The 57,671-nt window shown below is 67.1% G+C and carries 51 protein-coding genes (1 of these 51 running past the window's edge); 34 read left to right on the top strand and 17 right to left on the bottom strand.

Annotated features, from left to right (window positions below):
* The 5 genes from ACWEO2_RS38735 to ACWEO2_RS38715 all read left to right on the top strand — a co-directional run.
* On the top strand, positions 1-451 hold the 3' portion of the coding sequence (locus ACWEO2_RS38735) for an ABC transporter ATP-binding protein (protein ID WP_354955820.1). 383 nt of this gene lie to the left of the window's left edge; 451 of the gene's 834 nt are visible here — the last part of the coding sequence; the start codon falls outside the window, past its left edge; the stop codon is at positions 449-451.
* Positions 452-559: 108 nt separating this feature from the next.
* Positions 560-1,330: an NUDIX hydrolase gene (locus ACWEO2_RS38730; protein WP_452409912.1), complete on the top strand. Its 771-nt coding sequence runs from the start codon at positions 560-562 to the stop codon at positions 1,328-1,330.
* A gap of 18 nt (positions 1,331-1,348) precedes the next feature.
* Positions 1,349-2,125 (top strand): enoyl-CoA hydratase-related protein, encoded by a 777-nt coding sequence (locus ACWEO2_RS38725; RefSeq protein ID WP_452409908.1) that lies wholly within the window; start codon positions 1,349-1,351, stop codon positions 2,123-2,125.
* Between the two features lie 892 nt (positions 2,126-3,017).
* Positions 3,018-3,995, top strand: a complete 978-nt coding sequence (locus ACWEO2_RS38720; RefSeq protein WP_354955817.1) for a class I SAM-dependent methyltransferase — start codon at positions 3,018-3,020, stop codon at positions 3,993-3,995.
* Positions 3,995-5,155 carry a THUMP-like domain-containing protein gene (locus ACWEO2_RS38715; protein ID WP_452409907.1) on the top strand — a complete coding sequence of 387 codons (1,161 nt, stop codon included), beginning with the start codon at positions 3,995-3,997 and terminating at the stop codon, positions 5,153-5,155. Before ACWEO2_RS38720 ends, ACWEO2_RS38715 begins: the two co-directional genes overlap by 1 nt.
* Before the next feature lie 77 nt (positions 5,156-5,232).
* On the opposite strand, the gene ACWEO2_RS38710 is transcribed toward ACWEO2_RS38715, so the two are convergent.
* Positions 5,233-6,594 carry an outer membrane protein assembly factor BamB family protein gene (locus ACWEO2_RS38710; RefSeq protein ID WP_452409906.1) on the bottom strand — a complete coding sequence of 454 codons (1,362 nt, stop codon included), beginning with the start codon at positions 6,592-6,594 and terminating at the stop codon, positions 5,233-5,235.
* Positions 6,595-6,882: 288 nt separating this feature from the next.
* Here ACWEO2_RS38710 and ACWEO2_RS38705 point away from each other — a divergent pair, with 288 nt between their 5' ends.
* A complete protein-coding gene (locus ACWEO2_RS38705; protein ID WP_452409905.1) occupies positions 6,883-7,632 on the top strand; it encodes an acyltransferase in 750 nt (249 codons plus the stop codon).
* A gap of 120 nt (positions 7,633-7,752) precedes the next feature.
* Complete coding sequence (locus tag ACWEO2_RS38700) at positions 7,753-8,298, top strand: DUF1697 domain-containing protein (protein ID WP_354955811.1); 546 nt, start codon at positions 7,753-7,755, stop codon at positions 8,296-8,298.
* 220 nt (positions 8,299-8,518) lie between these two features.
* Here the strand turns inward: ACWEO2_RS38700 and ACWEO2_RS38695 are convergent, their stop codons facing one another.
* The 3 genes from ACWEO2_RS38695 to ACWEO2_RS38685 are packed head-to-tail and all read right to left on the bottom strand — an operon-like array spanning position 8,519 to position 12,116.
* Positions 8,519-9,772 carry a glycosyltransferase family 4 protein gene (locus ACWEO2_RS38695; protein WP_452409904.1) on the bottom strand — a complete coding sequence of 418 codons (1,254 nt, stop codon included), beginning with the start codon at positions 9,770-9,772 and terminating at the stop codon, positions 8,519-8,521.
* Complete coding sequence (locus ACWEO2_RS38690) at positions 9,769-11,316, bottom strand: 1,4-alpha-glucan branching protein domain-containing protein (RefSeq protein WP_452409903.1); 1,548 nt, start codon at positions 11,314-11,316, stop codon at positions 9,769-9,771. The genes ACWEO2_RS38695 and ACWEO2_RS38690 overlap by 4 nt, the downstream gene beginning before the upstream one ends.
* Positions 11,313-12,116: a class I SAM-dependent methyltransferase gene (locus tag ACWEO2_RS38685; RefSeq protein WP_452409902.1), complete on the bottom strand. Its 804-nt coding sequence runs from the start codon at positions 12,114-12,116 to the stop codon at positions 11,313-11,315. Before ACWEO2_RS38685 ends, ACWEO2_RS38690 begins: the two co-directional genes overlap by 4 nt.
* Positions 12,117-12,308: 192 nt before the next feature.
* Here ACWEO2_RS38685 and ACWEO2_RS38680 point away from each other — a divergent pair, with 192 nt between their 5' ends.
* The 5 genes from ACWEO2_RS38680 (at position 12,309) to ACWEO2_RS38660 (ending at position 16,763) form a co-directional block, all read left to right on the top strand.
* Positions 12,309-13,094 carry an electron transfer flavoprotein subunit beta/FixA family protein gene (locus ACWEO2_RS38680; RefSeq protein WP_355189343.1) on the top strand — a complete coding sequence of 262 codons (786 nt, stop codon included), beginning with the start codon at positions 12,309-12,311 and terminating at the stop codon, positions 13,092-13,094.
* A 32-nt stretch (positions 13,095-13,126) separates the two neighbouring features.
* Positions 13,127-14,083, top strand: coding sequence for an electron transfer flavoprotein subunit alpha/FixB family protein (locus ACWEO2_RS38675; protein WP_452409901.1), 957 nt, complete (start codon positions 13,127-13,129; stop codon positions 14,081-14,083).
* A gap of 209 nt (positions 14,084-14,292) precedes the next feature.
* The gene (locus tag ACWEO2_RS38670) at positions 14,293-14,910 is read left to right on the top strand and encodes a PadR family transcriptional regulator (RefSeq protein ID WP_452409900.1); all 618 of its coding nucleotides are present in this window, start codon (positions 14,293-14,295) and stop codon (positions 14,908-14,910) included.
* Positions 14,911-14,982: 72 nt separating this feature from the next.
* Positions 14,983-16,005, top strand: a complete 1,023-nt coding sequence (locus ACWEO2_RS38665) for an ATP-binding cassette domain-containing protein (RefSeq protein ID WP_452409899.1) — start codon at positions 14,983-14,985, stop codon at positions 16,003-16,005.
* The gene (locus ACWEO2_RS38660; RefSeq protein ID WP_452409898.1) at positions 16,002-16,763 is read left to right on the top strand and encodes an ABC transporter permease; all 762 of its coding nucleotides are present in this window, start codon (positions 16,002-16,004) and stop codon (positions 16,761-16,763) included. Before ACWEO2_RS38665 ends, ACWEO2_RS38660 begins: the two co-directional genes overlap by 4 nt.
* A 60-nt stretch (positions 16,764-16,823) precedes the next feature.
* On the opposite strand, the gene ACWEO2_RS38655 is transcribed toward ACWEO2_RS38660, so the two are convergent.
* Positions 16,824-17,681: a LysR family transcriptional regulator gene (locus ACWEO2_RS38655; protein ID WP_354955793.1), complete on the bottom strand. Its 858-nt coding sequence runs from the start codon at positions 17,679-17,681 to the stop codon at positions 16,824-16,826.
* A gap of 111 nt (positions 17,682-17,792) precedes the next feature.
* Here ACWEO2_RS38655 and ACWEO2_RS38650 point away from each other — a divergent pair, with 111 nt between their 5' ends.
* The 10 genes from ACWEO2_RS38650 to ACWEO2_RS38605 all read left to right on the top strand — a co-directional run bounded on the left by ACWEO2_RS38650 (position 17,793) and on the right by ACWEO2_RS38605 (position 30,853).
* Positions 17,793-19,064 carry an NAD(P)/FAD-dependent oxidoreductase gene (locus ACWEO2_RS38650; protein ID WP_452409897.1) on the top strand — a complete coding sequence of 424 codons (1,272 nt, stop codon included), beginning with the start codon at positions 17,793-17,795 and terminating at the stop codon, positions 19,062-19,064.
* Positions 19,065-19,241: 177 nt separating this feature from the next.
* Entirely contained in the window at positions 19,242-20,069 is an 828-nt protein-coding gene (locus tag ACWEO2_RS38645) for a GNAT family N-acetyltransferase (protein ID WP_354955789.1), read from the top strand.
* 5 nt (positions 20,070-20,074) lie between these two features.
* On the top strand, positions 20,075-21,121 hold the full coding sequence (locus tag ACWEO2_RS38640; protein WP_452409896.1) for a lysophospholipid acyltransferase family protein: 1,047 nt from the start codon (positions 20,075-20,077) through the stop codon (positions 21,119-21,121).
* A 431-nt stretch (positions 21,122-21,552) separates the two neighbouring features.
* Entirely contained in the window at positions 21,553-23,016 is a 1,464-nt protein-coding gene (locus ACWEO2_RS38635) for an MDR family MFS transporter (protein ID WP_452409895.1), read from the top strand.
* Positions 23,017-23,198: 182 nt separating this feature from the next.
* On the top strand, positions 23,199-24,425 hold the full coding sequence (locus ACWEO2_RS38630) for a cysteine desulfurase family protein (protein WP_452409894.1): 1,227 nt from the start codon (positions 23,199-23,201) through the stop codon (positions 24,423-24,425).
* Complete coding sequence (mnmA, locus tag ACWEO2_RS38625) at positions 24,425-25,543, top strand: tRNA 2-thiouridine(34) synthase MnmA (RefSeq protein ID WP_452409893.1); 1,119 nt, start codon at positions 24,425-24,427, stop codon at positions 25,541-25,543. Before ACWEO2_RS38630 ends, mnmA begins: the two co-directional genes overlap by 1 nt.
* 187 nt (positions 25,544-25,730) lie before the next feature.
* The gene (locus ACWEO2_RS38620) at positions 25,731-26,729 is read left to right on the top strand and encodes a methionine synthase (RefSeq protein WP_452409911.1); all 999 of its coding nucleotides are present in this window, start codon (positions 25,731-25,733) and stop codon (positions 26,727-26,729) included.
* Positions 26,730-26,821: 92 nt separating this feature from the next.
* On the top strand, positions 26,822-28,936 hold the full coding sequence (gene ligA, locus ACWEO2_RS38615) for an NAD-dependent DNA ligase LigA (protein ID WP_452409892.1): 2,115 nt from the start codon (positions 26,822-26,824) through the stop codon (positions 28,934-28,936).
* A 106-nt stretch (positions 28,937-29,042) separates the two neighbouring features.
* Positions 29,043-29,741: an SDR family oxidoreductase gene (locus ACWEO2_RS38610; RefSeq protein ID WP_452409891.1), complete on the top strand. Its 699-nt coding sequence runs from the start codon at positions 29,043-29,045 to the stop codon at positions 29,739-29,741.
* Entirely contained in the window at positions 29,738-30,853 is a 1,116-nt protein-coding gene (locus ACWEO2_RS38605; protein WP_452409890.1) for an S-adenosylmethionine:tRNA ribosyltransferase-isomerase, read from the top strand. The genes ACWEO2_RS38610 and ACWEO2_RS38605 overlap by 4 nt, the downstream gene beginning before the upstream one ends.
* Here ACWEO2_RS38605 and ACWEO2_RS38600 read toward each other — a convergent pair.
* Complete coding sequence (locus ACWEO2_RS38600) at positions 30,840-31,205, bottom strand: hypothetical protein (protein ID WP_355189380.1); 366 nt, start codon at positions 31,203-31,205, stop codon at positions 30,840-30,842. The genes ACWEO2_RS38605 and ACWEO2_RS38600 overlap by 14 nt on opposite strands.
* A 183-nt stretch (positions 31,206-31,388) precedes the next feature.
* Here ACWEO2_RS38600 and ACWEO2_RS38595 point away from each other — a divergent pair, with 183 nt between their 5' ends.
* The 3 genes from ACWEO2_RS38595 to ACWEO2_RS38585 all read left to right on the top strand — a co-directional run bounded on the left by ACWEO2_RS38595 (position 31,389) and on the right by ACWEO2_RS38585 (position 34,090).
* The gene (locus ACWEO2_RS38595; protein WP_452409889.1) at positions 31,389-32,633 is read left to right on the top strand and encodes an AAA family ATPase; all 1,245 of its coding nucleotides are present in this window, start codon (positions 31,389-31,391) and stop codon (positions 32,631-32,633) included.
* A 492-nt stretch (positions 32,634-33,125) separates the two neighbouring features.
* Positions 33,126-33,470 (top strand): hypothetical protein, encoded by a 345-nt coding sequence (locus ACWEO2_RS38590; protein ID WP_452409888.1) that lies wholly within the window; start codon positions 33,126-33,128, stop codon positions 33,468-33,470.
* Positions 33,471-33,580: 110 nt separating this feature from the next.
* Entirely contained in the window at positions 33,581-34,090 is a 510-nt protein-coding gene (locus ACWEO2_RS38585) for a GNAT family N-acetyltransferase (RefSeq protein ID WP_452409887.1), read from the top strand.
* 16 nt (positions 34,091-34,106) lie between these two features.
* On the opposite strand, the gene ACWEO2_RS38580 is transcribed toward ACWEO2_RS38585, so the two are convergent.
* The gene (locus ACWEO2_RS38580) at positions 34,107-34,757 is read right to left on the bottom strand and encodes an amino acid-binding protein (RefSeq protein ID WP_452409886.1); all 651 of its coding nucleotides are present in this window, start codon (positions 34,755-34,757) and stop codon (positions 34,107-34,109) included.
* Between the two features lie 262 nt (positions 34,758-35,019).
* Here ACWEO2_RS38580 and gatC point away from each other — a divergent pair, with 262 nt between their 5' ends.
* The gene (gene gatC, locus ACWEO2_RS38575; RefSeq protein WP_354955764.1) at positions 35,020-35,319 is read left to right on the top strand and encodes an Asp-tRNA(Asn)/Glu-tRNA(Gln) amidotransferase subunit GatC; all 300 of its coding nucleotides are present in this window, start codon (positions 35,020-35,022) and stop codon (positions 35,317-35,319) included.
* Positions 35,316-36,803, top strand: coding sequence for an Asp-tRNA(Asn)/Glu-tRNA(Gln) amidotransferase subunit GatA (gene gatA, locus ACWEO2_RS38570; protein ID WP_452409885.1), 1,488 nt, complete (start codon positions 35,316-35,318; stop codon positions 36,801-36,803). The genes gatC and gatA overlap by 4 nt, the downstream gene beginning before the upstream one ends.
* A 94-nt stretch (positions 36,804-36,897) precedes the next feature.
* Here the strand turns inward: gatA and ACWEO2_RS38565 are convergent, their stop codons facing one another.
* Positions 36,898-37,788, bottom strand: a complete 891-nt coding sequence (locus ACWEO2_RS38565) for an SDR family NAD(P)-dependent oxidoreductase (RefSeq protein WP_452409884.1) — start codon at positions 37,786-37,788, stop codon at positions 36,898-36,900.
* A gap of 107 nt (positions 37,789-37,895) precedes the next feature.
* Between ACWEO2_RS38565 and ACWEO2_RS38560 the strand changes: the two genes are divergently transcribed.
* Positions 37,896-38,483, top strand: a complete 588-nt coding sequence (locus tag ACWEO2_RS38560) for a TetR/AcrR family transcriptional regulator (protein ID WP_354955758.1) — start codon at positions 37,896-37,898, stop codon at positions 38,481-38,483.
* A 70-nt stretch (positions 38,484-38,553) separates the two neighbouring features.
* On the opposite strand, the gene ACWEO2_RS38555 is transcribed toward ACWEO2_RS38560, so the two are convergent.
* From ACWEO2_RS38555 to ACWEO2_RS38545, 3 genes are read right to left on the bottom strand one after another with little or no spacing between them, the layout of a single operon-like run.
* Positions 38,554-39,000, bottom strand: coding sequence for an SRPBCC family protein (locus ACWEO2_RS38555; protein WP_452409883.1), 447 nt, complete (start codon positions 38,998-39,000; stop codon positions 38,554-38,556).
* Positions 39,001-39,060: 60 nt separating this feature from the next.
* A complete protein-coding gene (locus tag ACWEO2_RS38550; RefSeq protein ID WP_452409882.1) occupies positions 39,061-40,515 on the bottom strand; it encodes an alpha/beta-hydrolase family protein in 1,455 nt (484 codons plus the stop codon).
* Entirely contained in the window at positions 40,512-41,279 is a 768-nt protein-coding gene (locus ACWEO2_RS38545) for a hypothetical protein (protein ID WP_452409881.1), read from the bottom strand. Before ACWEO2_RS38545 ends, ACWEO2_RS38550 begins: the two co-directional genes overlap by 4 nt.
* Positions 41,280-41,447: 168 nt before the next feature.
* Between ACWEO2_RS38545 and ACWEO2_RS38540 the strand changes: the two genes are divergently transcribed.
* Positions 41,448-42,680, top strand: coding sequence for a sensor histidine kinase (locus ACWEO2_RS38540; protein ID WP_452409880.1), 1,233 nt, complete (start codon positions 41,448-41,450; stop codon positions 42,678-42,680).
* A gap of 47 nt (positions 42,681-42,727) precedes the next feature.
* Here ACWEO2_RS38540 and cyaB read toward each other — a convergent pair whose 3' ends face one another.
* On the bottom strand, positions 42,728-43,459 hold the full coding sequence (gene cyaB / locus ACWEO2_RS38535) for a class IV adenylate cyclase (protein ID WP_452409879.1): 732 nt from the start codon (positions 43,457-43,459) through the stop codon (positions 42,728-42,730).
* 784 nt (positions 43,460-44,243) lie between these two features.
* Here cyaB and ACWEO2_RS38530 point away from each other — a divergent pair.
* Positions 44,244-44,909, top strand: a complete 666-nt coding sequence (locus tag ACWEO2_RS38530) for a response regulator (protein WP_452409878.1) — start codon at positions 44,244-44,246, stop codon at positions 44,907-44,909.
* Here the strand turns inward: ACWEO2_RS38530 and ACWEO2_RS38525 are convergent.
* Entirely contained in the window at positions 44,906-45,808 is a 903-nt protein-coding gene (locus ACWEO2_RS38525; RefSeq protein WP_355187824.1) for a serine hydrolase, read from the bottom strand. The genes ACWEO2_RS38530 and ACWEO2_RS38525 overlap by 4 nt on opposite strands.
* A 281-nt stretch (positions 45,809-46,089) precedes the next feature.
* On the opposite strand from ACWEO2_RS38525, the gene ACWEO2_RS38520 reads away from it, so the two are divergent.
* Positions 46,090-48,255 (top strand): protein kinase domain-containing protein, encoded by a 2,166-nt coding sequence (locus tag ACWEO2_RS38520; RefSeq protein WP_452409877.1) that lies wholly within the window; start codon positions 46,090-46,092, stop codon positions 48,253-48,255.
* A 171-nt stretch (positions 48,256-48,426) separates the two neighbouring features.
* Here ACWEO2_RS38520 and ACWEO2_RS38515 read toward each other — a convergent pair whose 3' ends face one another.
* From ACWEO2_RS38515 to ACWEO2_RS38505, 3 genes are all read right to left on the bottom strand, one after another.
* A complete protein-coding gene (locus ACWEO2_RS38515; RefSeq protein WP_452409876.1) occupies positions 48,427-50,919 on the bottom strand; it encodes an ABC transporter permease in 2,493 nt (830 codons plus the stop codon).
* Positions 50,916-51,632, bottom strand: coding sequence for an ABC transporter ATP-binding protein (locus tag ACWEO2_RS38510; protein ID WP_452409875.1), 717 nt, complete (start codon positions 51,630-51,632; stop codon positions 50,916-50,918). Before ACWEO2_RS38510 ends, ACWEO2_RS38515 begins: the two co-directional genes overlap by 4 nt.
* 72 nt (positions 51,633-51,704) lie before the next feature.
* Positions 51,705-52,061: a hypothetical protein gene (locus tag ACWEO2_RS38505; protein WP_452409874.1), complete on the bottom strand. Its 357-nt coding sequence runs from the start codon at positions 52,059-52,061 to the stop codon at positions 51,705-51,707.
* 157 nt (positions 52,062-52,218) lie between these two features.
* On the opposite strand from ACWEO2_RS38505, the gene ACWEO2_RS38500 reads away from it, so the two are divergent.
* From ACWEO2_RS38500 to ACWEO2_RS38490, 3 genes are all read left to right on the top strand, one after another.
* Positions 52,219-53,607, top strand: coding sequence for a sensor histidine kinase (locus ACWEO2_RS38500; RefSeq protein ID WP_452409873.1), 1,389 nt, complete (start codon positions 52,219-52,221; stop codon positions 53,605-53,607).
* 5 nt (positions 53,608-53,612) lie between these two features.
* A complete protein-coding gene (locus ACWEO2_RS38495; protein WP_355187907.1) occupies positions 53,613-54,299 on the top strand; it encodes a response regulator transcription factor in 687 nt (228 codons plus the stop codon).
* A 72-nt stretch (positions 54,300-54,371) separates the two neighbouring features.
* Positions 54,372-56,390, top strand: coding sequence for a protein kinase domain-containing protein (locus ACWEO2_RS38490; RefSeq protein WP_452409872.1), 2,019 nt, complete (start codon positions 54,372-54,374; stop codon positions 56,388-56,390).
* A 235-nt stretch (positions 56,391-56,625) separates the two neighbouring features.
* Here ACWEO2_RS38490 and ACWEO2_RS38485 read toward each other — a convergent pair whose 3' ends face one another.
* The gene (locus ACWEO2_RS38485) at positions 56,626-57,219 is read right to left on the bottom strand and encodes a DinB family protein (protein ID WP_452409871.1); all 594 of its coding nucleotides are present in this window, start codon (positions 57,217-57,219) and stop codon (positions 56,626-56,628) included.
* Positions 57,220-57,671 lie beyond the last annotated feature (452 nt).

The following is a 57,671-nucleotide window of genomic DNA, read 5'->3' as shown; positions in this document are numbered from 1 at the left end:
TACCGACCGTGCCATCGATATGCTGGAAAGCCTGGGTGCCGAACATCTTTCCGATCGCACCTACGGGACATTGTCCGAGGGCGAGCGCAAGCGAGTCCTCATCGCCCGCGCGATGATGACCGATCCGGAGCTGCTGCTGCTCGATGAGCCGGCTGCCGGTTTGGATCTGGGTGGACGTGAGGAATTGGTGGAACGCCTCGGCGATCTGGCCGCGGATCCCGATTCGCCCGCAATGGTTCTGGTGACCCACCATGTCGAGGAGATTCCGCCGGGGTTCACCCACGGTCTGCTGCTGAACGAGGGCGCGGTCGTCGCGCAGGGTCTGCTGCCCGATGTGCTGACCGCCGAGAACCTCAGTGAGGCGTTCCGGCAGTCGATTGCGCTCGATCGCGTCGATGGCCGCTATTTCGCACGTCGCGCGCGTCGGCTGGGGCGGCACCGGTCGCGCTGACGGTGGTGTGGATTACGCCGTAAAACAAGCGCGCGTTAGTGTGCAGTTGTGAGTGAGACGAACGCTGCTTCTCAGCCGGTACCGTCGCTTAAGGACGCGTCGACGGTGATGTTGGTGCGTGACGGTGCCGCCGGGCCCGAGGTGTTCCTGCAGCGCCGGGTCGGCGCCATGGCCTTCGCCGCCGGGATGACGGTATTCCCCGGCGGTGGCGTCGACCCCTCGGACGGGACCGCCGATATCGAGTGGGCCGGACCCGAACCTGCGTGGTGGGCCGAGAAATTCGGCACCACCGAACCGCGGGCCAAGGCGCTGGTCGCCGCCGCCGTGCGCGAAACCTTCGAGGAATGCGGTGTGCTGCTGGCCGGTCCGACCACCGATACCGTGGTCTCCGACACCACCGGCTACCACGATGCCAGGGGCAGGCTGGAGCGGCGCGAGCTATCCCTCGCGGCCTTCCTCGCCGAGGAGAAGCTGGTGCTGCGCGCGGACCTGCTACGGCCGTGGGCGAATTGGATCACCCCGGTCATCGAGCCGCGGCGTTATGACACCCGGTTCTTCGTCGCGGTGCTGCCGCAGGGGCAGCTGGCCGACGGTGCCACCTCCGAGGCGGCCGAGGTGCAGTGGCGCACCCCGGCAGACGCGCTGGCGCGCTGGCGCGCTGGCACCGACATTCTGTTGCCGCCGACCTGGGCACAGCTGGACGCCATCGGCGAATTCGGTTCCACCGTGGAAATTCTGGCCGTCGACAAGGTGATCGAACCGATCATGCCGGTGCTCTCCGGCCCCGACGGGCAGCAGTTGCTCGACTTCCCGAACAACCAGCGGTACTTCGCCGACCTTCCGGATACCGGCAGGCTCAAGGGATCCGCGCGTCCGTGAGGCAGTAGGTTTCCTGCCATGGCCGAATTCGTCACCCTGGAGCTGCCCGAGGATCCCGCCGTGCGCGGCGTCGCTGTCCTCCGGATCGACCGCCCGCCGCTGAATCTGCTGAACGCGCAGGTGGTGCGGGAGGTGGCCGAGGCGGCCGCGATCGTCGCCGCGCATCCCGGGGTCGCTGCGCTGGTCGTCTACGGCGACGAGCGGGTCTTCTCGGCGGGTGACGATCTCGCCGAACTGTCCGGTCTCACCCGGGATCAGGCCGATGCGATGGCCGCCGATCTGCAGGCGGCGCTTGGCTGCCTGGCCACGGTGCCCCAGCCGACCGTCGCCGCGATCAGTGGCTACTGCCTCGGCGGCGGTCTGGAACTCGCCTTGGCCGCCGACCGGCGCATCATCGGCGATAACGTCAAACTCGGCCTGCCCCAGATCAAAGCGGGCCTCATCCCGCTCGCGGGCATCCGCCGTTTGTCGCTGCTGATCGGCCCCGGCCCAGCCAAGGATCTCGTCTACACCGGCCGCTTCGTGGCACCCGACGAGGCGCGCACCCTCGGCCTGGTCGACGAGGTCGTTGCCCCCGACGATGTCTACACCGCCGCCATGAGCTGGGCCCAGCAGTTCACCGACGGCCCCGCCCAAGCCCTCGCCGCCGCCAAATCGGTCTTCGAAGCAGGCCCACACGGCCTCGACCGCGCCCGCACCGAATGGACCGCTCTCTTCGCCACCGAAGACCGCCGGATCGGCACCGAGTCCTACCTCGCCGACGGTCCGGGCTCGGCGGCGTTCGTCGGTCGCTGACTGGGCCCGACGGGTCTCGTTCGCGCGCTGGATAGACCGGCGGTACCGGCAAGTCCCACCTTGCCGATGGTCCGGGCTGGGCGGCGTTCGTCGGTCGCTGACAGGGGCCGAAGGGTCTTGTTCGCGGCTGGATGGACCGGCGGTACGCTGCACCGGAACCGGGTCGGGCCCGGTCGAAGGTTGCCGGTCGGCGGCCTTCGCGGGAGGCGATCCAGCAGGCGGCCAGAGCGGGCTCGGTCGTGCCGGTATCCGAGTGGGTCGCCCTCTTCGCCGTGCAGGCCCGCGGCATCGGCGACCGAAGGCAGTCCTGTCCGGCGACGGCACGGGTTCGGCCGCGTTTGTCCGGTGTCGACGCGACCCGGACGGCTCGCCCAGACCGGACCGGCGGATACCGCGGCGTCGGAATTGGGCGGCAACTGACAGACCGGTTGTGGTCGGCGGCGCTCGGGCGATCTGTCGGACGGTCCGAGTCGGTGGTGTTCGTCGGCCGCTGACACGGCGGGCTTGATCTTGCTCGGACCGAATCGATATGGAGTTGTGTCCGGACAGTTCGGAATTGGGCCGTGTACTCGTCTTGGCGGCATTCCGGGAATCTGGGCTGGCCGCATGGGGCGGGGTGGGATCTGGTTGATCCGGGCGCCCGCGAGGACCATAAATGGGAACACGTTCCTGTCCGTCGGATGGCCCGGGTGCTGTGGTGTTCGGTAGTCGTGCGGGCCGCTCGAGCCCCAGCTTGCCGACCGCATCCAGGGTTCCCGGCGGTGCGTGGCGAGATCATCGGGCGGGTTCAGAACCAGAACGAGTCCGGGGGACCGGGTGGCAATGTGAAATCAGGCCGTACTCACTGGTCCGCTGGAGACCTGCGGCGGCGGGTTGGCTAGGCTAGCCCACCATGACGGTCCACCCCGATGACCCGGCGCCGAACCCGCATGCCACCGAGGCCGAGGTCGAAGCTGCGCTGAAGGATACGAAGCTCGCCCAGGTGCTGTACCACGACTGGGAAGCCGAGACCTATGACGACAAATGGTCGATTTCCTATGACGAGCGCTGTATCGACTATGCCCGGGGCCGCTTCGACGCCGCGGTCGGTCCCGCGCCGCTGCCGTACGAGCGGGCGCTGGAACTGGGCTGTGGCACCGGCTTCTTCCTGCTGAACCTCATGCAGGGTGGCGTCGCGAAGTCCGGTTCGGTCACCGACCTGTCGCCGGGCATGGTGAAGGTCGCACTGCGCAATGCCGAGAACCTCGGACTCGATGTCGACGGCCGAGTCGCCGACGCCGAGACCATCCCGTACGACGACGACACCTTCGACCTCGTCGTCGGCCACGCGGTGCTGCATCACATCCCGGATGTGGAGTTGGCGCTCAAGGAGTGCCTGCGGGTACTCAAGCCGGGCGGGCGTTTCGTCTTCGCCGGTGAACCGACCACCGCGGGCAACTTCTACGCGCGCTGGCTCGGCCGCATCACCTGGAAGGTCACCACCACCGTGACCAAGCTGCCCGCACTGTCGGGGTGGCGGCGTCCGCAGGCCGAATTGGACGAATCCTCGCGCGCCGCGGCGCTGGAGGCGGTCGTCGACCTGCACACCTTCGATCCGAGCGAACTCGAGGCGATGGCCCGCCGCGCGGGTGCCGCCGAGGTCAAGGCGAGCACCGAGGAGTTCGCTGCGGCGCTGTGGGGCTGGCCGGTGCGCACCTTCGAGGCGGCCGTGCCGGATGAGAAGCTGACCATGGGCTACCGGATGGCGATGTACCGCGCGTGGCTGCGACTGAGCTGGCTGGACGAGAACGTCATGCGTCGGGTGGTGCCGCGCCAGTTCTTCTACAACGCCATGATCACCGGTGTGAAGCCGGGCTCTGCTGCCAAATAGTGGGCTATTCCTTCGGCCGCGAGGACGTCACCTTCCTCGGCAGCGCGGCGGGTAATGCCGCGCTGGCCGAGGTGGACCGGCTGGAGCTGACCACTGCGACGCACCTGCGCGATCTGGAGCGGGTGCGTCGCGAGTTCGGCGCGCGGTCGGGTGCGCTGATCGAAACCGTGCGGCTGCGTCGTCGCGCAACGGCCAAGCTGGTCGACACCGCACGGTGGCTGTTCACCGACGACGCCCTGCAACAGGCAACTCCGACGCTGGTGGCGCGCCACCGCGCCGAAAAGCTGTCCGGACGCAATGTGCACGACGTGACGTGCTCGATCGGTGCCGAGCTCGCCGAACTGGGCAGGACCTGCCCATCGGTAATCGGCAGCGATCTCGATGACGTGCGCCTGTCGATGGCCGCGCACAACCTCGCCGAATCCCGGAATGTCCTGCTGGCCAAGGCCGATGCACTGGTCCCGTGCAGCACCGGAACCGTCGTCATCGCCGATCCGGCCCGCCGCGCGGACGGCCGCCGCACCCACGATCCGGCCAAACTGCAGCCCCCGCTGCCGGATCTGCTCGCCGCCTACCCCGGCCGTGACCTCGCCGTAAAGTGCGCTCCCGGACTGGATTTCGACCGCCTGGACTGGTCCGGCGAGATCGAGGTCGTCTCCCTCGACGGCGCGGTCCGCGAGGCCTGCCTGTGGTCGGCGGGTCTGTCCGAACCCGGCGTCACTCGCCGCGCCACCATCCTGTCCACCCGGGCCCAACCCGTCACCTTCACCGACGCCGACCCCGACGACATCCCCGAACGCGACCCCGGCGAGTGGATCATCGACCCCGACGGCGCCATCGTGCGTGCCGGTCTGGTCCGCCACTACGCTGCGAAACACGGGCTCTGGCAACTGGATCCGAAAATCGCCTACCTAACCGGCAACAGCGTCCCCGAGGGCGTCCGCGGCTTCCGCATCATCGACCGCCTCGACCTGCGCGAAAAAACCCTCCGCCAAGAACTCACCCGCCGCAACTGCGGCCCCCTGGAAATCCTCACCCGCGGCGTCGACATAGACCCCGACACCCTCCGCAAACGCCTCAAACCCCGAGGCACCCACCCCTACACCCTCATCCTCACCCGCCTGTCCCGCAGCACCGCCGCCTTCCTCTGCACCACCTGATCCCACGAGAATGCGCTGGTGCAGGACCGCTCTCGACGTTTGCCTGCCTCAGCGCATGGTGATCGGATGTCCAGTGGTTACTGTTCGGGTTTGAAGGTGAAGATTTCGCCTATGCGGGTGGCGAGGACTACTTCGCCGTTGGCGCCTATGGCGGTGCCGGTGGTCGTGCCTTTGGCGTTGGGGAGGACGTCGGAGTCCACGGTGGCGCCGGATTTGGTGTCGAAGGTGATGAGGTTGATGCCTTCGCCGATGGCGGCGGCGGTGTAGCCGGTGTCGCCAGCGGATTGGACGGGGGTGCCGCGCAGGGTGAGATCCTTGCGCTCCCAGATGATCTCGGCGGCGTCGCCCTTATCGCGGAGGGCCAGCAGGTAGCCGTCGTCGCCGGAGGGGATGATCAGGCCGTCGCTGGAGACCGAAATGCCGCCGCGCGGAGCCCATTCCAGCGGCTGGACCCATTTGGTGCGACCGTCGGTGGCGTCGACCGCGATGAGGCGCTGGGTGTTGTCGCCGACGTAGACGGTGCGGCCGTCGGCGGACAGGGTAGGGCTGGTCGCGCTGCCCTCGGTGAGCATATCCGCGCTCCACTGCTGCTGGATCTTATTGTCGGCGTAGCGCAATGCGACGAGGGCGGCGGTCGGCTTACCGGGCTTCCAGAGCGTGACGAAGAAGCGGCCGGTGGACGTATCGATCGGCGAGATATTGGCGACCGGACACTGCGGTCCGCCGATGGTGCAGTCGTCGAGACCTTGACCCGATGCGGGGCGGGTGAGATCCGGGTAGTCCAGGAGATCGGGCTCGCCGAGCAGTTGGATGGTGGGGACGATGCGTCCGCCGGTCTGGCGGCTCAGCACGTCCACCTGACCGGACTGGGTGATCGTCAGGATATTCCCGTCGCCGGTGAACTGCGCCGAAACCGGTACGCCCGCAACGGGAGTCCGCCAGCGCGGCTGTCCGATCGAGTTGAACGCACTGAATCCGCCATCGTCGCCGACATATACGTTGGTGCCGCTGTCGACCACCGTCGGCGCCGAGATCGCATTCGGTCCGAGCGGATTGCAGAAGCGCTTGCGGCCGGTGGGCAGCTGCAGCGACAGAATTGCGCAGTTGCCCGAGGTCACGGTGGTCACGAAGAGCTGTCCGTCCGGACCCAGGGTTACGCCCTGCTCGATCGGCCCGCCGACCGGTCGTGACCAGCTCAGCGAGAGCTTGCGCGATCCGGTGACCGGGCTGACGCCGGTATTGCGGCCGTCGTGGTGCGCGGATGTCCAGCCCTTGCCCGACCCGACGGTGATGTCATCGACATCGGTGCCGCAGCCCGCCAATGCCAGCGTGCCGACCGCGGCCAGCGCCGCCGCCGTCCGCAGCCTGGACAAGATCAGCCCGCGCGCCGGGTTGGCCAGTACGCCGCCGCTTCGCACCTGGTGCACTCCTGTCGTCATCGGCCGCTCGGACGAAACCAAAGTGTGTCGACCCCCGGTACACGCACCACTCAGCTGGAGTCGCCCGTGTGGAGGTTCGGGCCGCCGTCGGCGGCGCAGCAGTCACTGTACGGGAGGGCCATCCAACGGTGTACGGGTCCCGGCGGTGTTTTCTGAGCGGCGGTGAGTGCGGCGGCCGCTCGATGGGGTGCGGACGCTGGCCGGACCCGGTCCGGCCGCGCCGGATAAGCTCAATCGATCGTGACCGGGTCGGGTCACGACCGAAGAACCACGACAGGAGATGACTTCGTGACGAGCATGTGGGGCGCACCGTTGCGCTCGCGGTGGCGTGGCTCGCGCCGCCGGGATCCGCAGCAGGCGCGATTTCTGACGCTGGCGTCGCTGCGCTGGGTGCTCGCGAACAAGGCGTACACGCCTTGGTATCTGGTGCGGTATTACCGGCTGTTCAAATTCAAGGCGGCCAATCCGCATATTGTGCTGCGTGGCATGGTCTTCCTCGGCAAGCGCGTCGAGGTCCACGCGACCCCTGAACTGGGCCGGATGGAGATCGGCCGCTGGGTGCATATCGGCGACGGCAATGCCATTCGCTGCCACGAGGGTTCGCTGCGCATCGGCGACAAGGTCGTATTCGGCAAGGACAACGTGGTCAACACCTATCTCGATATCGAGATCGGCGAGTCCACCCTGGTCGCGGACTGGTGCTACATCTGCGATTTCGACCATCGCATGGATGACATCACCATGCCGATCAAGGATCAGGGCATTGTGAAGAGTCCGGTCCGCATCGGTCCCGACACCTGGATCGCGGCCAAGGTGACCGTGCTGCGCGAAACCCGCGTCGGCCGCGGCTGTGTCCTCGGCGCGCACGCGGTGGTCAAGGGCGAGATTCCGGATTACAGCATTGCCGTTGGCGCACCGGCCAAGGTCGTCAAGAACCGCAAGGCGACCTGGGAGGCGGGCGCCGAGGAGCGCGCCAAATACATTGCCGCGCTGGAAGATATCGAACGCAAGAAGAACGGCGCCACCCAGTCGGCGTAATCGCCGCCGCGTCGTGCCGCTGTCACCGAGCCCCGGGACCCCATCCGGACCCGGGGCTCGGGCGATTTCGGACGCCGGACATACCGATTCGCGTCGGTGCGAGTCGGTACGGTCAGCGATATGAACAGGTACGCGGCGCTACTGCGCGGGATCATGCCCACCAACCCCAATATGAAGGGGGAGAAACTGCGCGGGGTGTTCGAGGGGCTCGGGTTCGAGCAGGTCGCGACGGTATTGGCGAGCGGCAATGTGGTCTTCCGCGGCGCGGACGGCGATATCGCGAAGTTGGAGGACCGCATTCAGGACGCGCTCAACAGCGAACTCGGGATCCCGGGCGGCACCATCGTGCGCACCTACGATGAGCTGCGCGACCTGCTCGATACCGACCCGTTCCCGGGCCTGACCCACGGCCGCGGAACCTACCTCATCGCGACCTTCTTCAAGCAGGATCCATCGAACGTCGCCAAGGAGCTGCGCAAGCACGCCGAACCGGGCGTCCAGATCGTCGGCTACGACTCCGCCGCCCGCGCCGTCCTCGCGGTCATCGATAACACCGAACCCCGCACCCCGGACTTCATGGCCTGGCTGGAGAAGACCTACGGCAAGGACATCACCACCCGCACCTGGCTGACCGTGCAGAAGATCGTCAAGAAGCTGGAGTCTTGATCCTCGCGCCCAGTCCTCTGCGCGCCGCGTCCAGCAGCGCGGGATTTCCGTGCGTGGCGCACTCCGTCCCCGTCCCCGGCTCGCGGTTTCGCGGGCTGGGTCGTCCGCTTCTTGACGGGATCTTCATTGCGAAGCCCGTGCGTCACCGGCAAACGCCAAGAGTCCCAATGCCTTTGCGTCCGCTCGACCCGCCACTCGATTGTCGAGGGCAGCCGGAAGGCTACTTCGGATCGCGCTCCGGGAGGGGGCGTTCGATAATGGTCGGGCGGCCGAGTGGATTGCGGACGCGGCGTTTGGCCGAGGAGTAGACCAGGGCGGTTTCGGCGGCGACCACATCCCAGGCGAAATCGGCGGTGAGGCGCTCGCGGGCCGCGTAGGCGCGGTCCTGGGCGGCGGCCGGATCGTCGAGGGTGGCGCGCACGGCCTCGACAATGCCGTCGACATCCGCGGGTTCGAAGGATGCGCCGGTGACGCCGTCGATAACGGCCTCGCCGAGTCCGCCAGCGGTGGAGGTGACCAGCGGGGTGCCCGCTGCGGCGGCCTCGAGGGCAACGATGCCGAACGGTTCGTAGCGGCTGGGCAGCACGATGGCGTCGGCGCCGTGCAGCCAGCCGAGCAGTTCCTCGTGACCGAGCTGCCCCACGAAGTTGACCGCGCGCGCGACCCGGTGCACGCGGGCGCGCTCGCGCAGCCATTCGAACTGGGTGCCGATGCCCGCGATGGTCAGCGTGGTGCCGGGGTGGGCGCGGCGGATGCGCGGCAGCGCGGCGATCGCATCCTGCACACCCTTTTCGTACTCGAGCCGACCCACATAGAGCAGGCGCGGTGGACCGGTGCGCGGGGCGCGCGGCCGAAAGGTCCACGCGCCGACATCGATTCCATTGCGGATCACCGTCATCGGAATGCGCTCGGGTCCGTAGAGGCGTTCCACCTCGTCCTGCATCGAGGTCGAGCAGGTGATCAGCGCGTCGGATTCATTGGCGAGCCACCACTCGACCGAATGCACCTGCTTGTTGACCCGGCCCGAGACCCAGCCGCTGTGCCGCCCGGCCTCGGTGGCGTGAATGGTCGATACGAGTGGCACGTCGTAGTACTCGGCGAGTGCGATCGACGGGTGCGCGACCAGCCAGTCGTGGGCATGGACGACATCCGGAATCCAGCCGTCGCCGATGCCGGGTTTGCCGAGCGCGACACCGGCACGCACCATCGCGTGGCCCATGGCCAGCGTCCAGGCCAGCATGTCCTCGCCGAAGTCGAAGCATGGCGGATCCTCCGCGACCGCGACCACCAGCACGCCATCGGCGATGAACGAGTGGGTGGGGTGGGTCGAGGAGTCGGTGCCGGAGGGGCGGCGGGCGAGCACGACCACTTCATGGCCCGCCGTTGCCAATTCGACTGCCAGGTGATGCACATGGCGGCCCAGCCCACCGACCACTACCGGTGGGTACTCCCACGACACCATCAAGATCTTCATGAATGTCCTTCTCGAGCGGAGTCTCGGTCCGCGATCGCCAGCCGTCGTGCGTCCAAACTCGGGAAGAATCCGTCGGCCGCCCCCCATCCTGCCGCCAACTGGTGCGTTTTGGCGACTTGACCCGCGCCGACGGCGGCCGCGATTTCCCGTACCGCATGCGCGTGCCGGTGCGCGCGATCGCGTGCGTAACCCGCCGCGGAGTCCTTGCTGACCATGAAGGCCCAGTCGCTGGAGACGGTGAGAATGGCCTCGCGCAACAGCTGATCGGCAACCGGATCGCGCAGTGCGACACCGCCGTCCGCGGCCCGCATCTTGTCCACCGTATCGAGGGCGAGGCGCACGATTTCGTCATTGAGTTCCACCAGGTCCTTGACCTGGTCACCGGCCCAGACCCGCCAGTCCTTACCCGAACCCCAGGACGAATCGGCCAATGGCACCGGTTCCCCGACGAATCCGCGCGCGCGTGCATCGGCCAAGGTCCCGACCGTGACGCCCGCCTCGGGCAGGGCCCGCAACACCTGGGCCAGCCACTGCGGACCCTCATGCCACCAGTGCCCGAAGAGTTCGGTATCGAAGGCGGCGACCACCAGGGCCGGACGGCCGATGCGCGCGGATTCGGCGATCAGGCGCTCGCGCACGGTTTGCACGAAATCCTCGACATCGCGGACCAGCGCCGCGGCTGCCAGCTCCGGGTCATAGGGCGCCTTGTCCGGACCGGCCACGGTTTTGCCGGTGACCCGGGCCGGCTTGAGACCCGTCGCGTGGTCATAGTGATGAAAGTCACGGTAGGCGCTCTGGCCTGGATAGCCGGATTTGGGTGACCAAACCCGATAGCTCACATGCAGATCCCGCCCGAAGGCCAGCACGTCCGATTCGCGGACCGGGCGGCCCAGGGTGGTGTCGCCGCGCAGTGCGGGGCCATCGACCATGAAATGAGTCACACCCGCGGCGGCGTAGCCGAGCTCCATGCCGGGGGTGTAACCACATTCGGGTGCCCAGATTCCGGCGGGGGTATGGCCCCAGCGATGCTGGGCGTCGGACAGGCCCTCGCTCAGCTGGAAGGCGCGCAGTCGCGGATCGAGCAGCGGCTGGAACGGGTGCGCGAGCGGACCGCCGAGCAGTTCGATGGCTTCGGCGTCGATGAGCTGACGCCATACCGGGGCCGCGCCGTGACGCCAATGCCGTTCGAATTCCGCCAGCGCCGCAGCGGCCAGCCGATGTTCGTGTCTGCCGAGTGCGATATTGCCCGCCAGCGCAGCCTCGTCGGCGCGCAACTGCCAGTTGCCGAGCCAATGGTGCATGCCGGCAAGACAGTGTGGGTCGTCCAGCTGGGCGGCCAGCACCGGCGTGATGCCGAGGCTGAGCAGATGTGAACGGCCTTCCGCGGCAAGGGTTCTCAGCACCTCGACAACGGGAAGGTAAGAGGCGGCCCAGGATTGGTAGAGCCATTCCTCGCCGACCGGCCAGCGGCCGTGGTGCGCCAGCCAGGGCAGATGGGAATGCAGGACCAGGGTGAACTGGCCGGGAACAGCCTTACTGGTCACGGCTTCACCGCGATGGCGACCAGATCGAGGCTCGCATCGATCTCCTCGGTGCGCAGTGCGAAATCGTCGATGGTGACCGCGGCGACGTCGGCGGTCAGCTCGGCGGGCCACGGCTCACCGGCCAGCGCGCGCTCGATCTGGGCATCGATGAACGAGCCACCGTGCTTGGCGTCCAATGCTTTCAGGGTCGGGCCGTGGTGCACACCGGTCATCAGTGTGACCCGGAAACCGGCGTCGACCAGCAGTTCGGTGAGTTCGTCGGCATTGAGTTCCCGGGTGTGGAACGGGTTGAGCGGGGTATCGCGGCCGGGGGAGAAGGTGATCCGGTTGGGCGTGCTGATCAGCAGTTCGCCGCCGGGACGCAGCACCCGCAGGCATTCCCGAATGAACTGGCCCTGGTCCCAAAGGTGTTCGATCACTTGGAAATTCACCACGACATCGACCGATTCGGCATCGAGCGGCAGTTCGGCGAGATTGCCCTGGGTCATCTCGACGCGCGGGTAGCGCGCGCGTACGTGCGCGACCGCGCTGGTGTCGTAGTCCAAGCCGATCACCCTGGTGGCCACGTCGGCGATCATGTTCGCGCCGTAACCCTCACCGGATCCGGCCTCCAGCACCGTCTTTCCCGTGCAGTGTTCGAGCAGTCGGGCGTAGACGATCTCGTGCCGACGGAACCAGTAGTTCTCCTCGGCGATGCCGGGTACGGTCCGCTCGCCGGTCAGCGGCAACGGCTCCACGGCCGACTCGGGAGTAATGCCCGGGGTAGGGCCCACTGCGGCAGGGATCACAGCCTCGCTCATCGCTCCGACGTTACTGGTACGGCGGCCGCACATTATCGCCAGGACCACCGTTGTGAGAGAGAAGCGACTAAGTTACCCATGAGTAACTTAACGTAGGGTAGTGTCACGCCCTGAGCTACAAACAAGGACGTACGGCCGAGCTCGTGCGACCACCACACACGTGTAACCAGAACAGGAGGTCGACGAAGACCGATGCCGAACATCGTCGTACTCATCAAGCAGGTTCCCGACACCTGGTCCGAGCGCAAGCTGACCGACGGTGACTTCACCCTCGACCGCGAGGCCGCCGACGCCGTCCTCGACGAGATCAACGAGCGTGCCGTCGAAGAGGCGCTGCTGATCAAGGAGGCCCAGGGCGGCGAGGTCACCGTACTGGCCGCCGGTCCGGACCGTGCCACCGAGGCCATCCGCAAGGCGCTGTCCATGGGTGCCGACAAGGCTATCCACATCAACGATCCGGCCATTCACGGCTCCGACGCCGTGCAGACCGCGTGGGTGCTGGCCAGCGCGCTCGGCCAGGTCGAAGGTGTCGAGCTGGTCATCGCGGGCAATGAGGCCACCGATGGTCGCTCCGGTGCGGTGCCCGCGATCATCGCCGAATACCTGGGCCTGCCGCAGCTGACGCACCTGCGCAAGCTGACCGTCGACGGCAGCAAGGTCACCGGCGAGCGGGAGACCGACGAGGGCGTGTTCAAGCTGGAGGCCACCCTCCCGGCCATCGTCAGCGTCACCGAGAAGATCAACGAGCCGCGCTTCCCGTCCTTCAAGGGCATCATGGCCGCGAAGAAGAAGGAAGTGCAGACCTTCACGCTGGCCGACCTGGGCGTCGACCCGTCGACCGTCGGTGTCGCCAACGCGGGCACCGCCGTCACCGCGGCCACCCCGAAGCCCCCGCGCACCGCGGGCGAGAAGATCGCGGACGAGGGCGACGGCGGCACCAAGATCGCCGCGTACCTGGTCGGTCAGAAGATCATCTGATCCCGCCCGAGACTGCTTAGGAGAGAACACAAATGGCAGAAGTACTTGTGCTCGTCGAGCACGCCGACGGTGCGATCAAGAAGGTCAGCACCGAACTGCTCACGGCCGCGAGCGCACTCGGTGAGCCCGCCGCCGTCGTGACCGGCCCGGCCGGTACCGGTGAGAAGCTGGCCGACGCGCTGGCCGCCGCCGGTGCCGCGAAGATCTACATCGCCGAATCCGACGATGTGGACAACTTCCTGGTGACCCCGAAGGTCGACGTGCTCGCCGGTCTGGTCGAGTCGGTCGCCCCGGCCGCCGTGATCGTCGCCGCCACCGCCGAGGGCAAGGAGGTGTCGGGCCGCCTCGCCGCGCGCGTCGGCTCCGGCCTGCTCGTCGATGTCATCGACATCAAGTCCGACGGCTCGGTCGTGCACTCCATCTTCGGTGGTGCGTTCACTGTCGATGCCAAGGCCACCGGCGACGTGCCGGTGATCTCGGTGCGCCCCGGCGCCATCGAGGCCACGGCCGCGGCCGGTGCGGGTGAGAAGGTGACCGTCGAGGTGCCCGCGCAGGAAGAGGGCGTCGTGAAGGTGATCTCCCGCGAGCCGGTCGTCGGTGGCGACCGTCCGGAACTCACCGAGGCGAGCATTGTCGTCTCCGGTGGTCGCGGTGTCGGTTCCGCCGACAACTTCGCGGTCGTCGAGGCGCTGGCCGATTCGCTCGGTGCCGCCGTCGGCGCCTCGCGTGCCGCCGTCGACTCGGGCTACTACCCGGGCCAGTTCCAGGTCGGTCAGACCGGTAAGACGGTCTCCCCGCAGCTCTACATCGCCCTCGGCATCTCTGGCGCCATCCAGCACCGGGCGGGCATGCAGACCTCGAAGACCATCGTCGCGGTCAACAAGGACGAAGAGGCCCCGATCTTCGAGATCGCGGACTACGGCATCGTCGGCGACCTGTTCAATGTCGCCCCGCAGCTGACCGAGGCGGTCAAGGCGCACAAGGGCTAGGCTCTCCCGCCTCTCCGCGTATTCAGGCGGGCCGGTCGGGCGCGGTGTGAGTCGCGTTCCCGGCCTGCGGGATATCGGTTGGCCGGTGCCCGGTGAGTTACCCCTGACTCGCCAAATCTGTTGTTGCGTAATGCAGCAACAGATTTGGCGAGTCTTTTTGCGTTCTCGGGTCAGCGCGAACCGCCGCGTGGGTGGGATAACCTGCGAGTATGGCTGTTCCTACGACTCGGATGCTGGTGCTCGCGGTGGTGCGGCTGCTGCAGCCGGTGCACGGTTATGACGTTCGGCGCGAGTTGTTGTCGTGGCACGCCGATGAATGGGCGAATGTGAAGCCCGGATCGATATACGGGGCACTGAATACGCTGCAGCGCGAGAAGCTCATCGAGGTGGAGGGCGTCGGGCAGGCGGGGGCGCGCCCGGAGCGGACCAGCTATCGCCTGACCGTCGAGGGGGAGAAGGTTTTCGGCGATATGGTGCGCGAGGCGGTGTGGAGCTCCGAGCAGCCGAAGAACCCGTATTTCGCGGCGGTGTCGCTGCTGCCGCATCTGCCGCGCGATGAGGTCATCGCGGCAATGCGCGGGCGCATTCTGAAATTCGAATCGGATCTGGTCTTCCTGGAGCGCGAGGAGCAGCGGATTCTCGCGGGCACCGGCAATCCGGCCGAGACCGAACCGCACCATGTCGCCGATGGCATGCGGCTGGCCGCCGACCATGTCCGCGCGGATCTGACCTGGACGCGCAAGACCCTGGAGCGGATCGAGAGCGGTGAGCTGGATGTGTGGACGAACTGGTCGCGGGTGGACGGTGGGCCGATGACCGTCAAATGACGCCCACGCCCGTTGGTCAAGCCTGAATAGTAAAGCTTGACTATTTGATCGATCGTTCCTACCGTTGTTCAGGTGGAAACGATCGACTCCGTTCGTGCACGCACCAGCACCTCGGTGATCCGGGTGCGCGGGCTGTCGCGAACCTTTGAAACCAAAACCGGTCCCGTACAAGCGGTTACGGGCGTCGACTTCGATGTGTACGAGGGCGAGATCCTCGGTCTGCTCGGGCCCAACGGCGCGGGTAAGAGCACGACGCTGCGAATGCTCAGCACGCTCATCGCCCCGACTGCGGGCGAGGCCGTCATCTCCGGCGCGGATCTGGTGGCCGAGCAGCGGACCGTGCGTTCGCGCATCGGCTACGTCGCGCAGGGTGGCATGACCAATGACGATGCCCTGGTCATCGACGAATTGGTGCTACAGGCCAGGCTTTTCGGGTTGAGCAAGGCGCAGGCCGGGCACAATGCGGAAGAGCTGCTGGTGGCGCTCGACCTGGACGGACTCGGAGGGCGCAAATGCGGCCAACTCTCCGGCGGTCAGCGCCGCCGGGTGGATATCGCTCTCGGCCTGGTGCACGGACCGAACCTCATCTACCTCGACGAACCGACCAGCGGCCTCGATCCGCAGAGCCGGGCCAATCTGTGGGAGCACATCGAGCGCCTGCGGACGCGGGGCACCACGGTCGTGCTCACCACCCACTACCTGGACGAGGCCGACGCGCTGTGCGACCGCCTGCTGATCATGGACCACGGCGGCATCGTCGCCGAGGGCTCACCCGACGAACTCAAGCGGCGCATCTCCGGTGATGTGGTGAGCTTCGAAATAGATAACGGCCATGCCGATCTCGCGCTCGAGGTCGCGCAATCGGTGCTCCAGGTGCGCTCGGTGGTGCGCTCGGCGGACATCGGCGCCGACCGGATCGGTACCGGGCTGGTGCATCTCACGGTGGATCGCGGCGATACCGCCGTCGTCCCCCTACTGCGTGCCATGGACGAGCGCGGTCTCGTGCCCGGTGCGCTCACTGTCAAACGTCCCAGCCTCGACGATGTCTTCCTGACCATCACGGGGCGTTCGCTGCGGGAGGCGAGTCACTCATGAGGTTCATGCGCGAGACCGGGCTGATCTTCTGGTCCCAGTTGCGGGCCAATCTGCGAAATCCGGTGTGGGTCTTGATCGGTCTGTCCCAGCCGGTGTTGTATCTGGTGCTGTTCGGGCCGCTGGTCAAGGGGATCGCGCCGGCGCTGGGGTCGGATTCCGACCCGTGGGCGTTGCTCACACCGGCGCTGGTCATCCAGACCGGACTGTTCGGCGCGATCTATGTCGGGTTCGGCATCGTTGCCGAGTTGCGCGCGGGTGTCATCGAACGACAGCGGGTCACTCCGGCGAGCCGCGGTGCACTGCTGACCGGACGGGTACTCAAGGATATGGTCGTGCTGGTCGTGCAGGCGCTGGTACTCGTGGGAGTTGCCATGGCGGCCTTCGGAGTTCGGCCGGATCCGCTCGGACTGGTGCTGTCGGTGCTGTTGATCGCGGTGATGGCCGCCGGTCTGGCCGCGGCATCGTATGCGCTCGGGCTGTGGGCCAAGTCCGAGGATGTGCTCGCCTCGGTGCTCAATAGCCTCGCGGTGCCGCTGATGCTGCTCTCGGGCATCCTGCTGCCGCTGAGCGTCGGGCCGGGCTGGCTGCGCACCATCGGGAAGGTGAATCCGTTCTCGCACACTGTCGATGCGGCCAGGGCGCTGTTCCGCGGTGACTTCGGTGCCTCCGAGGTGTACCTCGGGACCGGACTCACCCTGGTGGTCGCGGCGGTGGCGATGGTGATCGGCGCGCGCGGCTTCACCCGCGAAAATGCTTGACCTGTTTGCAGATCGACCGGTAGGCGCATGAGATCCGTTACCGCGATGCGGCAGCGGATCTCAGCGTCGGTGCAGGCCGGAGAGCAGGGTGGTCAGAATCGGGGAGCGGCGGGTGTCGCTGCGCAGGACAGCCGAGACCGGAATCCGTAGTCGGTGTTCGGCCAGTCGCAGCACCACCAGGCCCTCGGTCGGGCTGTCGGCGTAGAGCACCGTCCAGGCGTCGGGTCGGTTGATCAGCTCCATGGTCGCGGTGTGGTCCGGCGGAATCGGCGGACCGAAGGTCGGGCCGGCGGCCAGATCGGCGAAGGCGGCGCGAATCACGGTGTGCAGCAGGACCTGTTCCTGCTCGGGCGGGAGCAGGAGGGGGTAGGGGCTCAGATCCGCCAGCGTCACCTGTTCCCGGATGGCCAGCGGATGGGCGGCCGAGGTGGCGATGACGAGGTCCTCGACCCACAGCTTCTCCACGGCGAGGCCGGGCTCTTCGACGCTGCCGCGAATGAGTGCGAGATCGCAGTCGCCGTCGGCCACCGCGGTGATCCGCTGACGGAACGGTTTGATGACGAATTCGATTTCGGCATCCGGATGCGCGGCGCGCGCACCGGCGATCGCGGACAGGGATCGGGTCGCGAAGGACATATTGGCGGCCAGCCGGATCCGGTGACCGGAAGTGCGCACGGTCGCCCGGATGGCCGATTCCAGGCTCAGCATCTGTTTAGCCAGCGGAAGTAGCCGCATGGTCGCGTCGGTCGGCACGACGGCCCTGGTCGAACGCTCGAAGAGGGCCACCCCGAGGTCGCGTTCCAGCCGGGCGATCTGATGGCTGATCGCCGATTGCGAGATATAACAGCGGGCCGCGGCCCTGCTGAAACTCAGCTCCTCGCATACCGCGACGAAGTAGGCGAGCTGGCGAAGCTCCACGTCATCCTCAATTCATGAGCGATCCAGATAAGAGTCATCTCTATTATGCGCCTGAACACCTGAAATATCTGCGGTTCGAATGACGGTTGGTAATGAGAGAAGGAGGCTGTCATGGAAGACGCAGATGTTGTCATCATTGGATCGGGATTCGGGGGGCTTGCCGCCGCAAAGCAGCTGGCCAAATCGGGTATCAAGTACGTTCTCATCTCGAGCACTCCGGAGCATCTCTTCCAGCCATTGCTCTATCAGGTCGCGACAGGTGTGCTGGCCTCCGGCGAGATCGCGCCGCCGATCGCCTCGGTGCTGCGCAGGCATAGGGAAGCCGATGTCCGGCTCGGCAAGGTGGTCGCCATTGATGCCGACAACGCGGTGATCACCTATGAGCACGAGGGCGAGCACACCCAGATCCGCTACGGCTCGCTGATCGCCGCCACCGGCGCCTCGCAGTCGTACTTCGGCCGCGACGATTTCGCCGATAAGACGTTCTCGCTCAAAACGATCGACGACGCCAAGCTGTTGCGCGCACAGATCGAGCGCGTCTTCGCCGAGGCCGCTGGCGCGGATGAGGAAACCCGCCAGCGGCTGCTGAGCTTTGTCGTGGTCGGTGCGGGCGCGACCGGTGTCGAGGTCGCCGGGCAGCTGAAGGAACTCGCGAAACGGTATTACCACCAAGAGGTTTCGGTGACGCTGGTCGAGGGCGCCGGCGAGGTGCTGCCGCCCTTCGGTGGCGGGCTGTCGGAGTACGCGAAGGGATCGCTGACCAAGAGCGGTGTCGAGGTGCTGCTCGGCACCTTCGTTACCGATATCGAACTCGGCAAGGTGACCGTCAAGGGTAAGGACGGCGTCGAGCGCCGGATCGCCGCCGAGACCGTCGTATGGTCGGCGGGTGTGCAGGCGGGCGGGTTCGCGAAGCTCCTGGCCGAGGCCACCGGCTGCGAAACCGACCGGGCCGGAAGGCTTTTGATCAATCCCGACCTGACCGTGGGCGGGCACGCCGATATCTACGCCATCGGCGATATGACCTCGCTCAACGGCTACCCGGGACAGTCGCCGGTCGCCATGCAGGAGGGCAGGCACGCCGCCGACATCATTCGCCGCAAGAAGCTGCCCGGCACCGCCTTCCGATACTGGGACAAGGGCAGCATGGCGGTGATCAGCCGCTTCAGCGCGGTGGTGAAGCTCAACGAGCACATCACCTTCCGTGGGGTGATCGCCTGGACCATGTGGCTCGCGGTGCATCTGCTGTACCTGGTCGGATTCCGCAATCGCTTCGCCGCGGTGGCCTCGTGGTTGGTCGCCTTCATCGGCAGCGGACGTCCCGGCTTCGATGAGGTGGATGCGGCGCGGGAGCCGGTGCGCGTGCCGGAGCGCGACGCCGCTTGATCCATCTCGAAAGGGTTGCCGATCAGGCAAAAGGCGGCGATAGCGCAGCGGATGCGGGAACGCATTGCGACGGTTCGGTGAACGCTCGGTGTGATGATCATCTCGTTCACCGAACCGGCATCGCGGCGACACTTCGAGGTCGCTCCGGCGCTGTTTCGGGCTGGCTTCATCACGGATATGACTATTTCGTCCGTGTTGACAGCCCCGGCTCGACCGACGGACTCCGGGGCGGAACGGTCTCGGTATTCCCTGGTCGTTTCCTCCGATGCGGAGCACCGGCTGGCCGCCCAGCGGCTGCGCTACGGCGTCTTCGCCACCGAGCCCGGCTTCCAGATCGCCGATAACGGAACCGGTCTGGACGCGGACCGGTTCGACGAGCATTGCGATCACCTGCTGGTCCGCGATGACCGCACCGAGGAGTTCGTCGGCTGCTACCGAATGTTGCCGCCGGACAAGGTGAACGCCGCGGGCGGCTACTACACGGCCACCGAATTCGATCTGGCCCAACTGGATCCGGTGGGCAACCGGATCGTGGAGATGGGGCGCGCCTGCGTGGTGCCCGACCACCGCAACGGCTCGGTGCTCACTCTTATGTGGGCGGGCATCCTGCACTACATCCAGCTCACCGGATACGAGTGGGTGATGGGATGCGTCTCGGTGCCGATGCAGGACACCCCCGCCGACCCGGCCGGGGTGAATGTGCGTGGGGTGCGGGATATGCTGCTCGGCCGCCACGGATCCGATCCCGAGCGGCGGGTGCACCCCTACAACCCGGTGGTCGTCGACGGACTGACGCTGGACGAAATGACCCCGCCCGCACGCCCGAAGCTGCCGCCGCTGCTGCGCGGCTATCTGCGCCTCGGCGCGGAGATCTGCGGCGAACCGGCGCATGATCCGGATTTCGCGGTCGCCGACTTCGTCGCACTGCTCGGCCTGGACACCATCAACACCCGCTACCTCAACCGATTACAGGACGCCGCAAACACACTCGACGGGGGACGGTGAGGTAGATGGTGTTCGACGCGCCGCCCGCACAGAGCACCGCGCACTCGTGGATGCCGTCGAGTCCCTGTGGGCCCGGCTGCATCGATCCGGTGGATGAGATCGGTACCGCACGGGTCATCGGCCGACTACTCGGCGTGGCCGGGCTGCTGGTCAGCTTTCCGGTCGTCAATATCGTCACACCGCGTGGCCGGCGCGAACAGCTGCAGCGGCGCTATGCGCGAACCGTGCTGAGCTGTCTCGGGATTCGGTTGCGTGTGGTGGACAACCGTGGCGTCGGTCGAGCCGATGCCGGGCAGTCGGCCGATGCGCGCTTCAGCGAACCGGGTGAAGGTCTGCTGATCGTGGCCGGACATATCGGCTGGACCGATGTCGTCGTCATGGCCGCGGTGCAGCCGCTCGGCTTCGTGGCGCGCGCCGATATGGTCGATTGGCCGTTGCTCGGTGGTCTGGCGAAGCTGATGCGGGTCATCCCGATCGAACGCGAACGGCTGCGCGAACTGCCCGGTGTGGTGGCGAGCATCGGTGAACGGCTGGCATCGGGCGATCGGATCGCGGTCTTCCCCGAGGGCACCACCTGGTGCGGCCGCGCCTACGGCACCATGCGGCCCGCGCTCTTCCAAGCCGCCGTGGACACCGCGACGTCGGTGCAGCCGGTGCGGCTGCGCTACCTGGACGCGCACGGTACGCAGTCGACGATTCCGGGATTCGTCGGCGACGATTCCTTCGGCACCTCGGCGAAGCGGGTGCTGCGCTCGCGCGGCATGGTGGCCGAAGTGGTGCTCGCGCCGGTTGAATATCCGGGACTCGACCGGCGCGACCTGGCTCGTCGCTGTGAACAGGCCGTACGTGGTGCGGACCGGTCGCGCCACGGCGCCATCGAGGCCTCGGAGTGGATCGAGGCAACGGCCACCCGAGTGCAGGATCCGGAGTCGGCCGAGACGCGGGCCACACCGGCCGTGCGGCGGCCGTCGCGGCTGCGACCGTTCCGTCGCTCCGGCCGCCGAGCCACGGGTCACCAGGAGACCGAAGGGACGACGGCAGCCCCGGCCTGATCGCGGTTTCGCTGACATCGACCTGCTTCCACGGTGCGGCACCGGACCCGCGCCGGACCGAGGCGATCGAGCTCATCCGGACAGCCGGACGGCACCTGGCGCCAAGCCGGCAGGCACCCGGGGCGCGTGTGGTTCGAGGTCGACGCACCGGCTGGTGAGCCATCGAAGTGGCTGACGTTGTTCGGGACCCGAGTCCTCCGGGCGACACGGCCAGCGAAAAACATGATGAAGATCCGCGGATGCAATGGGACACTACGGCTTCCAACCCGACGATCTGGACGGCCGGTGGGGCAACTCGCGACCGTCGAAGTGTCGCGGTAGCCGTTGAGAATTGGCGGGACCGATTAATTAGGCGAAGTGGTCCCGTCTGATCTCATGTGGCGCCGCTCTCGGCCCGCATATCGTCCCGATTGAAAGCCCGGAGGTATCCGATGCCCGCAGACAGACCCGTCCGTCCGACCGGACGAGGAACCCCGACCGTAGTCCGGCTGCTGGTGCTCGCGACCTTCGTGGTGATTCTGAACGAAACCATCATGATCAACGCGATTCCGCGGCTGATGGCCGACCTCGAGGTGACCGAACGCACCGCGCAGTGGGTGTCGACCGCGTTCATGCTCACCATGGCGGCGGTCATCCCGGTCACCGGATGGTTCCTGCAGCGGGTCACCACTCGCCGGGCCTACACGATCGCGATGGGTGTGTTCATCGCGGGCACAGCGCTTTCCGCCGTGGCCCCGTCGTTCACGGTGCTGCTGCTCGGACGGATCGTCCAGGCTGGTGGTACCGCGGTGATGATGCCGTTGCTGATGACCACCCTGATGACGGTGGTCCCCGAACAGGACCGCGGCCGGGTCATGGGCAATGTCACCCTCGCCATCTCGGTTGCCCCGGCCATGGGGCCGGTCCTGTCCGGTGTGGTACTCCAAGTCGGTTCGTGGCGTTGGCTTTTCGGGCTGGTGCTGCCGATTGCCGCGGTGGTCACCTGGCTGGGCCTGCGCAAACTGGACAATATCGGCGAACCGCAGACCGGCGCGCTCGACTGGTCCAGCGTGGCATTCGCCGCGGTCGGATTCGGCGGCCTGGTGTACGGGCTCAGCCGGTTCGAGACCCACAATGTCGCGACACCCGCGGTGATCGTCGTCACCGGACTGGCGCTCATCGGTGTCTTCGCGGCCCGTCAGCTGCGACTGCAGCGCACCGGAGCCCCGCTGCTGGATCTGCGCATCCTGCTGTTCGGCACCTATACCAAGGCGCTGATCCTGATGTCGGTCGCGTTCATGGCGATGCTCGGATCGATGATCCTGCTGCCGCTGTACCTGCAGAATCTGCGCGGCCTGTCGGCACTGCAGACCGGACTGCTCGTCATGCCGGGCGGACTGGCGATGGGGCTGCTCGGCCCGACTGTCGGGCGGCTGTTCGACCGGTTCGGCGGGCGAGTACTGGTGATTCCCGGTTCGATCGGTGTCGCGGCCGCACTCGCCGGGTTCACCCGGATATCGATGACCATGCCGTACTGGCAGCTGCTGATCCTGCACATCCTGATGATGGTGTCGCTGGCTGCGGCCTTCACCCCGGTCTTCACGCTCGGACTCGGGGCGCTCCCGCAGCACCTGTACTCACATGGCAGCTCCATGCTCGGCACACTGCAGCAGGTGGCCGCGGCCTTCGGCACCGCCCTGGTGGTGACGGTGATGTCGGCCCGCAGCAGCGCGCTGGTGGCGGACGGAGCGGATCCGATCACCGCACACCTCGACGGCATGCGCCTGGCATTCGCCATCTCCGCCGCCATGGCCCTGATCGTCATCGTGATGGCAGTGCTGCTGCCGAGCCGATCCAGCGCACCACAGGACGCGGATGGCACCGAGACGCCGACCCCCGAGCTGATGAAGAGCTGATCGTCCCACCGGACGGCACGCCTCGCCGCTCACACCGCTGCCGACAGTGCGTCGGCAGCGGTGTCGGCCACGGCGAACACGCCGATGGCACAGTTGGTTACGCCGGGCGCGCCGTCGGCTCGTCGGTCACTGCGATCGGGCGGGAATAATGGCGAAACCCCGACGGCTATCCTTTACTGGTCATGAAGTCGGCTTTTTCGGGTCCGGTCCACGGTGCGCCCAAGACGGTCTACCTCGATCATGCGGCGACCACCCCGATGGTGCCTGCCGCGATCGAGGCGATGACGGCTGCCCTCGGGATGACGGGCAATGCCTCCTCACTGCACGGTTCGGGGCGCACGGCACGGCGGATGCTGGAGGAGGCGCGCGAATCGATTGCCGCCGATCTGGGCGCCCGGCCGTCGGAGGTGATCTTCACCTCGGGTGGGACCGAGAGCGACAATCTGGCGATCAAGGGCATCTACTGGGCGCGCCGCGCCGCCGACCCGCGCCGGACCAGGATCATCGCGGGGTCGACCGAACATCACGCGGTTATCGACGCAGTCGAGTGGCTGGAACAGCATGAGGGCGCACAGGTGACCTGGCTGCCGGTGGACACCGACGGTGTCGTATCGCCGCGGGTATTGCGTGCGGCGCTGGCCGAGCATGCCGACGAGGTCACGCTGGTGAGCATCATGTGGGCCAATAACGAGGTGGGCACCATCGCCCCGATCGTCGAATTGGCCATGGTGGCACAGGAATTCGGCGTGCCGATGCACAGCGACGCGATCCAGGCCGCCGCGCAGCTGCCGATCGACTTCGCGGCGAGTGCGCTGTCGGCCGCGAGTTTCGCCGGGCACAAGGTCGGTGGACCGCACGGTGTCGGTGTGCTGGTGCTCGGCCGGCAGGTGCCGTGTGTGCCGCTGCTGCACGGCGGCGGGCACGAACGCGATCTGCGCTCGGGGACCTCCGATACCGCCGCGGCCGTCGGACTGGCCACCGCATTGCGCCATACCGTGGCCGAGTTGCCCACGCGCACACCGGAATTGACCGTGCTGCGGGATGATTTGATCGCGGGTATCCGCACGGCCGTTCCGGATGCGGTACTGAGCGGTCCGGTCGGGGAGCGGCGACTGCCGGGCAATGTGCACTTCACTTTTCCCGGCTGCGAAGGTGATTCGCTGCTGATGCTGCTGGACGCCGCCGGAATCGAATGTTCGACCGGATCGGCCTGCAACGCGGGCGTGGCCGCCCCCAGCCATGTGCTGATCGCCATGGGCGTGGAACCGTGGCAGGCGCGCGGTTCGCTGCGCTTCTCGCTGGGGCACACCTCGACGCGCGCCGATGTGGACGCGGTGCTGAATGTATTGCCCCGGATTGTGGAACGGGCCAGGGCCGCGGGTCTGGCCGGTGCGAAGGGAGGTGTCTGATGCGGGTACTCGCCGCGATGAGTGGTGGTGTGGACTCGGCAGTGGCGGCGGCACGTGCCGTCGACGCGGGTCATGAGGTGGTCGGCGTGCATCTGGCGCTGTCGGCGACACCGGGCACGCTGCGCACCGGTTCGCGTGGTTGCTGCTCCAAGGAGGACGCCGGTGACGCCCGGCGGGCCGCCGATGTGCTCGGCATCCCCTTCTATGTATGGGATTTCGCCGATCGCTTCAAGGAAGACGTGATCGACGATTTCGTCGCCGCGTACGCGGCCGGTGAGACGCCGAATCCGTGTCTGCGCTGCAACGAGAAGATCAAGTTCTCGGCCCTCGCCGATCGTGCGGTGGCACTCGGCTTCGACGCCGTGGTCACCGGACATTACGCGCGGCTCGAGGACGGTGTGCTGCGCCGGGCCGTCGACGCCGATAAGGACCAGTCCTATGTGCTCGCGGTGCTGACCGCGCAGCAGCTGTCGCGGGCCATGTTCCCGGTGGGCGACACCCCGAAGCCGCAGATCCGCGCGGAGGCCGCCGAGCGCGGGCTCGCGGTGGCGAATAAGCCCGACAGCCATGACATCTGCTTCATCCCCTCCGGTGATACCCGCGCCTTCCTCGGCGCGAAGATCGGCATTCGGCCGGGTGCGGTGGTCGACGCCGACGGCCAGGTGCTCGGGGATCACGAAGGCGTGCACGGATTCACGATCGGCCAGCGCAAGGGGCTCGGCCTGCCCGGTCCCGGCGCCGACGGCAAACCGCGCTATGTCACCGACATCGATCCCGACTCCGGCACCGTTCGCGTTGGCTCCGTCGAGGACCTGCAGGTGTGGACCGTTCAGGCCGACCGTGCGATCTGGACCTCCGGCTCCGCGCCCGAGGGGTCGATCGAATGCGTTGCGCAGGTGCGCGCACACGGCGGCACCGCACCGGCCATTGCCGAGGCGGACGGCGACGGACTGATCGTGCGGCTGCGCGAGCCGCTGACCGGTGTGGCCCGTGGTCAGGCCGTGGTGCTGTATCGCCCGGATGTCCTGGGCGATCAGGTGATCGGCAGCGGCACCATCACCGACACCTCGCGTGCGGTGCCCGACTCGGTCAGCGCGGGCGTGAGCACTGCCAAGTGAGCGGTGCCTACATCGGGCGGCGCGGCAAGCGAGATCGGTCCACCCTCCTCGTCATTTCGGCGCAGACCGGGATCCACCACACAATGGGGTGTACACCCCGCATAGGGGCAGCGCAGTGAGCGAAATTGCCAGGGAATCGGGCGAACTCGAGGCGAAGGCACCCGTCCGTATCCCCGGCGGGATCGCGATGGCCGTCGGGTCCTGGCCGGGTACCGATCCGCGCGAGGCCGCGGCCACCATCATCGGTGAGTTGCCGGAACTGCCGCATCTGGTCGAACTGCCCGGGCGCGGTACGGGTTCGGACATGATCGGCCGCGTCTCCGCGCTGCTGGTCGATATGCGGTTCGACACCACGACGCGTGGCTATCGGCTGGTGTCCCGGCCCGGTGCGGTATCGCGGCGCGCTCGCGATCTGCTCAGGTCGGACCTCGACGCGCTCGAAGAGGCGTGGGAGACAGCGGGTTCGGCCGGTGCCGGGCGCACGGTCAAACTGCAGGCCGCCGGTCCGCTCACCCTCGCGGCTCAGCTGGAATTGCCCGGCGGTCACCGCGTACTCACCGATTCCGGCGCGGTGCGCGATATTTCGGAATCCCTTGCCGAAGGCCTGGACCGGCACGCGAGCGAGGTGCGCAAGCGCCTCGGCGCGGAAGTCGTTCTGCAACTGGATGAACCGTCGCTGGCCGAGGTACTGAACGGCTCGCTCCGCGGCGTCAGCGTCCTCGATACCGTGCGCGCAGTACCCGAACCGGAAGCACTCGCCGTCCTGGATGCGGTCATCACCGCACAATCGGCTCCGGTCCTTGTCCACAGCTGCGCCGAGTCGGCCGCACTGTCCTTCCTGCGCGCCAGCGCGGCCGCCGCCGTCGGCTTCGATATGTCCACCATCGCCACCCGCGATCTGGACGATATCGGTGAAATCCTCGATACCGGAAAACAAGTGGTGCTCGGCCTCGTCCCGACCACTCGGCCCGCCAAACCACCGACCTGGCGCGATATCGCCGAGCCCGGCGTCCGCCTGATCGACCGCCTCGGCCTGCGCCGCTCGACCCTCGCCACCCAGATCCTCGTCGCCCCCGCCTGCGGTCTGGCCGGTGCTCCACTGGACTGGGCCCGCGCGGCCCTGCGCCTGTGCACCGAGGTGGCCCGCGCCTACGCCGAAGAACCCGAATCGCTCGACTTCACCTGATGCCGGGCGCGCCGCAATCCGTGCGATGAGTCCGCCGCGACGTGCGGGAATGTGGCGGCTGGATGTCAGTGGGCTCGGCTAATGTGCGATGGGTGAGTGACAGCGACATTGTGGCGGAGCCAGCGACCGCGGAGCAGCGAGTGGAGTGGCGGCGGCTCGCGGACGAGGTTCGTGAGCATCAGTTCCGGTACTACGTCCGGGACGCGCCGATCATCTCCGACGGCGAGTTCGACAAGCTGCTGCGGCAACTGCAGGCACTGGAGGACGCGCACCCGGATCTGCGCGCACCCGATTCGCCGACGCAGCTGGTCGGCGGCGGATTCGCGACGGATTTCACCGCCGTGGACCACCTGGAGCGGATGCTGTCGCTGGACAATGTGTTCGACTTCGACGAGCTGCGCACCTGGGCGAGCCGGGTGGAGGCGGAGACCGGATCGAATCTGCACTATCTGTGCGAGGTGAAGATCGATGGCGTCGCGCTGAACCTCGTCTATGAAAACGGGCGGCTGGTGCGCGGTGCGACGCGCGGCGACGGGCGCACCGGCGAGGACGTCACGCTCAACGCGCGCACCATCGAGGACATCCCGGGCGAGCTCACGCCGTCGGAGGAGTTCGCGATCCCCGAACTGCTCGAGGTGCGCGGCGAGGTCTATTTCCGGCTGGAGGATTTCGAGACGCTCAATGCCGCGATCGTGGCCGAGGGCAAACCGCCGTACGCGAATCCGCGCAATACCGCGGCGGGTTCGCTGCGGCAGAAGGATCCCGCGGTCACCGCGCGGCGTCGGCTGCGGATGATCTGCCACGGCTTCGGCCGCATCGAGGGCTACAGCCCGACCTCACAGCATGAGGCCTACCGCGCCCTGGCCGCCTGGGGTCTGCCGGTCTCCGAGCATACGAAGCTGGTACAGGGCATCGACGCGGTGATCGAGCGCGTCAACTACTGGGGCGAGCACCGCCACGATATCGAGCACGAGATCGACGGTCAGGTGATCAAGGTCGACGAGATGGCGCTGCAACGGCGTCTCGGTTCCACCTCACGCGCTCCGCGCTGGGCGATCGCCTATAAGTACCCGCCGGAGGAGGCGACGACCAAGCTGCTCGGCATCGAGGTGAATGTCGGCCGCACCGGCCGGGTCACCCCGTTCGCAGTGATGGAGCCGGTCTCCATCGCGGGTTCCACGGTCGCGCGGGCCACTTTGCACAATGCCTCCGAGGTGAAGCGCAAGGGTGTGCTGATCGGTGACACCGTCACCATCCGCAAGGCGGGCGACGTCATCCCGGAGGTGCTCGGCCCGGTGGTGGACGCGCGCACCGGCGACGAGCGCGAATTCGTCATGCCGACGCAGTGTCCCGAATGCGGTGCGGAGCTGGCGCCGGAGAAGGAGAGCGACGTCGATATCCGCTGCCCCAATGGGCAGTTCTGCCCGGGGCAGCGGCGGGAGCGATTGTTCTACATCGCGAGCCGTCGGGTCTTCGATATCGAGGCGCTCGGCTATGAGGGTGCGGTGGACCTGCTGCGTTCGAGCGCGATCACCGATGAGGGCGATCTGTTCGACCTCGATGAGGCGCGGCTGCTGACCACCTCGCTGTACGCGAATATGGACGGCACCCTGTCCGCGAACGGCAAGCGACTATTGGAGAACCTGCAGGCCGCCAAGGACCGCCCGCTGTGGCGAGCGTTGGTCGGCCTGTCCATCCGGCACGTCGGTCCGACCGCCGCCCGTGCGCTCGCCGCGGAATTCGCCAGCATGGACCGCATCGAACAAGCATCGGCCGAGGAACTCGGCGCCGCCGACGGGGTCGGTCCGACCATTGCGAACGCGGTGGTGGACTGGTTCACCGTCGACTGGCATCGCGCGATTGTCGACAAGTGGCGCGCGGCGGGCGTGCGCATGGCCGATGAGCGCGACGAGTCCATCGAGCGGACGCTCGAGGGCCTATCGATCGTGGTGACCGGTTCGCTGGAAGGGTTTTCCCGCGACGGTGCCAAGGAGGCGATCCTGGTGCGTGGCGGCAAGGCCGCGGGCTCGGTATCCAAGAAGACCGCGTTCGTGGTGATCGGAGAGTCGCCGGGATCCAAGGCCGCGAAGGCGGAGGAACTGGGCGTGCCGATCCTCGACGAGGCCGGATTCCGCCTCCTGCTCGAGCAGGGCCCAGAGGCGGTAGCACCGGATACCGCCGAGGGAGACGCCGAAGCGGAGGAATAGGGCGGCTCCTCGGGAAGGGGGGATACGCCGTCGGCGAACGGCGCTTGACCTGAACCCAGCTCGAGGTATCACGATCGACTGGTAGGCAACTATCAGGAGATTCGATATGACTCACCGCTCTACCGCTCTGATCACCGGTGCTTCGGCGGGATTCGGTCTGGCTCTTGCGCGTTCGCTCATTGCGCGCGGCTGGCGGGTGATCGGCACCGCCCGCCGCGCCGATCGCCTCGAACGGGTGGAGTCCGAACTCGGCGAAGCCTTTCTCGCGGTGCCCGGCGATATCACCGATCCGGCGCATCGTGCCGAACTGGCCGAGATCGCCGCTGGGTTCGGACATCTCGACCTGCTCGTGAACAATGCGAGCAGGCTCGGGCCGAGTCCGATGCCGCGGCTGGCCGACTATCCGCTCAACGAGCTCGAGTTGGTGTACCGCACCAATGTCATTGCCCCGCTCGCGGTTCTGCAATTCGCGCTGCCGCTGCTCGGCGCCGACGGTGTCGCGGTGAACATCAGCTCCGACGCGGGCGTCGAACCGTATCCGAATTGGGGCGGTTACGGCTCCTCGAAGGCGGCGCTCGACCAGCTCACCGCCATTCTGGGCGCCGAATATCCGGACCAGTCGATCTACGCCTTCGATCCCGGCGATATGCGCACCGAAATGCACCAGGCCGCATTTCCCGGCGACGATATCTCCGATCGCCCGGAGCCCGAGACCGTGGTGCCCGCGCTTCTGCGACTGATCGAGCAGCGACCGAAGAACGGCCGCTACACTGTGGCCGATTTCACCGCGGGGGTCGCCAGATGAACTCGGCATCGACGGGTGGGCCAGCGGCGCTGAACGAATGGCCCGACATACTGCCGCCCGAGCGCAATGCCATTGCCCCGCCGGAGGCACGCGGTCTGGCCCGCGACGAGGTCCGGATGCTGGTGGCGGCGGATCGCCTCACCCACACCATATTCCGCGAGCTCCCACAGCAGTTGAATGCGGGTGACCTGGTGGTGGTGAACAATTCGTCGACCCTGGCCGCCGCGGTCGACGGCGTACTCGACGGCACGCCGGTCACGCTGCATCTGTCCACCTGGCTCAACGCGCTGGTCGAGGCGGAGACGGAGACCAGTGGTCCACCGGATACCTTCGGCGGCTGCGACGGGCTCTGGGTGGTGGAGGTGCGCACCCGCGAACGCACGCCGTATGGCGGTGATCTGTACGCAGGCAATGAGATCCAAATGCCGGACGGCGCCACGGCCACCCTCCGCGAACCCTGGCTACCGGGTGCGCGCCGACTCTGGATCGCCGAACTCAGCGCGGATCCCACCTGGCTGCTGGCCACCCACGGCTATCCGATCACCTATTCATATGTGCCACAGCGTTGGTCGCCGTCCTACTACACGACAGTGTTCGGCCGGATCCCGGGCAGTGCCGAAATGCCGAGTGCGGGACGCCCGTTCACCCAAGCGCTGGTGCTCGATCTGGTGACCGCCGGTGTGGCGGTCGCACCGATCACCCTGCACACCGGGGTCTCCTCGCCCGAGGCGGGCGAACCGCCGAGTCCGGAGCGCTTCGCGGTACCGGCGACGACTGCACGTCTGGTGAACGACACCAGGGCGGCGGGCGGCCGCATTATCGCGGTCGGCACCACGGTGACCCGAGCATTGGAGACGACCGCCGATCACAACGGCATCGTGCACCCGGCCCGCGGATGGACCGAACTTGTCCTGGGAATGCAACGGCCCGCCCGAGTGGTCGACGGCATCATTACCGGATGGCACGCTCCCGGCGCGTCACATCTGGATCTGCTCGTCGCGGTCGCGGGCGAGACAAGCGTGCACGAGGCCTACGCCACCGCTCTCGATACCGGCTATCTCTGGCACGAGTTCGGCGACAGCGCGCTGTTGTTCGGACCTAGGAGGGCGTAATGGTCACGGTGGAGTCGAGCTGGCCGCCGACCGTGACCCGGCCGCACTGACCATTGCTGAGATCGAGATGGTCGGTCCTGGTCTTGGTCCGGGTCTTCTGGATGGTGGTGTCGACAGTGACGTCGACCTTGCCCACCGAGCAGACCTTCACGAGCGCGGGTGATCCGGTGAAGCTGTAGGTGCCGCCACCCTGGCAGGTATTGGTCTCATCGTGGAAGAAGATCCGCGCCGAACCGTCCGGACACGGTGCCTCGGCGGCGGCCTGCGGTGGGCCGAGTACGACCAGCGGGCCGAGTGCGAGAGCGGCAGCGACGGAGCTGCGGGCCACAAGACGACGAACCGTCAGTTCCATCGTTAACCATCCTCATCAGGGTCCAGCGAGTGCCAGCGGATAGCCGCGGCGCCAGCATGATAACGCGTGACATGCGCATTTGTCCGGTCGAAGCCCGTGCGAAGGCGTCGAGCGGCGACTATCGCGGCGCGCCGCGCGGGTGGCGGTGTCGCGGATGGGCGGGCAAACCGACAGGATGGCGGGATGCTGCGCAGTTTTCAGGTGACGAATCACAGATCGCTGGCCGAACGGCAGGACTTGCGATTGAGCCGGGGGAGTGGTCCGGTCGCGGTGCCGGTGACGGCGGTGCACGGTGCGAGTGCCGCGGGCAAGACGAACCTGATCGATGCCCTGGGGCAGATGCGCGACGCGGTGCTGAATTCGGTGACCGGCTGGGATCCGTATGCCGGGCCGGTGCGCGCGCCGCATCGCGGATTCCCGAATCGCCCTTCGGAATTCGTGGCCGGCTTCGTCGCCGAGGGCGTGCCGTACACCTACGGGTTCCGGTTGGACAATGCGGATGTGACGGCCGAATGGCTCTACACCCATCCCCGCTCGCGCAAGCGAATCGTCTTCGAGCGCAATGGCGAACAGATCAAGATCGGCCCGATGTTCGAGGCCGCACGCTACGGTATCGCGGCATTGCTACCGCTGGTGCGCCCGAATGCGTTGCTGCTCAGTCTCGCCGGGCAGATGTATGCCGAGGCGCTGGTGCCCGCGTATCGGTGGTTCTCCGCGATGCTCGAGGTGCAGCACGGTGCCGTCGATGCCGCGGCGGTGGCGCATCGGCTCGGCAGTCATCTCTCCGCCGCACCGGATCATGCGGTTCGACTGCTCATGCTGCTGCGCACCGCCGAACTCGGTATTACCGATCTGCTGATCGCCGAACCCGATCCGATGTACGCGGACTATCTGCGCGAACTCGACGCCGATATCGCGGGGACGGCCGAACAGGTGCAACTCTGCGCCACCTCGCCGGGGCACGCCGACCAATTGCTGCGGGATAACGGCATCACCGAGATCATGCTCGCGCGCGAGCTCGGCAATCTCGAGGCCGCGCGCGATGCCCTCTACACCAGGATGGTCGAGCGCCGCGGCGTCGGGCTCGGCCTGGTACACGCCGGGATCGATGCCGCCTTCGATATCACCGAAGAATCCGCTGCGACACTGTCGATGCTGCGGCTGCTGCCGACCATGCTCGATGCGCTCGACTCCGGTCGAGTGCTCGCGATCGACGATATCGGCGCGCAGCTGCCGGTCGAGGAGACCGACCGGCTGATCCAGCTCTTCCAGAATCCGGAGACGAATTCCCGTGGTGCGCAATTGATCTTCACAACGAACAATCGCGCGCTGATCGATCGGGCGAATGGACGCTCACAGCGCACCCGCACCGCCGTCTGGCAGATCCGTCGCACCGAAGACGGCGCCAGCGAGCTCGCCGCGCTGTAGTCCGCCGAAGCACGTCGTCGGTCGCGGCCGTTGCTGCGACCGCGTGATGGTGCGGTGAGCGCGTGCTGCGTTGTGTGGTCGCGTGATGGTGCTGTGAGCGTGTGCCGCGCGGTGGGCGTGTGCCCACTGGGCTGGTGATGGTGCTGTGAGCGCGTGCCGCGCTGTGTGGTCGCGTGACGGTGCTGTGAGCGTGTGCTGTGTGGTTGGCGTGTGACGTGCTGTGAGCGTGTGACGTGCTGTGAGCGTGTGACGTGTCGTGAGCGTGTGACGTGTCGTGAGCGCGTGACGTGCTGTGGGTGGGTGATGGTGCTGTGAGCGCCAGGCGTGCTGTGGGTGCGTGCCGTGCTGCGGACCGCGTGATGCTGCTGCGACCGCCTGCCGTGCTGTGAGCGCCTGGCGGTGCCACGATCGCCCGACGGGCCTGTGCATCGGTCGGCTGCGACATCCAGCAGCGCCGACGGGGTGCGCGTCCGGACCAATAGCATGGGTGCCATGGTGCAGTTCGCGATGCTGGTGATCGTCGTCGGCGCGCTGGTGGCGATGCTCATGATCTACCTGCGCGGGCGTAACGGGTTTCGGGTGGCGAATCCGGAGTCGGGGACGCTCTATGTCACCGGGGTGAGTCCGCGGCCGGATGCGACCGGTGTGCAGTATGTGACCATCACCGGCAATCTGACGGGCCCGTCGGCGCCCGGCACCGTGGTCTACGGCCGTATGGCCTGGGATGTGAACGATTGGCCTGCCATCGGCGATCTCATCCCGGTCGTCTATCCGTCCGGCAAACCCGAACGCTGGCAGCTCTCGCACCCGGGCGCGCGTCCGGGGCTCGGTTCCTGACCTGGTCGCAGGCCCGACCAACGGCCGCGGCGGAGTCGGCGGCCTGGGCGGCAAGACCACTCGATCGGGTTGTTGCCGTGCGACTGCTGGGCCGGTGGGAGGATGCCGGTATGGATGCGAAGGACACCGAGCTCGTCATTCGAACTGCTCGGCCGGATGAGTACGACGCGGTCGGTGACCTGACGGTGCAGGTCTACGTCGGTGAAGGTTATGTGCGCGCCGGTAGCCCCTATGTCACCCAACTCGCCGATATCGCCCATCGCGCCGACGCGGCCCAGGTGCTGGTCGCCGTGCACGGCGACCAGGTGGTCGGCGCGCTGGCGGTCGCCCGGCCCGGAACACCCTATGCCGAGATCGCCCGGCCGGGTGAGCTGGAGTTCCGCATGCTCGCCGTGTCGAAATCGGCGCGCGGCCTTGGCGCGGGAACGGCGTTGATACGCACCGTCATCGAACTGGCCCGTGCCGAATCCTTTGACGCCGTGGTACTTACCACCATGCCCGCCATGGTCGACGCACGGCGGATCTACGACCGCTTCGGTTTCGTCCCTGCGCCGGAACGGGATTGGACGACCGAGGCGGGAGAGTGGCTGACCGTGCTGCGCTTGGAGCTTTCGGCCTGATGCCGCGCGGGCGGGCTCAGCCCAGCGTAGTCGCGACGATGCCTGCCAGGTAACCGAGCCGCGCGACCTCGGACGGACGGAAGTCGGGTCCACCGGGTCGCCCGAGCAGCAGCACCTTGCCGGTATTGCCGAGCGGCGCGGCCGCCAGTTTAGTGTCCATATCGCGCCAGATCTGCGGCACCCAATCGGCCTCGGGATCGAGGACGGCGGGCTTCTCCAGCGGCATCCACGGGGCCGAACCCGCTTGGGTCTGCGGCGCGGACTGGCTGCCGACCACGCGGTAGGCACCCTGCGGGCCCATATCCATAATGGTGCTCCAGCCGACCCGCAGCACCCGCGGCACACCCTCGACGAGCACCTGCAGCCGGTCGTCGCGGGCGCTGGCGACCTGGTCGATCAGCTCGAGCTCGCGATGGGTGTCCAGTACGCCGGAGTACGGCCGGATGGAGTCCACGTGCACATCGCCGATCGATTCGGCGGCGGTGATCAAGGTGTCCGGCAGCGCACCCTGCGGCACCTCGACGACGAGGTCGTCGACCGCGAAACCCGCGCCTCGCTCGACCACGTCGAGGGAGAGGATGTCGGCGCCGACGGAACCAAGTGCGAGTGCGAGCGCACCGAGGCTTCCCGGTCGATCCGGAAGTTGCACGCGGAGCAGGTATGACACGCGCGTTCCTTTCCTTGGCGGCCGAGGCTCTCAAACGAATACCCGGGTCACGCAATACTTACACCCCCGAGTCCCGGTTATCGACTCGAAGTACGGCCAGTGACGGATGCCACACCGCGAGTTCGCGCGGATGCGGCGTGTCACGCTAGTGGGTGGGGTGTGTCGTCGCACGCCCGGCTCCTGTGAAAATTGTGCAATAGATGGTCGCTAGGCTGTTCGGTGGCCGTTCACCAAGCTCAAACCATGCCGAAAGGGGTCCGCGGTGCCCGCCATCTCCCGCGACGAGGTTGCACACCTCGCCCGGCTGTCCAGGCTCGCCCTGTCCGAAGCCGAACTCGATCAGTTCGCCGGTCAGTTGGATTCGATCCTGAGTCACGTGCGGACCGTCTCCGAGGTCGCCGCCGCCGATGTGCCCGCGACCGCGTCGCCGAATCCGGCGACCAATGTGACGCGTCCGGATCAGGTCGTTCCGTGCCTGACCCCGGAGGAGGCGCTGTCGGGCGCTCCTGCGGTCGAAGACCAGCGGTTCGTGGTTCCGCAGATCCTGGGAGAAGGCGAATGAGCGCAGCATCGCGTAGCGACCTGACCGCGCTGTCGGCTGCCGAACTGGCAGCCAAGATCCACGGCCGCGAGGTGACCTCGGTGGAGGTCACCCAGGCGCATCTGGATCGGATCGCCGCCGTCGACGGCGAGTACCACGCATTCCTGCATGTGGCCGGGAACGAGGCGCTGAGCGCGGCCGCCGCGGTGGACGCCGCGCTGGCCGCTGGCGATGCGCCTGCCTCGCCGCTGGCCGGAGTTCCGTTGGCGCTCAAGGACGTTTTCACCACCACCGATATGCCGACCACCTGCGCCTCGAAAATTCTCGAGGGCTGGGTCGCGCCCTACGACGCGACGCTGACCGCCCGGTTGCGCGCCGCGGGCATCCCGATCCTCGGCAAGACCAATATGGACGAGTTCGCCATGGGCTCCTCCACCGAGAACTCGGCCTTCGGCCCGACCCGTAATCCGTGGGATACCACCAGGATTCCGGGTGGCTCCGGCGGCGGCTCGGCGGCCGCGCTGGCCTCGCACCAGGCACCGCTGGCGATCGGCACCGATACCGGCGGATCGATTCGCCAGCCCGCCGCGGTGACCGCGACCGTCGGCACCAAGCCGACCTATGGCACTGTTTCCCGGTTCGGTCTGGTGGCGTGCGCGTCATCGCTGGACCAGGGCGGCCCGTGCGGTCGCACCGTGCTCGACACCGCACTGCTGCACGAGGTGGTCGCCGGATACGATCCGCGCGACTCCACCTCCCGCGATGTGCCGGTGCCACCGGTGGTGGCCGCGGCGCGTCAGGGCGCCACCGGCGATCTGCGCGGCGTGAAAGTCGGTGTGGTGAAGGAACTCCACTCCGACAGCTATCAGCCGGGCGTCATCGCATCCTTCGATGCGGCGGTCGCGGTGCTGAAGGAATTGGGCGCCGAGGTGGTCGAGGTGTCATGTCCGCACTTCGAATACGCGCTGGCCTCCTACTACCTGATTCTGCCGAGCGAGGTGTCCTCGAACCTGGCGCGCTTCGACGCCATGCGCTACGGGCTGCGCGTCGCCGATGACGGCAGCCACAGCGCCGAGCAGGTCATGGCCGCCACCCGTGCGGCCGGATTCGGCCCGGAGGTCAAGCGCCGCATCATGATCGGCACCTACGCACTGTCGGCCGGCTACTACGACGAGTACTACGGTCAGGCGCTCAAGGTGCGCACGCTGATCGCCCGGGACTTCGACAGGGCCTATGAGCAGGTCGATGTCCTGATCTCCCCGACCAGCCCGTTCACCCCGTGGAAGCTGGGGGAGAAGGTCGACGATCCGCTGGCGATGTACCTCTCGGACCTGTGCACCCTGCCGACGAACCTGGCCGGGCATCCGGCCATGTCGGTGCCGTCGGGGTTGAGCAAGGACGATGGCATGCCGGTGGGTCTGCAGATCATGGCGCCCGCGCTCGCCGATGATCGGCTGTACCGCGTTGGTGCGGCGTACGAGGCGGCGCGGGGACCGGTCGCCTGACGGCGCATATGGCCTGAGCGCCCGGTCTCGTCTCGATTCCTCGGATTTCGACGGGACCGGGCGCTCAGTGCGGCTATCTACCGCTCGATAGCCGCTAGGCGGGCCAGATGAATTCCGGATCCGTCAGATAGTCCTGACGCCGCTGATCCAGTGCCATCGCCACCATCTGGTGCGCACCGGGTCCGATTACCTTGCGCACCGGCGGATTCGGCATGTTCACCAGCGCGATCAACTCCGCCGCGGCGACTTCCGGTGCCGCCTCGACCCATTCGGCAGCGGCATCGGCCGTGGTTTCGCCGTGGCCTGCTGGCTGGAGATCGGTCGCTTCGGCGGTGACCGGCGGCGCAGTCGGGTCCGGGTAGTCCGGCATGCCGAGGATGCCACTGCGCAGTTCGTCGTACGCCGGGAGCGCCGTCGCGAACTTCATGCTCGACTTCGCCCAATCGGTGTCGAAGCCGCCCAGCTGTGCCAGCGTGACGTGAATTCCGAAGGGGCGCAGCTCATCCGCGAGTGCTGCGCCGAAACCCTCCAGTGCCCATTTGCTCGCGTTGTACATGCTGAACAGCGGCAGGCTGCCCACCGCGCCGACCGTCGAGATCTGCACGATGTGTCCCGACCCCTGTTTGCGCAGGTGTGGTACCGCTGCCTGCGAAACCCACAGCGCGCCATAGAAATTGGTATCCATCTGGGCGCGGATCTGGGCCTCGGTCAGTTCCTCGACCGCGCCCACCAGACCGTATCCGGCATTGTTCACGATCACGTCGATACCGCCGGCGATCGCGAATGCCCGATCTACGGTGGCGATCGCGCGGTCGCGGTCGCGAACATCCAAGGGCAGCACCGTCAATCGGTCACTGTCGATATCGGCCATGGACCGCGGATCGCGAGCGGTCGCGACAACGCGGTCGCCATCGGCGAGCGCGGCGAGGGTGAACGCGCGCCCCAGTCCGCGGTTGGCGCCGGTGATGAACCAAGTTCTGGTCATATCGATCCTTTCGTCGCGAGACGCTCCGTCTCGTTGGGCAAAGATGCCAAGCCGATTCGATCCTGTCAAGACGAGACGTTGCGTCTCGTTTTTGATATGGTCTCGAGATGGCCGAAACACCGAGCGCAGCCAGGCGCAGCGAACGCGCCCGCGCCGCGATCCTCGCCGCTGCCACCGAACTGATCCGCGAGCTGCCCTATGCGAAGCTGAGCATCGAGGCCATCGCGGCTCGGGCCGGAGTCGGCAAGCAGACGATCTACCGCTGGTGGCCGTCGAAGGGTGCTGTTGTATTCGACGCGATGCTCGAACTCTATTCCGGCCCGGACGGTCTCGTACTTCCGGACACCGGCGACATCCGTGCGGACCTGCGGGAGCTGGTCCGCGGCGCGATCGCCGAACTCACCGATCCGAGTTTCGAGGCCTTCCTGCGCGCGATGTACGTCGAGATCCAGCAGGATCCGGAACTCGGCGCCGCCTATCGCGAGCGACTTCTGCTCCCGCAGCGCGCCGCCATTGCCGAACGCCTGGCCGCGGGCGTCCGGGCGGGCCAACTCCGCGCCGATCTGGACCCCGATATCGCCATCGATCTGCTCCTCGGCCCGATTCAGAGCCGCTGGACCCTGGGCCTGCCCGGCCTCACCGAGGACTATGCCGACGCCGCTCTGGATGCCGCCCTGGCCCACCTCGCGCCCTGATGCGCCCGTACCCCGCTCGGATTCCGAGCGGGGTACGGATCATGACTGGTACATCGCGACGGAATGGAGATCAGTGGGCGCGTAGGGATTCGGCTTGTCGCTGGATGCCTTCGGTCATATCGGCGAAGCCGCGGCGGAGGTTCTTGCCGAGCAGGGCGACCACGAGGGGGTGCAGCCAACCCGCGAGTTCGAAGTGGGATTCGTAGCGGGTGCGGTCCGGGCCGAGCGGGGTGACCTGGTGTGAGCGCAGGCTGTGCAGGGTGCCGAGCGGGACCGGTTTCATCGAGTAGCTGAATTCGGTGTCCGGGGTATGCGAGACCATCCATTCGCGCTGGCGTCGCGGGCTGGAACCGGACAGTGCGACCAGCATGTCGATGGGTTCGCCGGGGACGAGGGTGCTGCGGGCTTCGATGCAGAAGGGGTTCCACTCGCCGTAGCGGGGGAGGTCGGTGATCACCTGCCACACCAGTTCGGCGGGGGCGTCGATCTCGACGGTGGCATCGATGACAAAGGACATGATCAGTAAACTAGAACAAGTTCTAAGGGTGATCAAGCCTCCGAGCTGCGCAGTCGCCGATCAGCAAGTGCCCATGGCGGTGCCTTGATCGGCGCCGTAGCGGTGGCCGTGGCCCGGCGGCGCGTGCAGTGCGGCGAGCAGGTCGGCGCTGGTCTGCAGGAAGCTGACAACCGGAAGCCATTGCGGGACTGGGGCATCCACCCGGACATCGCGAAGTTCGGGTGCCCGCCACAGCAGCGACGGCGACCAGTGCACCACTGGATCGGAGCTATTGGCCAGCACTGTTGCCCCCGCATGATGCACCTGACCGGCGGGCGGACCCGCCCAGAGCGCGGCGCAGGTGCGGCGGTCCTGGTCGGCGTCGTCGGTGAAGATCGAGCTGCCGCCCAGCGCGCCGAGGCTCTGTCCATAGACGTAGAGCCGGGGCTTGTACTCGAGTGTGCCGATGCGTCGCTGCACTGCGGCGAACAGCGCACGTGCCGAGGCGATCGCATCGTCGCGGCCGAAGAGGAAGGTTACCCAGCTCGGGGCATAGGAGTACTGCATGCCGACCAGGGCGACGTCACCGCCGAAGCGTTCGTAGAAGCCGCGGACCGCATTCGCATCGATCCATCCCGACCCGGTCGGTACCGCGAGGACGATATTCGAGCGTTCCAGTCCGCCGGAGCGTTCCAGTTCCCCAATCGCGAGAGCAACACGGGAATCCAGATCCGGTGCGGAGTCGAGTCCGACATACACCCGGACGGGTCCGGCGGGCGATCCGGAAACGAACTTGCGACCCTCCGCGCCCAGCGACGGCCAGCTGATGGCCGATTCGGCGCTGCCGGAGCGGGTATAGGAAACCGGTTGCACCAGTTCGGGATCGATCGTCGCATTGGCGGTGGCATAGGCACTGCGCCGCCAGTCCACCACCGCGGGTACGCCGATGAGATAGAGCACCGATGCCGCGACCGCGGTGACCGCGATCCCGCGCGCCCAGCCGAGTTGCCGCGCGATCCACCGGGTGACGCGTGCGATTCCGGTCACAGTGCCGACGATCACCGCCGACATCACCGCCCAGTGCAGCCAGTACCCCGGGCCGATTGGCGCCGTGTCCATCGCCGTGCGCAACTGGTTCTGCCAATGACTAGCATTCGCGGCCGTGCCGAGGATCGCGATCGCGGTCAGACCGAGCAGCGGTCTCCGACACCGAATCAGGCGACGGTTAATGTCGAAATCCCAGTACCGCAAGGTAAATCGGAGAACACCCGCAATGCCGAGCGCGACGGCGGCGAGCAGCCCGGTCAGCACCGCCTGGGCGCTCGGAGTGCGCGGCAGCAGACCGGGTGCGAGCGATATGGCTGTGCCGAGTCCGATGCCGAGCGTCGTGCCAATGCGTGGCTGCAGCGCGCGGTGAAACCGATTGGCAGCCAGTCTCTTCCAACGACTATATCGAGGTGACCGGCCATTCGGACTCGCCGTCCCGACGGCATTCGCAGCGGTGGCGGCCGGTCTGGTCGTCGTCAACGTGCTCATGCCTGAACCCCCTGTGCGCCAATGTCATTCGAAAATCTGGCCGGTGTCCTAACCTCGGCCCGCCGCCTGACGGACGGCAGCACACCAGCCAGCACCACCCCGAGCCCGACCACCCCGGCAAACCATGCCAGCCACCCGCCGCCGCTCTCGGAACTCTCCGCGCCGAGTACGGATTCGAGCACCGGCACCCCATAGTCCTGCCGTCGCGAATTCAGATCGACGAATGTGTACGCGATACTCGCCATGGCATTGCAGCGAGCGCGGGAGAACGCGTCGTCGCGGCTCGCGCACGCCTCGTGCATATGCGTGGCCAGTGTCGCGTCGAGGTCCTGCCTGGCCCAACCGGCCAGCGGCTCGTCGCGCTCGTCCGCGTAGCGCAGCAGGTCGTAGCCCAGATCGTGTGCCTTACAAGCAGTTTCGAATTCGGCGGGCAATGTCACCGGTGACGAGCAGTCCCCATTCGGATTCACCAGCAGCCCGTCGACGACGGTCGGCCGATAACCGAACCGGTCCACGAAATCGGCGGGAATCGCGGCGGCCGAACCCGGCCCACCCGAGGTCAGGTCGACAACCGCCGCACCGGCCGCGGCGTTTTCCATCGGCCGGTGCACGGTGGCGGCGTGCGCCGCGGGCGCCAGCACAACGGTGGCTGCCATGGTGGTCAGCGCGGCCGCCGTCAATGCGGCGCAGCGTCGGGCGATGGGTTGCGCTCGGGCATCGTGCGCCCCGGCGTCGGCCAGCCTGGCGGTGTTCGGTGTGCTCATAATGCTCGACGCTAGAAATCCGGGCCGCCGCACCACCTCACGCCGGGGTGCGGTTTCCCGGGCCGTGCCATCGGGTGAGCGCATGCGCCCGCTCCCCCTGCAGTACTGGCGCGGATTTCACCCGTGGGTATGAGGACCTGGACCGCTCGGTTTCCTACTGTCGTAGACATGGAAAAACGGCGTGCCCGGGTCAAGCGGATGAATGCGCGAATGTGGTTCGACGCGTGCACCGTGCTCGTAGCGGTGATCTTCTACGCCGTCGCGTGGCCGACGCTGCACGTCACCCACGTTGTCCCGGTCGCGGTGCAGCCGTTCATCGCCGCGCTGGCGGCCTTCCCGGTCCTGCTGATCCGGCTCAACCCGGCGCTCGGCTGGGCGATATCCGCGGGTTCGGCGCTGATCATCGCGCTGGCCATACCGCATCAGCCGGGCAATGATCTCCCGATTCAGGTCGTGCATATCCTGTGCCTGTTCGTGCTGCTGTTCGCGGTGGCCGTGCGGGCACCGGTGCCGATCGTCGCCGTCGCCTGGGGCGCGACCTCGCTGCTGCTGGCCGCGACGATGTCCGGTGACGGCGGCGGATTCTCCGGGGGTGCCTGGGCCTGGCCCATCGCCTTCGCCGCGGTCGTGCTGTTCGCGATGCTGGTGCGCTGGCTGGTGCAGTCGCGCAAACAGCTGCTGGCTCAGGAGGAGGAGAACGAGCTCGAGCGGGCCCGGCGCGCCATTCTCGAGGAGAAGGCCCGCATCGCCCGCGACCTGCACGATGTGGTCGCCCACCACATGTCCCTGGTGGTGGTACAGGCCCAGACCGCGCCGTATCGGGTCGAGGGTGTGACCCCGGCCGCCCGCGCGGAGTTCGAATCCATCGGCGCGACCGCCCGCGAGGCATTGAACGAGATCCGCGGCATGCTCGGCGTGCTGCGCAGCGACGGTCAACTACCCGAACACGCGCCGCAGCCGAAGGCCGCGGATGTGCTCGGCCTGTTCGAGGCGGCGCGCCGCGCCGGTGTGCGCATCGACTGGACCATCGATGGGCTACTGGATCCGGTTCCGGACTCGGTCGGCCTCGCGCTGTACCGGATCGTCCAGGAATCGCTGTCCAATGCCTCCCGGCACGCGCCGGGCGCTCCGGTCCGCGTATCGGTCGTGATCGGCACCGACGCACTGCATCTGAGCGTCGGCAACGATCTCAGCGCCACCGTGGCCCGCCCGGTCGGCAATGGCGGCCATGGCCTGGCCGGGATGCGGGCCCGCGCACTGGCGGTGAGCGGGGAGGTGTCCGCTGGTCCTCGGGCGGATGGCGGGTTCGAAGTCCAGGCACGTCTGCCGATCACTCCGGCATCCGGGTCGGTGCCCGACCCGTCGATGGCCGCCGCAGTCGCAAATGCGGCGGACCGGTGAGGGCATAACGCAGGTGCGCCCCGAAATGGCTACGGGGCAACTCTGATTCACTTCGGTCGATTGCGTACTGCCGCAACAGCATCCGTGTAGAGTTCGGTGGTCAGCTGGTCTTCTGACACACCGAGTTCGGCCAGCACCGTCCGCAGTTCGGCCAGTGCCGCGTGGAGGTCCTCCTCGGTGGCTTGCGTCTCCAGCTCGAGGAACGTGCCGTCGATCTCAGGGACCGTCACGACGGTTGCCAGCAGCTCGTGGCCGGTACTGGCGAACCGGAAGTTCTCACAGTGTTTCGTCAGCTCGATCATGGGTGTATACCCGAGGTGCGCGATGATCTCTTCCAGTGGTTCTCGCTCGCCGACTACGGTCTCGAACTCAGGCTTGGAACCTGTTGCGGCGTCGACCGCAGAATCCTTGAACGTCAGCAGATGCCGCGTCTCGCCCGCGCCGCTGATGGTTCGGAGGCGAAATTCTCGATCAGCTCGTGCAAGTTCATTGTCCTCGGTGTCGAAATAAACATCCCAATAGGACACGTTCTCGGCCTCGGCCCGCTCCTTCAGCCTCGCTCGAACCGAATCCGGGTTCGTGAGCTTCGCCTTGTATTCTGCTTCGATCATGCTCGGCTCCAATTGTTTCAGACGATTCGGGTCGCGCTCGACACGGCTCGTGTACCCGGCACCGATCGAATCGGGGGCGGCGTGATGAACAGCACCGTGATCGTGACGCCCTCGCAGGTCTGAGACAACGCCGATGTCGAACTGGCACACAAGCAGATGCAACGTCATCTCGCCTGCCGGGTCACCTACTGCCTATGGAAAGCGGCAGCGTACCGCACGTTGGTGGACGCGGGCCGACTCGCGCCGCAGACTTCGAGCCCACGCGAGCGCGCTGCCGCACGGGGGCTCGCGTTCCCGCCACTGGACAGTGAGCCGAGCATGCACAGCGGGCCGACGGCACAGACGATTCGCGAAGTGTTGAGCAAGCTTTCGGAGTTGGCATCACCTACCCCGAACGCGAATACTTCCGGCGGCGAAGGCAATCAATAACTTTCGAGGGGCTGATATGAGCGAGCGCTGCACGGAAGTGAACGGCTGGGTCGCACACTGGCTACTCGATCAGCATCGTGTTCGAATAATGCTGGTGGGTAACGAATCCGAGACGCGACGTTTGTTTTCGGCTGCCGTGCTCGCGACTGCCCCTGACTTGGCGGAGATGCGTGAGCGGTTCCCGAAACTGTCAGAGTTGTGGGATGCGATCCGTCGAGAGTATTGGGCGGAATTCTTTACGGCTCGAGAGAATTCACGCGGAACGATCTAACGGAAGGGCGGGATGGATCGAGTATCGGATCCTGCCGGTAAAGCGGAATCGTCACGCGGGCTGATACGAAGTGTCCGCAGGTCTGACGGTACCGTTGGTGCCGTGACCTGCGGCCACTTATTCGCAAGCACATGGTTGACTCACCGGGTACGCCCAGAACTTGCCGTCTACCTGACGTAGGGGCTGGATGTGACGCACGCGGCGCCCGACTCGTATGGCAGGAGTACGCGGAGAGGCGGTTAGGCTGTCCTGGTGGCAATAACCGTTCTGATCGCCGACGACCAGGCCATGGTGCGCCAGGGATTCGGCGCCCTGCTCGCCGCCCAATCCGATATCAGCGTGGTCGGTGATGCGCCCGACGGGAAGGTCGCCGTCGCCGAGGCCAAGCGGCTGCGTCCGGATGTGGTGCTGATGGATGTGCGTATGCCGGAGATGAACGGACTCGACGCCGCGCGCGCGATTCTGGCCGCCGGATTCGATCCGCCGGTGCGGGTGCTCATGCTGACCACCTTCGATATCGATGATTACGTCTACGAGGCGTTGAGCATCGGCGCCAGCGGATTCCTGCTCAAGGACGCACCTGCCGAGGAATTGGTACGGGCCGTGCGCGTGGTCGCCGACGGTCAGGCGCTGCTCGCGCCGACGGTCACCCGGCGGCTCATCGCCGATGTCACCCGCCGCCGCACCGCGGCCCGCGCCAAACCCGCGCCCGTGCTGGCGGCGCTGACTCCGCGCGAACGCGAGGTGCTGGAGCTGATCGCCAAAGGGATGTCCAATACCGAGATCGCCGAATCCCTCTATGTCGCCGAGCAGACGGTGAAAACCCATGTCTCCAAGGTGTTCTCGAAGCTGAATCTACGAGATCGGGCCCAAGCCGTTGTGCTCGCCTACGAATCCGGTCTGGTCACCCCGGGCTAGCGCGGCTTCTGGCACTTACCGCCGTTGAGATCGTCGAGGTGCCGCGAGAGCAGCCGGGCCAGCCGGTCGAGTAGGGCGGTCGCATCCTCGAAGGTGCCCGTATCCGCCTGTGCGGCAAGGGCGACCGCGACCAGGCCGGATCGGGTCGGCACCAAGCCGAACTGGCGGACGGTGTAGACACCCGTGTCGTCGTCGGGGCCCCAGCCGCCCTTGAATTCGGTGCCCTCGATCGTGCCGAGGCCCCATCGCTGTTCCGGCGTGATCTGCTCCATCAGGCTGACCACGGTGTCGGTCTCGGGCAGGCACGGCAACTGGGAGGCGAAGCGGGCCTGATTGGCCAGTGTCCATTCGGTGGCGCCGAATGCGGTGTAGTCCAGGCTGGTCTTCGGACCGGACACATTGGTCAGCGCGTCACCGGCTTCGTCCAAGACTTCCTGGACGGCCTGTGCGGCCTCTTCACCGTCGCCGAGGGACTGCCACAGCGCCTCGGCCGCATCGTTATCCGAGACGGTGATCGCCTCGTGCGCATATTCGGCGGCACCGGTCGGATCGTGCCGCAGCGCCGCGATGGCCAGCGGGACCTTGATGGTGGACCAGGCGATGCCGGAGGTCCAGTCGCCGAAGATGGTCATCCGGCCGCCGCCGACCGGCATGATCGCCATCCCGACCTGGCCCGGCAGATTCGGCTGTAGCTGGGTGAAATCGGCGGCCAGCGAATCGGGCCGCGAAATCGACCAGCCCGGATGCCAGGATCCGGGCCGTTCGACGGGTAGCGTCGGTTCCTTAGGGGCGCTGTGGGTGCCGGGCAACAGCGAACAGGAGGTAAGAGTGAGCAATGCGGTGAGTGCCGCACCGCGCAGCATCACCCGGTAGTTCGCCATCGTTTTCGTAGACCTCACCGCCGTGTCCTCCCCACCACCACAACATGACACCCGTTGTTCCATCGGCGGTGCAAAAAACATCCTCGTTACACCCGTCCGGTCGGTGACCGGACGTCGGGCCGTCAGCGTCGGTCCATCGGGACAACTGACGCGGCGCTGCGGCCCTGTTGATAGTTTCGCCGATTTTCGCGGAGAATTCGAAACGGCGTGGCCAACGGGCTACCCGGTAGGCTCACAACTCTGTTTACGTGCTCGGACGACCGATGTCCGGGGGCCGCAGTCACCTGAAGGGGGTCGCGTTGCTGAACAGCGGTGAGGTGTTCGCCGGGTTCACCGTGGAGCGGCTGCTCGGACAGGGTGGTATGGGCTCGGTGTACCTGGCCCGACACCCCCGCCTCGGTAAGCAGACGGCGCTGAAACTGCTGAATCGGGAGCTGTTCGCCGACGCCGAGGTGCGCGCGCGGTTCGAGCGGGAGGCCGATCTGGCGGCGCATCTGGACCATCCGAATATCGTCGCCGTCTACGACCGCGGCTCCGAGGACAACCAGCTCTGGATCTCCATGCAGTACATCGACGGCGTCGACGCGGCGACCGTCGACCCGATGACGCTGCCGCCGGAGCGGGCGGTGCAGATCATCGAGGGCGTCGCGGCCGCACTGGATTACGCGCACGGCATGGGAGTACTGCATCGGGATGTGAAACCCGCCAACTTCCTGCTGGCCCGTTCCAGCGGTGGGCAGGGCGAGCGGGTCTTCCTCACCGATTTCGGTATCGCCCGGCTGCGCGAGGATTCCACGCACCTGACCCAGACCGGGATGTTCAGCGCGACTCTGTCCTACGCCTCGCCCGAGCAGATGACCGGCGCCAAGCTGGACAACCGCACCGACCAGTACTCCCTGGCGTGTGCGCTGTACTGGTTGTTCACCGGCATGGCCCCGTTCGACGCGCCCGATCCCAACGACATCATTCGCGGGCACCTGCAGCATCTGGCTGCGCCGCTGGCCACCCGGCGGCAAGGTTTGAATCCGGCGCTGGACGGGGTGCTGGCCAAGGCGATGTCCAAGCGTCCCGAGCATCGGTACGCGACCTGTGTCGAATTCGCCGCCGCAGCGCGCAAGGCATTGACCGCGCCGCCGGTCGCCAATGTTCCGGTGCATCCCGGCTATCCCGTCCCCGGGTACCCGGCGAGCCTGCCGAATCCCGTCGGATCCGCTTCGCCCGCACCGGCATTCGGTGCGCCCGCGGACCAGGGTGCGTTCGTACCGTCCACGCAAGCCGTCGGGCCCGCCGGATATGGCGCGCCACCGCAGGTCGCGGGCTATCCGGTGCCGCCACAGTCTGGGGCGGTGCCGGCCGGGGCTTATCCGGCGCAACAGGCGGTGCCGCCGCAGCCGGGTACCCCTGCGGTGCCGCAGCCGGGTGCCGGGGCGGTGCCGCAGGCCGGGGCCTATCCGGCGCCACAGCAGGCGGCAGCGCAGCCCGGGGCTTATTCGGCGGCATCGGCGCTTCAGGCGTCGCCGCAGGTTGGAGCATCGGCGGCACCAGGGGGTCCGCTGCAAGGTGCGCCCGCGCAGGGCCAGCCGTCGCAAGTGCCGCCCTTGCAGGCCGCGCCCGCGCAGGGCCAGCCCGCTCAGGCGCCGCCGATTCCTGGCTCGCATGGCGCACCGACCCAGGGCCCGCCACCTGCCGCGGGTCCGCCGATGCCGCCCGGTGCCGTGCCGCCGTCTGTGGTGCCATTCGGGCCGAATGGCGGTGGCCCCCATCCGATGCCGGAGCACAGCCGCAGTACGGCGGTGCTGCTCGGCTGGATGGCCTGCGCGATCGTGGTCGCGGTGATCGCCGTCATCGGCACCTTTGTTGCCGTCGGCTGGCGGTCCGACGAGCCGGACAATGCCGCGGTGCCGCCACCGGCCGCCACCGCCACCGCGACGGCCGCCGCGCCCGATGCCATGGCGAAGAGCCGCAAGCTGTTCCCGAACCTGGTGCCGCAGGGCAAGGACAGCCATGGTGCGGCCTATCAAGACGCCCGCTGTTTCGCCGCGAAGCCCGGCGATCAATTGCGGCTCCAGGACGAACCTTTGAAATCCAGTCCATGGGTCGGCGCGTGGGAATGCCATCGCGAGACGCAGTCCACCACCCAGATGAGCTACACGATCCTCGAATACGGCTCCGTCGCCGACGCACGCGCCGTGGTCCAGGCCCTACCCGCCAATGTCGCGACCGCGGAGAAGAAGGACGGAGTCCCGGTCAACACCCACCGATGGACAGTCGAGGATCCGCCGGGCCCACTACAGCCCTTCTACCACACCGCAAAACTGGTGGTGAGCTTCGAATCCGACCCCGCCCGCTCGAATTTCCTGGTCTACGTGAGCAATTACGGCACCTCTGGCGCCGCCCAGACCATCCCCCCGACCACCTCGGCCCAAGACGCCCTCACCGCCTGGTGGGCCGCAGCCCCGCTGTAATCGCTTGTCGGACAACTGAATCGGGCTTTCCAATACGCGTAACCTCGAATGCTCGGCCCTGGTCGACCAAGGAAGCGCTCATCGCGCGACACAGCGCAACGATAATCGCCTGTCGGACAGCCGAATAGGCTGCCTGCACGCCATTGGGCACACCGGCAGCCCGGATCGAACTCAGTCGACCGCCAATGCCTCCACGATCGGCATGCGGGCGGCGCGCAATGCGGGGGGAATCGACCCGAGCAGCGCCAAGGCCAGTGCAGCGGTGCCGTAGACCAGCAGGATCGGGCTCGGCTGGTACACGATGTCGATGGTCAGGGCGTGGCCGATAGCGACGGTCGCCAGATACTGGATTGCCGCACCGGCCACGAGACCTATTGCCGCGCCGATGAATCCGATGCCGACGGCTTCGGCGAGGACCGAGCGCAGCAGAAATTTGCGGCTGGTTCCCATGGCTCGCAGCACGCCCAGTTCACGACGGCGTTCCAGCACCGAGAGCATCAGGGTGTTCAGCAGTGCCACGGTGGCCACCAACACCACGATCCACAGAATGGCGTAACTGAGCGCCGTACCCTGCCGCAGGCTGGAGGAGATGGCGACGACCGCCTGCGCGCCGGTGTCGACATGGATATCCGCCGGCACCACCCGCCGCACGGCGGCCCGCACCGCCGACTTGTCCACGCCCGGTTGGAAATGCACCGCGAGCACGGTTTCACCCGGTCGTTGATACCATGCGCGCATCTGGTCGAGATTCATCACCACCACACCCGCGATGGCCGAGATGTACGGAATCACATCCAGCACCCGCACGGTGTGATTGCCGGTCGGGGTCGGCAGGGTCAATTCGGCCCCGGTGCCGACGTCGAGTGATCGTGCGACATCCCGCGAGATCGCCACACCTTGTCCGGCGGCCAAGTGGGCCATGACTTCTCGACGCACCGAACCGGTCTCGGATTCGTTCGCCTCGCTCGGATAGCCCTGCAGCATCACCCGCCCGGTGCCCAGGGTGGCGAAGGCCATCTGCGCGGGGCCGACCTCCTCGACGCCGGGCACCTCGGCGATCTTCTCGCGTAATCCGCTGGGCAGCAATGGCCCCGTCGGGAACTGCTCCATCGAGCTGGTGCTGACGAACAGATCGGTATCGCCGAACCCAGCGAACGAAGCGGTGGCCGAATCGACCATATTGCGCGAGCCCCCGCCCATCGCGACGGTGGCGGATATGCCGATCATCACCGTCATCGCGGTGGCCCACACCCGCCGCGGTGCGCGTTCGAGGGTGGTGGCCCCGAGCGTGCCCGGTGCGCCGAAGCATCCGGCGAGCACCGCGGCGGCACGCACGATCGGCCCGGTGGCGGCGAAGCACAGTGCCACCGCCCCGGCGAACGACATCGAGATCGCCGCCAGCGATACGCGGCCGAGATCGGCCTCGGCAATGGCGATCGCGCCGACGATCAGGCCGAGGCCGAGCACGATCGAGGTCCAGCGCAGTGCCGCGCTCGTCGTATCGGCGCGCGCCACCTCCACCGGTGCCAGTGCCTCGATCGGTTCGACCTTGTACACCTGGCGTGCTGCGATGGCGGCCGCCAGCACGCTGGCCAGCACACAGGCGCCGATCGCCACCGGAATTGCATACCCGGGCACCATATATTCGGTGCGCGCCTCCACCGACTGCATGATGGCGGTGGGAAGTCTGTTGATCGCGACGCCGCCGATGGCGGCACCGACCACCGAGCCACCCACACCGCCGAGCACGCCGAGCAGCGCCGCCTCGACGAGCAGATCACGCACCATCGGCCCGCGCTTGCCGCCGATGGCCCGCAGCATCGATAACACCGGCCTGCGCTGGGCGACGGCCATACTCATGGCGTTGTAGATCAGGAACGCCGAAACGATAAGTGCCGCAGCCGAGGCCATGAGCGTCGAGTACCGCACGATCTGGATGGCGCCGCCGGCCTGTGCCGTGCGCAGCCCGGGATCGGCGACCACGGCGCGGCCCTCGACCACCTTGGTCAGGGTGGCACGCAATTGGTCGACATCGGTGCCATCGGCCGCGATGATCTGAATCGAGTCCAGCCGCCCGATGCGGTCGGTGAGTTTCTGCGCCAGGCCGAGCGGGGCGGCGATGATATGGCCGCCGTTGAGTTGCTCGGAGGTCTTCTTGTCGAGAACCGCTGCGACGGTGACGGTTCCGGAGCCGAGCGGGAACTGTTCGCCCTCGGCGCGCCCCATGCCGGATCCGACCAGGACACCGTTCGGCACGGTGAGCAGTTTGCCCGCCTGCGCGGCCATCGGCCCGCCCAATTCACTACCGAGTGCGGCGATGTTGGCGTCGGCGCCGATCAGCAGCGCCTTATCCGCGCCGGACCCGACCTGCGCGCGCAACATCGGCGCCGCCTTGTCGACACCGGGTGTGTTCGCGATCCGTTGCAGTTCCTGCTGATCGAAGCCCGCGTCGGTGATCCCGGTGACCTCGAGTGCGGCCTTGCCGCCGAGGCTGCGGGTCAGCCGGTCCACCGATCCGGTGACCGAGCCGGAGATGCTGAACACCGCGACGAGCAGCGATGCCGAGATGGCCATCACCGTCAGTGACATGAAGGTGCGGCCACGATGGGCGATCAGTTCTCCGATATTGAACAGTCGCAGCCGATCCCACACCGCGCCGATCATGCACGCACCGCCCGCTCGGCGATATCGACCTTGTCATTGGCGCCGATCTGTCCGTCGCGCAACGTGATCACCCGGTCGCAGTATTCGATGGCGCCCATATCGTGGGTCACCATCACCACCGAATTGCCGTTGCCCGCAATATCGCCGAGCAGTTTCAGGATGGCCGTGCCGGTCTTGGAATCCAGATTGCCGGTCGGTTCGTCGGCCAGGATCAGCGGCGGATCCATGATCAGCGCCCGCGCCACCGCGACCCGCTGCATCTGCCCACCGGACAACTCGGCGGGACGATGTGCGGCGCGTTCACTGAGCCCGACCAGGTCGAGCAGTTCCAGCGCGCGCGGCTTGGCCTTGCGCAATCCGGTGCCGTCCAGCAGCTTCGGAATCGCGACGTTCTCCCAGGCGGTGAGGGTGGGCAGCAGGTTGAAAAACTGGAAGATGAAACCGACACGGTGGCGCCGGAATTCGGACTGCCGCTCATCGTCGAGGCCGCCGATCTCCTCGCCCTGGAACCGGATCGACCCGGCGTCGGGGGTATCGAGTGCGCCGAGCAGGTGCAGCAGTGTGCTCTTGCCCGAGCCGGACGGTCCGATGATCGAGGTGAATTCACCGGATTCGATGCGCAGGCTGATGCTGTCGAGCGCGCGCACGGTTTGTTCGCCGACGCGGTACTCCTTGGTGATATCCGTCAGTTCCAGCATGGCCAAGTCCGGCATCGCGGTCCCCACCCTCTTTCGTCACGTGTTCGAACTCGCTCGATTGTTGCGCAGCGCGTGCCGCGCGACGCGTTATCGGGCCATCGCCTCGGACGCCCGGTCCTGGCGTCGGTATTGCGCGTCGAGAACGGCACGCAGCGCCGGTTGCTCGGCAGCGAGTTCGAGATAGGCCTCGACCGCGGATTGGCCCTGCAGCAGCGCTTGATCCAATTTCGCGTCGAGATGGATATTCCACCGATAGCGCAGTGCGAGCAAGAGGCCTTCCGGTCCGCCGAACAGCCGGTCCAGTTCCGGGATGTCCGCGAACAGGTCGGGGCTGGCCGGATCGACGGCCGCGCGAGCGAGCACGGTGCGCACGATCTCGGTCCGGCGGTGCTGGTCCTCCCAGCCATTGCGACTGCTTGCAGGTCGCTCGAAATGATCGGACATGGCGTTCGGCCTTCCGTGATTGGTGAATCCCACGCTACGGACGGAAAAATAAGGTGTCTTCGTGCCAGGGACGCGAATCGATCTCCTACCGCGGTAGGAGTCCCGACCCGTTCCCGGCACGATGCAACGGGCCCGATCTGGCGGTTAGCCTTACAGGATGGATGTGATCCACGCCATCGGCTTGTCGGCGGGCGCCCAACCGGCGATACCGTTCCGGGAGAGTGGGCGCATCCGGGATCGGTTCGCGGCCTTTCTGCACAATCCCATCGCGGTCATCCGCCGCAACCTCGAAGACCTGCCGTTCGACTACCCGCCCTCGGTAATGATCAGCGCCGACGCGGCCCTGGTCTTCGTCAGCGTCGGCGCGACCATCCAGCGGCACCACTACTTTCCGACGGTGCTGCCGATCCTGGCGGTGATTCTGGTCTTCGTTTCGGTGCCGCTGTTCTGCTTTTTCGGTGTGACCCCGAGCCCGATCCTGCTCGCATTCTCCGGACTGGCCGCGACGGCGATCCTGCTCACCCAACCGGTATCGGCCGATTTCTCCCCGTTCATCCTGGTGGTGATGGTCGGCGAGGTCGCGGCCATCGTGCGCAAACGCTTCAGTGCGCTCTTCGCAGTGGTCGCGGCATTGCAGTTGGCCGCCTTCGACGCGGCCGGGCATCTGATGTGGAGTGTGACCGGTGAGCGGTTGCAGGGGATCCAGATGTACACAATCGGGATCGCACTCGGCTGGCTGGTCGGTGTGATGTTGCAGTACCAGCGCAAATTCCTCTATCAGGAGCGCCAGAGCCAACAGATCCGGGCCGCCCGCGCCGCCGACGAGGAGCGCCGCCGGATCGCCCGCGAAGTGCACGATGTCATCGCGCACTCGCTGAGTATCACCCTGCTGCATCTGACCGCGGCCCGGCACGCACTGCAGACCGATCGCGATGTGGACGAAGCGGTGGACGCACTGGTCGACGCCGAACGACTCGGCAGACAGGCCATGGCCGACATTCGCCGCACCATCGGCCTGCTGGACGCGCGGCCGTCGAAACTGCTGCCCGAGCCCGGCATCCGCGATTTCGATGACCTGGTCGGTGATTTCGCAGGCGCGGGACTCGATGTCCGCTACTCCCGCGTCGAGGATCTGACCGCGGTATCGGCCGCCGTCGGGCTCGCGCTCTACCGGATCGGCCAGGAATCCCTGGCCAATGTGATCAAACATGCGCCCGGCGCGACCGCGACCGTGTTCCTGGAGGTGGACTCGACGGTGGCCCGGCTCCTCGTGACGAACACGCTGCCCAAGGGGTTGCCACCGGATCTGGGCGGCGGGATGGGGTTGTCCGGTATGCGGCAGCGCGCCGAACTGCTCGGCGGCCGCATCGAGGCCGGACCGTATGACGACGGCTGGATGGTGCGGGCCGAATTCCCGCTGAGCGGTGCGCGGAGCTGGGCGACGTCGTCGTGCCCGGTGCCCGACATGATCCACGGAGCGGCCAGTGCGATGCGTGACAAGGCCGAGGCCATTCGGCGCGACGGTGTGCTGGGGGAGGGTGCGTGACCTCGGTGTCTGCGGCCGGTGGCGAGGATGCCGTCACCGTTCTGGTGGTCGATGATCAGGAGCTGGTGCGCGGTGGGTTGCGCCGGATCCTGCGGCGGCGCGATGGCTTCGTCGTCAACGAATGTGCCGATGGCGACGAGGTGCCCGCCGCCATCGCGGCCAGCCGCCCCGACGTGGTGCTGATGGACCTGCGCATGAAGCGCGTCGGCGGTATCGACGCGACCCGCGCGCTGCGTGCGCGCGACGGCGCGCCACCGGTGCTCGTGCTCACCACCTTCGATGACGACCAGCTGCTTTCCGGTGCGCTGCGCGCCGGGGCGGCCGGGTTCATCCTCAAGGATTCGCCCGCCGAGGATCTGATCCGCGCGGTGCGCACGGTCGCCGTCGGCGGCGCCTGGCTGGATCCCTCGGTCACCGGCCGGGTGCTCTCGGCATACCGGACGGTGCGTCCCGTCGCCATCCGCGACGACAGCAGACTCGCCGAACTCACCGCGCGCGAGTACGAGGTGCTCGAACTGATCGGACGCGGTCGCGTCAATGCGGAGATCGCCCGTGAACTCGGCATCTCCGAAGTGACCGTGAAGAGCCATGTCGGACACATATTCGGCAAACTGGAGCTGCGCGATCGGGCCGCCGCTATCGTGTTTGCGTTTGACCACGGGGTGGTCGCACCAGGACAATCCACAGGTTGACGGGCAGCCCCGATCGCGCACGACCGCCGATGGTGGTGGGCGATCTCGCCCGGGATGTGGAGGATTGACGGGGTGGATGGACCTGGATGGAGAGTCGGCAGTCGGTTCGGGCCGTATGAGCTGAGATCGCTGCTCGGCAAGGGGGGTATGGGCGAGGTCTACGAGGCGTACGACACGGTGAAAGACCGCGTGGTCGCGGTCAAACTGCTGTCCGAGGAGCTCGCCAGAGATCCCATCTACCAGGTGCGTTTCCGTCGCGAATCACAGGCCGCCGCCCGGCTGTCCGAACCGCACATCATCCCGATCCATGACTGGGGCGTGATCGACGGTGTGCTGTTCATCGATATGCGCCTGGTGCCCGGCGTCGACCTGCGCGGCATCCTGCGCGGTCAGGGGGCAACGAGCGCCGAGCGCGCAATCGGCATCATCGAGCAGATCGCCGCTGCCCTGGATGCCGCGCATGCCGACGGTCTGGTGCACCGTGACGTCAAACCGGCCAATATTCTGGTGACCGACGCGGATTTCGCGTACTTGGTCGATTTCGGCATCGCCCACACCGACGGCGACAGTGCCATGACCCAGGCGGGCACCGCGATCGGCTCCTATGCCTATATGGCGCCGGAGCGCTTCGAGTCTGCCCCGGTGACCGGTCGCGCCGATATCTACTCCCTCGCCTGTGTGCTGCACGAATGCCTCACCGGGACGACGCCGTTCCCGGCCGGGAGCATGAGTGTGCTGATCCGGTCGCATCTTTCCGATCCGCCGCCGCGGCCGAGTGTGCAGCGACCGGGCATTCCCGCCGCGATGGACGAGGTGATCGCCCGCGGTATGGCCAAGAGGCCCGCCGATCGCTTTCCGACCGCGACCGATCTGGCCCGCGCGGCCAGGGCGGCGCTGGCCACCGCGCCCGCCGCCAACACCCCGACGCTGATCGTGCGTCCGCCCGATCCGGCCCGCGGTCCGTCGGATCAGGCTGTGGTGCACCGCAATTCGGTGCCCGCCGACGCGACGGGGGAGTTGTCGATCACCGCGGTCATCCATCCGACCGGGCCGACGGTGGTCTCGCCCGCCGATCTGCAGTTCACACCATTGCCGCCGCAGCAGCCGTCGCGGCCGCCGCACGGCGCGCCCGGAACCGCGCGGCCGGCGCGGCCGTTTCCGGACGCGCACCTGTACGCGGAGTCGCCACAGCCTCAGGAGTATCCGGAGACGCTGTATCCGCAGTCGCCGGACTACCCGGGCGGCTCGCAGGTCCCGCCGACCGAGCAGTATCCGGACCAATCGCGATATGCGCAGAGGTCGCAGGCCGAACAGACGATGCGGTATCCGGATTCGCACTACCCCGAGGCCAGATACCCGGAACAGCGGTACCCGGAACAGTTCGGCGCGCAACAGTATTCGCCCGCTCCGGAGACTCGCCGCATCCCGCAACCCTTCTCGGGCGCACCGCCGTTCGAACCGCCGCCCGGGCCCGCCCACGCGGCTGCACCCAACCACGCCTCGCAATACCAGGCCGCATCGGAATACCCGCCGCACAGCGGCTATGCCGAGCCCGAGTACGAGGACGACTACGGCCAGGACACCTACCAACGGCGCGACCGCTCGATCGTGCTGCCCATCATGGTCGCCGTCTTCGTCATCGTCGTACTCACCGTCGGCGGTGCCATCGGCTGGCAGCTGATGGGTTCGGGCGACTCCGGGAATTCCAAGGACGCCCAGGCAGGTGCACAGGTGACGACCACGGCCGCCCGCGCCACCGCCGGTTCGACGACACCGCCGACAACCTCGACCAGCAAGGCCGCCCCCACCTCGGTCACCCTGCCCGCTGGCGCAACGCACTGCACGACCGGACAACCGGTGTCCGGCACCTTCACCCAATCGGCCACCGGATCCTCGGTCACCAGTTGCGGTTTCGCCGAAGCAGTCCGCCAGGCCTACGCCGACTCGGCCGCTACGAATGTCTCGCGTTCATCGCGCTCGGTCGTCGCGACCAGCCCGGTCACCGGCCGCACCTACACCATGAACTGCGTCGCCGACGGCCCACTGGTTACCTGCACCGGCGGTGAGAATGCGGTGGTCTACATCTACTGACACAGCACACCATGCGAAGCGTGTTGTCCAGGAGCCCATCTCGGAACCTTCGCCGAAGACCTGTCGCCGAGCCGGCCCCCGTACGTCGATTGTTGTTGTGGCGCAATGAAGTCGACCGATCAAGCCTCCGCGATCGATACGGGCAGGGGCCGAGACGTCCTGGGCAGCCATCCTGACGTCAGTTGCCGAAGGCTATCGACGATGAGCGGCTTTCAAGAAGGCTGGGATTCATCGGTCAGCACAGCCCGGCGGCCTGTTTTGCGGTTTTCTCCAGCTTGGCTCGATGTTGCTGCCACCAGGTCGGGTCGCTGGTAGGCATGTTGTCATTGTCGTCGACCAGGCCTGCGACGCCGTCGATCAGTTCGCGGATGATGTCGGCATGTCCGGCATGCCGGTGGGTTTCGGCGGCCACGTGCACCAGGATTTGGTGCAGAGTCACGGTCCGGTGGTCGTCGGACCACCACGGTACGGAGCCTTCCGCGGTGAGGTCGAGACTGTCGATCGTGGCGTCGGCATGCGCCCAGGCCCGACGGTAGAACCCGATGATGTCCTCGCGTGACTGTTCGACGGTGGCCCACATATCGGCCGTGGGATCGGCCTCGAAGTCGTGTTCGGCGAGGGGTTCGTCGTATGGGCGGGCGAAGGTGTCACCGAAGTAGCCGAACTCGACGGTGCCGAGGTGTTTGACCAAGCCGAGCAGGTTTGTGCCGGTTGGGGTCATCGGGCGACGCACGTCGTACTCGGACAGGCCGTCGAGCTTCCACAGCATGGCTTCGCGGGCATAGCGCAGGTAACGGTGCAGATCCGCTTTGGGGCCGAAGGCAGTCATGTCGAGCACTCTGCCAGGACACTCTCCCGGCCCGACTGATTCTCCTTCTCAGCCAACAGCATCCACTCGAGAGACGCAATCTGCTCGGTCAGCTCTGTTCAACGGAGACGATTGATCACACACACGTCGACATGAGCAAGCGTTCCGCGAGATTGCCTGCCACTCAATGGTTGTGGCTCGACCAATAGGACGTTCTGTGCCACAGCGGTCTCGGGCCGGGTGATCGTCGGCGGGTCGGCTGGCGCGTTGCTGGCCGATCGTGGTGTCAGTGCGGGTGTCAGGTGTGTGTCAGGTCGCCGTCAGTCGGTCCGGCGACAGTGTGTCCATCGAACAAAACGACCGGCACCGACATGGTTCCGGTCGGTGCGACAACCGATTTCGAGGAGTACACGAGATGTCTGTCACCATCACCCTGACCGACCAGGACAAGAGCACCCTGCGCACCGCTGCCT

It is taken from the genome of Nocardia sp. NPDC004278 (genome assembly GCF_053602975.1).
This window is presented reverse-complemented; position numbering and strand designations above follow the sequence as displayed.

Coding starts and splice junctions, on each gene's coding strand:
- ACWEO2_RS38730 (WP_452409912.1), top strand. CDS start 560: ATGTTGGTGCGTGACGGTGCCGCCGGGCCCGAGGTGTTCCTGCAGCGC.
- ACWEO2_RS38725 (WP_452409908.1), top strand. CDS start 1,349: ATGGCCGAATTCGTCACCCTGGAGCTGCCCGAGGATCCCGCCGTGCGC.
- ACWEO2_RS38720 (WP_354955817.1), top strand. CDS start 3,018: ATGACGGTCCACCCCGATGACCCGGCGCCGAACCCGCATGCCACCGAG.
- ACWEO2_RS38710 (WP_452409906.1), bottom strand. CDS start 6,594: ATGACGACAGGAGTGCACCAGGTGCGAAGCGGCGGCGTACTGGCCAAC.
- ACWEO2_RS38700 (WP_354955811.1), top strand. CDS start 7,753: ATGAACAGGTACGCGGCGCTACTGCGCGGGATCATGCCCACCAACCCC.
- ACWEO2_RS38695 (WP_452409904.1), bottom strand. CDS start 9,772: ATGAAGATCTTGATGGTGTCGTGGGAGTACCCACCGGTAGTGGTCGGT.
- ACWEO2_RS38685 (WP_452409902.1), bottom strand. CDS start 12,116: ATGAGCGAGGCTGTGATCCCTGCCGCAGTGGGCCCTACCCCGGGCATT.
- ACWEO2_RS38680 (WP_355189343.1), top strand. CDS start 12,309: ATGCCGAACATCGTCGTACTCATCAAGCAGGTTCCCGACACCTGGTCC.
- ACWEO2_RS38675 (WP_452409901.1), top strand. CDS start 13,127: ATGGCAGAAGTACTTGTGCTCGTCGAGCACGCCGACGGTGCGATCAAG.
- ACWEO2_RS38670 (WP_452409900.1), top strand. CDS start 14,293: ATGGCTGTTCCTACGACTCGGATGCTGGTGCTCGCGGTGGTGCGGCTG.
- ACWEO2_RS38660 (WP_452409898.1), top strand. CDS start 16,002: ATGAGGTTCATGCGCGAGACCGGGCTGATCTTCTGGTCCCAGTTGCGG.
- ACWEO2_RS38650 (WP_452409897.1), top strand. CDS start 17,793: ATGGAAGACGCAGATGTTGTCATCATTGGATCGGGATTCGGGGGGCTT.
- ACWEO2_RS38645 (WP_354955789.1), top strand. CDS start 19,242: ATGACTATTTCGTCCGTGTTGACAGCCCCGGCTCGACCGACGGACTCC.
- ACWEO2_RS38640 (WP_452409896.1), top strand. CDS start 20,075: ATGGTGTTCGACGCGCCGCCCGCACAGAGCACCGCGCACTCGTGGATG.
- ACWEO2_RS38635 (WP_452409895.1), top strand. CDS start 21,553: ATGCCCGCAGACAGACCCGTCCGTCCGACCGGACGAGGAACCCCGACC.
- ACWEO2_RS38630 (WP_452409894.1), top strand. CDS start 23,199: ATGAAGTCGGCTTTTTCGGGTCCGGTCCACGGTGCGCCCAAGACGGTC.
- mnmA (WP_452409893.1), top strand. CDS start 24,425: ATGCGGGTACTCGCCGCGATGAGTGGTGGTGTGGACTCGGCAGTGGCG.
- ACWEO2_RS38620 (WP_452409911.1), top strand. CDS start 25,731: ATGGCCGTCGGGTCCTGGCCGGGTACCGATCCGCGCGAGGCCGCGGCC.
- ACWEO2_RS38610 (WP_452409891.1), top strand. CDS start 29,043: ATGACTCACCGCTCTACCGCTCTGATCACCGGTGCTTCGGCGGGATTC.
- ACWEO2_RS38605 (WP_452409890.1), top strand. CDS start 29,738: ATGAACTCGGCATCGACGGGTGGGCCAGCGGCGCTGAACGAATGGCCC.
- ACWEO2_RS38600 (WP_355189380.1), bottom strand. CDS start 31,205: ATGGAACTGACGGTTCGTCGTCTTGTGGCCCGCAGCTCCGTCGCTGCC.
- ACWEO2_RS38595 (WP_452409889.1), top strand. CDS start 31,389: ATGCTGCGCAGTTTTCAGGTGACGAATCACAGATCGCTGGCCGAACGG.
- ACWEO2_RS38590 (WP_452409888.1), top strand. CDS start 33,126: ATGGTGCAGTTCGCGATGCTGGTGATCGTCGTCGGCGCGCTGGTGGCG.
- ACWEO2_RS38585 (WP_452409887.1), top strand. CDS start 33,581: ATGGATGCGAAGGACACCGAGCTCGTCATTCGAACTGCTCGGCCGGAT.
- gatA (WP_452409885.1), top strand. CDS start 35,316: ATGAGCGCAGCATCGCGTAGCGACCTGACCGCGCTGTCGGCTGCCGAA.
- ACWEO2_RS38565 (WP_452409884.1), bottom strand. CDS start 37,788: ATGACCAGAACTTGGTTCATCACCGGCGCCAACCGCGGACTGGGGCGC.
- ACWEO2_RS38560 (WP_354955758.1), top strand. CDS start 37,896: ATGGCCGAAACACCGAGCGCAGCCAGGCGCAGCGAACGCGCCCGCGCC.
- ACWEO2_RS38555 (WP_452409883.1), bottom strand. CDS start 39,000: ATGTCCTTTGTCATCGATGCCACCGTCGAGATCGACGCCCCCGCCGAA.
- ACWEO2_RS38550 (WP_452409882.1), bottom strand. CDS start 40,515: ATGAGCACGTTGACGACGACCAGACCGGCCGCCACCGCTGCGAATGCC.
- ACWEO2_RS38545 (WP_452409881.1), bottom strand. CDS start 41,279: ATGAGCACACCGAACACCGCCAGGCTGGCCGACGCCGGGGCGCACGAT.
- ACWEO2_RS38540 (WP_452409880.1), top strand. CDS start 41,448: ATGGAAAAACGGCGTGCCCGGGTCAAGCGGATGAATGCGCGAATGTGG.
- cyaB (WP_452409879.1), bottom strand. CDS start 43,459: ATGACGTTGCATCTGCTTGTGTGCCAGTTCGACATCGGCGTTGTCTCA.
- ACWEO2_RS38515 (WP_452409876.1), bottom strand. CDS start 50,919: ATGATCGGCGCGGTGTGGGATCGGCTGCGACTGTTCAATATCGGAGAA.
- ACWEO2_RS38510 (WP_452409875.1), bottom strand. CDS start 51,632: ATGCCGGACTTGGCCATGCTGGAACTGACGGATATCACCAAGGAGTAC.
- ACWEO2_RS38505 (WP_452409874.1), bottom strand. CDS start 52,061: ATGTCCGATCATTTCGAGCGACCTGCAAGCAGTCGCAATGGCTGGGAG.
- ACWEO2_RS38500 (WP_452409873.1), top strand. CDS start 52,219: ATGGATGTGATCCACGCCATCGGCTTGTCGGCGGGCGCCCAACCGGCG.
- ACWEO2_RS38485 (WP_452409871.1), bottom strand. CDS start 57,219: ATGACTGCCTTCGGCCCCAAAGCGGATCTGCACCGTTACCTGCGCTAT.